Annotated in this window: 61 protein-coding genes and 1 tRNA gene (1 of these 62 only partly in view); 27 read left to right on the forward strand and 35 right to left on the reverse strand. The window is 67.3% G+C overall.

Annotation, left to right across the window (positions count from 1 at the left end; genetic code table 11):
• Window positions 1-1,019: phosphoenolpyruvate carboxylase (locus GGC30_RS03940; RefSeq protein ID WP_153922810.1), on the reverse strand; the 1,019-nt coding region annotated here is incomplete at its 3' end.
• A gap of 202 nt (window positions 1,020-1,221) precedes the next feature.
• On the opposite strand from GGC30_RS03940, the gene GGC30_RS03945 reads away from it, so the two are divergent.
• A complete protein-coding gene (locus tag GGC30_RS03945) occupies window positions 1,222-2,412 on the forward strand; it encodes a divergent polysaccharide deacetylase family protein (protein ID WP_153922811.1) in 1,191 nt (396 codons plus the stop codon).
• Window positions 2,412-2,888, forward strand: a complete 477-nt coding sequence (locus tag GGC30_RS03950; protein WP_370451866.1) for an RNA pyrophosphohydrolase — start codon at window positions 2,412-2,414, stop codon at window positions 2,886-2,888. Before GGC30_RS03945 ends, GGC30_RS03950 begins: the two co-directional genes overlap by 1 nt.
• A 49-nt stretch (window positions 2,889-2,937) precedes the next feature.
• On the opposite strand, the gene GGC30_RS03955 is transcribed toward GGC30_RS03950, so the two are convergent.
• A complete protein-coding gene (locus GGC30_RS03955; protein WP_055807860.1) occupies window positions 2,938-3,417 on the reverse strand; it encodes an Hsp20 family protein in 480 nt (159 codons plus the stop codon).
• Between the two features lie 271 nt (window positions 3,418-3,688).
• On the opposite strand from GGC30_RS03955, the gene GGC30_RS03960 reads away from it, so the two are divergent.
• The 3 genes from GGC30_RS03960 to GGC30_RS03970 all read left to right on the forward strand — a co-directional run bounded on the left by GGC30_RS03960 (window position 3,689) and on the right by GGC30_RS03970 (window position 6,542).
• Window positions 3,689-4,495, forward strand: coding sequence for a class I SAM-dependent methyltransferase (locus tag GGC30_RS03960; protein WP_055807862.1), 807 nt, complete (start codon window positions 3,689-3,691; stop codon window positions 4,493-4,495).
• A gap of 95 nt (window positions 4,496-4,590) precedes the next feature.
• On the forward strand, window positions 4,591-5,511 hold the full coding sequence (locus GGC30_RS03965) for a class I SAM-dependent methyltransferase (protein WP_153922813.1): 921 nt from the start codon (window positions 4,591-4,593) through the stop codon (window positions 5,509-5,511).
• Window positions 5,508-6,542: an alpha/beta fold hydrolase gene (locus GGC30_RS03970; RefSeq protein WP_370451867.1), complete on the forward strand. Its 1,035-nt coding sequence runs from the start codon at window positions 5,508-5,510 to the stop codon at window positions 6,540-6,542. Before GGC30_RS03965 ends, GGC30_RS03970 begins: the two co-directional genes overlap by 4 nt.
• Before the next feature lie 4 nt (window positions 6,543-6,546).
• Here GGC30_RS03970 and GGC30_RS03975 read toward each other — a convergent pair whose 3' ends face one another.
• From GGC30_RS03975 to GGC30_RS03985, 3 genes are all read right to left on the reverse strand, one after another.
• Window positions 6,547-7,116, reverse strand: a complete 570-nt coding sequence (locus GGC30_RS03975) for a hypothetical protein (RefSeq protein ID WP_153922814.1) — start codon at window positions 7,114-7,116, stop codon at window positions 6,547-6,549.
• A 75-nt stretch (window positions 7,117-7,191) separates the two neighbouring features.
• Window positions 7,192-7,977, reverse strand: a complete 786-nt coding sequence (gene hisN, locus GGC30_RS03980) for a histidinol-phosphatase (protein ID WP_153922815.1) — start codon at window positions 7,975-7,977, stop codon at window positions 7,192-7,194.
• Between the two features lie 70 nt (window positions 7,978-8,047).
• Window positions 8,048-8,428, reverse strand: a complete 381-nt coding sequence (locus GGC30_RS03985) for a helix-turn-helix domain-containing protein (RefSeq protein WP_153922816.1) — start codon at window positions 8,426-8,428, stop codon at window positions 8,048-8,050.
• A 188-nt stretch (window positions 8,429-8,616) separates the two neighbouring features.
• Here GGC30_RS03985 and GGC30_RS03990 point away from each other — a divergent pair, with 188 nt between their 5' ends.
• Window positions 8,617-8,871: a GlsB/YeaQ/YmgE family stress response membrane protein gene (locus tag GGC30_RS03990; protein WP_039243891.1), complete on the forward strand. Its 255-nt coding sequence runs from the start codon at window positions 8,617-8,619 to the stop codon at window positions 8,869-8,871.
• Window positions 8,872-9,014: 143 nt separating this feature from the next.
• On the opposite strand, the gene GGC30_RS03995 is transcribed toward GGC30_RS03990, so the two are convergent.
• Window positions 9,015-9,506 (reverse strand): hypothetical protein, encoded by a 492-nt coding sequence (locus GGC30_RS03995; RefSeq protein ID WP_153922817.1) that lies wholly within the window; start codon window positions 9,504-9,506, stop codon window positions 9,015-9,017.
• Between the two features lie 156 nt (window positions 9,507-9,662).
• Between GGC30_RS03995 and GGC30_RS04000 the strand changes: the two genes are divergently transcribed.
• Window positions 9,663-11,318: a GNAT family N-acetyltransferase gene (locus GGC30_RS04000; protein WP_153922818.1), complete on the forward strand. Its 1,656-nt coding sequence runs from the start codon at window positions 9,663-9,665 to the stop codon at window positions 11,316-11,318.
• On the opposite strand, the gene hemW is transcribed toward GGC30_RS04000, so the two are convergent.
• Window positions 11,315-12,475, reverse strand: coding sequence for a radical SAM family heme chaperone HemW (hemW, locus tag GGC30_RS04005; RefSeq protein ID WP_153922819.1), 1,161 nt, complete (start codon window positions 12,473-12,475; stop codon window positions 11,315-11,317). The genes GGC30_RS04000 and hemW overlap by 4 nt on opposite strands.
• On the reverse strand, window positions 12,468-13,070 hold the full coding sequence (gene rdgB, locus GGC30_RS04010; RefSeq protein WP_153922820.1) for an RdgB/HAM1 family non-canonical purine NTP pyrophosphatase: 603 nt from the start codon (window positions 13,068-13,070) through the stop codon (window positions 12,468-12,470). The genes hemW and rdgB overlap by 8 nt, the downstream gene beginning before the upstream one ends.
• Before the next feature lie 453 nt (window positions 13,071-13,523).
• Here rdgB and GGC30_RS04015 point away from each other — a divergent pair, with 453 nt between their 5' ends.
• The 3 genes from GGC30_RS04015 to GGC30_RS04025 are packed head-to-tail and all read left to right on the forward strand — an operon-like array spanning window position 13,524 to window position 14,971.
• Window positions 13,524-14,129 carry a DUF2975 domain-containing protein gene (locus GGC30_RS04015; protein WP_055754340.1) on the forward strand — a complete coding sequence of 202 codons (606 nt, stop codon included), beginning with the start codon at window positions 13,524-13,526 and terminating at the stop codon, window positions 14,127-14,129.
• 24 nt (window positions 14,130-14,153) lie between these two features.
• Window positions 14,154-14,393: a helix-turn-helix transcriptional regulator gene (locus GGC30_RS04020; protein ID WP_153922821.1), complete on the forward strand. Its 240-nt coding sequence runs from the start codon at window positions 14,154-14,156 to the stop codon at window positions 14,391-14,393.
• Complete coding sequence (locus tag GGC30_RS04025) at window positions 14,390-14,971, forward strand: Smr/MutS family protein (RefSeq protein WP_153922822.1); 582 nt, start codon at window positions 14,390-14,392, stop codon at window positions 14,969-14,971. Before GGC30_RS04020 ends, GGC30_RS04025 begins: the two co-directional genes overlap by 4 nt.
• 66 nt (window positions 14,972-15,037) lie before the next feature.
• On the opposite strand, the gene GGC30_RS04030 is transcribed toward GGC30_RS04025, so the two are convergent.
• Both GGC30_RS04030 and GGC30_RS04035 read right to left on the reverse strand, forming a co-directional pair.
• On the reverse strand, window positions 15,038-15,679 hold the full coding sequence (locus GGC30_RS04030; protein WP_039243898.1) for a TetR/AcrR family transcriptional regulator: 642 nt from the start codon (window positions 15,677-15,679) through the stop codon (window positions 15,038-15,040).
• 191 nt (window positions 15,680-15,870) lie between these two features.
• Window positions 15,871-17,706: a cation:proton antiporter gene (locus GGC30_RS04035; protein WP_153922823.1), complete on the reverse strand. Its 1,836-nt coding sequence runs from the start codon at window positions 17,704-17,706 to the stop codon at window positions 15,871-15,873.
• Between the two features lie 156 nt (window positions 17,707-17,862).
• Between GGC30_RS04035 and GGC30_RS04040 the strand changes: the two genes are divergently transcribed.
• Window positions 17,863-19,986, forward strand: a complete 2,124-nt coding sequence (locus GGC30_RS04040) for a M13 family metallopeptidase (RefSeq protein WP_153922824.1) — start codon at window positions 17,863-17,865, stop codon at window positions 19,984-19,986.
• A 363-nt stretch (window positions 19,987-20,349) separates the two neighbouring features.
• Here the strand turns inward: GGC30_RS04040 and hisS are convergent, their stop codons facing one another.
• Window positions 20,350-21,840: a histidine--tRNA ligase gene (hisS, locus tag GGC30_RS04045; RefSeq protein WP_153922825.1), complete on the reverse strand. Its 1,491-nt coding sequence runs from the start codon at window positions 21,838-21,840 to the stop codon at window positions 20,350-20,352.
• A 152-nt stretch (window positions 21,841-21,992) separates the two neighbouring features.
• Between hisS and GGC30_RS04050 the strand changes: the two genes are divergently transcribed.
• On the forward strand, window positions 21,993-22,199 hold the full coding sequence (locus GGC30_RS04050) for a hypothetical protein (protein WP_055754345.1): 207 nt from the start codon (window positions 21,993-21,995) through the stop codon (window positions 22,197-22,199).
• Complete coding sequence (locus tag GGC30_RS04055) at window positions 22,199-22,780, forward strand: ClpP family protease (RefSeq protein WP_153922826.1); 582 nt, start codon at window positions 22,199-22,201, stop codon at window positions 22,778-22,780. The genes GGC30_RS04050 and GGC30_RS04055 overlap by 1 nt, the downstream gene beginning before the upstream one ends.
• Before the next feature lie 13 nt (window positions 22,781-22,793).
• Here the strand turns inward: GGC30_RS04055 and hslV are convergent, their stop codons facing one another.
• A complete protein-coding gene (gene hslV, locus GGC30_RS04060) occupies window positions 22,794-23,354 on the reverse strand; it encodes an ATP-dependent protease subunit HslV (protein ID WP_017504950.1) in 561 nt (186 codons plus the stop codon).
• 134 nt (window positions 23,355-23,488) lie between these two features.
• Between hslV and GGC30_RS04065 the strand changes: the two genes are divergently transcribed.
• Both GGC30_RS04065 and GGC30_RS04070 read left to right on the forward strand, forming a co-directional pair.
• Window positions 23,489-23,890, forward strand: a complete 402-nt coding sequence (locus tag GGC30_RS04065) for a BLUF domain-containing protein (protein ID WP_153922827.1) — start codon at window positions 23,489-23,491, stop codon at window positions 23,888-23,890.
• Window positions 23,891-23,944: 54 nt separating this feature from the next.
• Window positions 23,945-24,679 (forward strand): ThiF family adenylyltransferase, encoded by a 735-nt coding sequence (locus tag GGC30_RS04070; protein WP_370451868.1) that lies wholly within the window; start codon window positions 23,945-23,947, stop codon window positions 24,677-24,679.
• A gap of 3 nt (window positions 24,680-24,682) precedes the next feature.
• On the opposite strand, the gene GGC30_RS04075 is transcribed toward GGC30_RS04070, so the two are convergent.
• Complete coding sequence (locus GGC30_RS04075) at window positions 24,683-24,934, reverse strand: hypothetical protein (RefSeq protein ID WP_055807490.1); 252 nt, start codon at window positions 24,932-24,934, stop codon at window positions 24,683-24,685.
• A gap of 119 nt (window positions 24,935-25,053) precedes the next feature.
• Between GGC30_RS04075 and GGC30_RS04080 the strand changes: the two genes are divergently transcribed.
• Window positions 25,054-26,262 carry a DUF6880 family protein gene (locus tag GGC30_RS04080; RefSeq protein ID WP_153922828.1) on the forward strand — a complete coding sequence of 403 codons (1,209 nt, stop codon included), beginning with the start codon at window positions 25,054-25,056 and terminating at the stop codon, window positions 26,260-26,262.
• Here GGC30_RS04080 and GGC30_RS04085 read toward each other — a convergent pair.
• A complete protein-coding gene (locus GGC30_RS04085) occupies window positions 26,259-27,245 on the reverse strand; it encodes a D-glycerate dehydrogenase (RefSeq protein WP_153922829.1) in 987 nt (328 codons plus the stop codon). The genes GGC30_RS04080 and GGC30_RS04085 overlap by 4 nt on opposite strands.
• A gap of 67 nt (window positions 27,246-27,312) precedes the next feature.
• Here GGC30_RS04085 and GGC30_RS04090 point away from each other — a divergent pair, with 67 nt between their 5' ends.
• From GGC30_RS04090 to GGC30_RS04110, 5 genes are all read left to right on the forward strand, one after another.
• Window positions 27,313-27,885 carry an SH3 domain-containing protein gene (locus tag GGC30_RS04090; protein WP_235551295.1) on the forward strand — a complete coding sequence of 191 codons (573 nt, stop codon included), beginning with the start codon at window positions 27,313-27,315 and terminating at the stop codon, window positions 27,883-27,885.
• Window positions 27,886-27,954: 69 nt separating this feature from the next.
• Window positions 27,955-28,488 carry a 3-hydroxyacyl-[acyl-carrier-protein] dehydratase FabA gene (gene fabA, locus GGC30_RS04095; RefSeq protein WP_055754351.1) on the forward strand — a complete coding sequence of 178 codons (534 nt, stop codon included), beginning with the start codon at window positions 27,955-27,957 and terminating at the stop codon, window positions 28,486-28,488.
• A 66-nt stretch (window positions 28,489-28,554) separates the two neighbouring features.
• Window positions 28,555-29,772 carry a beta-ketoacyl-ACP synthase I gene (fabB, locus tag GGC30_RS04100; RefSeq protein ID WP_017504958.1) on the forward strand — a complete coding sequence of 406 codons (1,218 nt, stop codon included), beginning with the start codon at window positions 28,555-28,557 and terminating at the stop codon, window positions 29,770-29,772.
• 57 nt (window positions 29,773-29,829) lie between these two features.
• Window positions 29,830-30,021: a hypothetical protein gene (locus GGC30_RS04105; RefSeq protein WP_153922830.1), complete on the forward strand. Its 192-nt coding sequence runs from the start codon at window positions 29,830-29,832 to the stop codon at window positions 30,019-30,021.
• A gap of 86 nt (window positions 30,022-30,107) precedes the next feature.
• A complete protein-coding gene (locus tag GGC30_RS04110) occupies window positions 30,108-31,151 on the forward strand; it encodes an aspartate-semialdehyde dehydrogenase (protein WP_153922831.1) in 1,044 nt (347 codons plus the stop codon).
• Window positions 31,152-31,160: 9 nt separating this feature from the next.
• On the opposite strand, the gene truA is transcribed toward GGC30_RS04110, so the two are convergent.
• From truA to GGC30_RS04155, 9 genes are read right to left on the reverse strand one after another with little or no spacing between them, the layout of a single operon-like run.
• A complete protein-coding gene (truA, locus tag GGC30_RS04115) occupies window positions 31,161-31,904 on the reverse strand; it encodes a tRNA pseudouridine(38-40) synthase TruA (RefSeq protein WP_153922832.1) in 744 nt (247 codons plus the stop codon).
• Complete coding sequence (gene fmt, locus GGC30_RS04120) at window positions 31,904-32,827, reverse strand: methionyl-tRNA formyltransferase (RefSeq protein ID WP_153922833.1); 924 nt, start codon at window positions 32,825-32,827, stop codon at window positions 31,904-31,906. Before fmt ends, truA begins: the two co-directional genes overlap by 1 nt.
• Before the next feature lie 18 nt (window positions 32,828-32,845).
• Window positions 32,846-33,124, reverse strand: a complete 279-nt coding sequence (locus tag GGC30_RS04125; protein WP_153922834.1) for a hypothetical protein — start codon at window positions 33,122-33,124, stop codon at window positions 32,846-32,848.
• Window positions 33,124-33,699, reverse strand: a complete 576-nt coding sequence (gene def, locus GGC30_RS04130) for a peptide deformylase (protein WP_153922835.1) — start codon at window positions 33,697-33,699, stop codon at window positions 33,124-33,126. The genes GGC30_RS04125 and def overlap by 1 nt, the downstream gene beginning before the upstream one ends.
• A gap of 57 nt (window positions 33,700-33,756) precedes the next feature.
• Entirely contained in the window at window positions 33,757-34,158 is a 402-nt protein-coding gene (locus tag GGC30_RS04135) for an acyl-CoA thioesterase (protein WP_153922836.1), read from the reverse strand.
• Window positions 34,159-34,190: 32 nt separating this feature from the next.
• On the reverse strand, window positions 34,191-34,769 hold the full coding sequence (locus tag GGC30_RS04140) for a hypothetical protein (RefSeq protein WP_153922837.1): 579 nt from the start codon (window positions 34,767-34,769) through the stop codon (window positions 34,191-34,193).
• Window positions 34,770-34,773: 4 nt separating this feature from the next.
• Entirely contained in the window at window positions 34,774-35,943 is a 1,170-nt protein-coding gene (locus tag GGC30_RS04145) for a polysaccharide biosynthesis/export family protein (RefSeq protein ID WP_153922838.1), read from the reverse strand.
• A gap of 30 nt (window positions 35,944-35,973) precedes the next feature.
• On the reverse strand, window positions 35,974-37,257 hold the full coding sequence (locus tag GGC30_RS04150) for a glycosyltransferase family 1 protein (protein ID WP_153922839.1): 1,284 nt from the start codon (window positions 37,255-37,257) through the stop codon (window positions 35,974-35,976).
• 1 nt (window position 37,258) lies between these two features.
• The gene (locus tag GGC30_RS04155) at window positions 37,259-38,251 is read right to left on the reverse strand and encodes an SIS domain-containing protein (RefSeq protein WP_153922840.1); all 993 of its coding nucleotides are present in this window, start codon (window positions 38,249-38,251) and stop codon (window positions 37,259-37,261) included.
• Between the two features lie 168 nt (window positions 38,252-38,419).
• Between GGC30_RS04155 and otsB the strand changes: the two genes are divergently transcribed.
• Genes otsB through GGC30_RS04170 form a run of 3 tightly spaced genes read left to right on the forward strand, consistent with a single transcriptional unit; the run spans window position 38,420 to window position 42,422 of the window.
• A complete protein-coding gene (gene otsB / locus GGC30_RS04160; protein WP_228763586.1) occupies window positions 38,420-39,178 on the forward strand; it encodes a trehalose-phosphatase in 759 nt (252 codons plus the stop codon).
• Between the two features lie 4 nt (window positions 39,179-39,182).
• Window positions 39,183-40,967 carry a glycoside hydrolase family 15 protein gene (locus GGC30_RS04165; protein ID WP_153922841.1) on the forward strand — a complete coding sequence of 595 codons (1,785 nt, stop codon included), beginning with the start codon at window positions 39,183-39,185 and terminating at the stop codon, window positions 40,965-40,967.
• 42 nt (window positions 40,968-41,009) lie between these two features.
• Complete coding sequence (locus GGC30_RS04170) at window positions 41,010-42,422, forward strand: trehalose-6-phosphate synthase (protein WP_153922842.1); 1,413 nt, start codon at window positions 41,010-41,012, stop codon at window positions 42,420-42,422.
• A gap of 3 nt (window positions 42,423-42,425) precedes the next feature.
• Here GGC30_RS04170 and GGC30_RS04175 read toward each other — a convergent pair whose 3' ends face one another.
• From GGC30_RS04175 to GGC30_RS04200, 6 genes are all read right to left on the reverse strand, one after another.
• Window positions 42,426-43,400, reverse strand: a complete 975-nt coding sequence (locus tag GGC30_RS04175; RefSeq protein ID WP_153922843.1) for an esterase-like activity of phytase family protein — start codon at window positions 43,398-43,400, stop codon at window positions 42,426-42,428.
• Entirely contained in the window at window positions 43,397-45,280 is a 1,884-nt protein-coding gene (cobT, locus tag GGC30_RS04180; RefSeq protein WP_153922844.1) for a cobaltochelatase subunit CobT, read from the reverse strand. Before cobT ends, GGC30_RS04175 begins: the two co-directional genes overlap by 4 nt.
• Window positions 45,281-45,321: 41 nt before the next feature.
• Window positions 45,322-46,566, reverse strand: coding sequence for a DUF418 domain-containing protein (locus GGC30_RS04185; RefSeq protein ID WP_153922845.1), 1,245 nt, complete (start codon window positions 46,564-46,566; stop codon window positions 45,322-45,324).
• A gap of 57 nt (window positions 46,567-46,623) precedes the next feature.
• Entirely contained in the window at window positions 46,624-47,181 is a 558-nt protein-coding gene (locus GGC30_RS04190; protein WP_137720670.1) for a phthalate transporter, read from the reverse strand.
• Window positions 47,178-48,059: a 3-hydroxybutyryl-CoA dehydrogenase gene (locus tag GGC30_RS04195; protein WP_091750808.1), complete on the reverse strand. Its 882-nt coding sequence runs from the start codon at window positions 48,057-48,059 to the stop codon at window positions 47,178-47,180. The genes GGC30_RS04190 and GGC30_RS04195 overlap by 4 nt, the downstream gene beginning before the upstream one ends.
• 104 nt (window positions 48,060-48,163) lie before the next feature.
• Window positions 48,164-48,469, reverse strand: a complete 306-nt coding sequence (locus tag GGC30_RS04200; RefSeq protein ID WP_017504977.1) for a YggT family protein — start codon at window positions 48,467-48,469, stop codon at window positions 48,164-48,166.
• A gap of 163 nt (window positions 48,470-48,632) precedes the next feature.
• On the opposite strand from GGC30_RS04200, the gene GGC30_RS04205 reads away from it, so the two are divergent.
• Window positions 48,633-48,708 (forward strand) — tRNA-Ala (locus tag GGC30_RS04205).
• 48 nt (window positions 48,709-48,756) lie between these two features.
• Here the strand turns inward: GGC30_RS04205 and uraH are convergent.
• The 3 genes from uraH to GGC30_RS04220 are packed head-to-tail and all read right to left on the reverse strand — an operon-like array spanning window position 48,757 to window position 50,191.
• Window positions 48,757-49,155, reverse strand: coding sequence for a hydroxyisourate hydrolase (uraH, locus tag GGC30_RS04210; protein WP_153922846.1), 399 nt, complete (start codon window positions 49,153-49,155; stop codon window positions 48,757-48,759).
• A gap of 50 nt (window positions 49,156-49,205) precedes the next feature.
• On the reverse strand, window positions 49,206-49,760 hold the full coding sequence (locus GGC30_RS04215; protein WP_153922847.1) for a lipocalin family protein: 555 nt from the start codon (window positions 49,758-49,760) through the stop codon (window positions 49,206-49,208).
• A gap of 53 nt (window positions 49,761-49,813) precedes the next feature.
• Complete coding sequence (locus GGC30_RS04220) at window positions 49,814-50,191, reverse strand: hypothetical protein (RefSeq protein WP_055754368.1); 378 nt, start codon at window positions 50,189-50,191, stop codon at window positions 49,814-49,816.
• 134 nt (window positions 50,192-50,325) lie between these two features.
• Here GGC30_RS04220 and GGC30_RS04225 point away from each other — a divergent pair, with 134 nt between their 5' ends.
• Entirely contained in the window at window positions 50,326-51,117 is a 792-nt protein-coding gene (locus GGC30_RS04225; RefSeq protein WP_153922848.1) for an SDR family oxidoreductase, read from the forward strand.
• Here GGC30_RS04225 and GGC30_RS04230 read toward each other — a convergent pair whose 3' ends face one another.
• Window positions 51,118-52,065: an aspartyl protease family protein gene (locus GGC30_RS04230; protein WP_153922849.1), complete on the reverse strand. Its 948-nt coding sequence runs from the start codon at window positions 52,063-52,065 to the stop codon at window positions 51,118-51,120.
• 211 nt (window positions 52,066-52,276) lie between these two features.
• Here GGC30_RS04230 and GGC30_RS04235 point away from each other — a divergent pair, with 211 nt between their 5' ends.
• Window positions 52,277-52,621, forward strand: coding sequence for a hypothetical protein (locus GGC30_RS04235; protein ID WP_153922850.1), 345 nt, complete (start codon window positions 52,277-52,279; stop codon window positions 52,619-52,621).
• On the opposite strand, the gene GGC30_RS04240 is transcribed toward GGC30_RS04235, so the two are convergent.
• Both GGC30_RS04240 and GGC30_RS04245 read right to left on the reverse strand, forming a co-directional pair.
• The gene (locus GGC30_RS04240) at window positions 52,618-53,547 is read right to left on the reverse strand and encodes a tyrosine recombinase XerC (RefSeq protein WP_153922851.1); all 930 of its coding nucleotides are present in this window, start codon (window positions 53,545-53,547) and stop codon (window positions 52,618-52,620) included. The genes GGC30_RS04235 and GGC30_RS04240 overlap by 4 nt on opposite strands.
• Window positions 53,529-53,901, reverse strand: the 3' portion of a protein-coding gene (locus GGC30_RS04245) for a DUF484 family protein (protein ID WP_153922852.1). Its footprint extends 341 nt past the window's final position; the window shows 373 of its 714 coding nt (coding positions 342-714); its start codon lies off the right edge, out of view; its stop codon occupies window positions 53,529-53,531. Before GGC30_RS04245 ends, GGC30_RS04240 begins: the two co-directional genes overlap by 19 nt.

A 53,901-nucleotide genomic window follows, 5' to 3' on the forward strand; every position in this document is an offset into this window, starting at 1 on the left:
TCGCCCAGCTTCTCGTGCGTGGCGGCGAGGCGGGCATAGACGCCGGTCAGGGCGCGGCGATAGGGCTCGTCCGCGCGGTGGGGCGAGGGGTCGTGGGCGGCGTCGGCCAGGGCCTGAAGCTTGGGCGACACCTGCGCCAGTTCGGCGGCGAGGCTGAGTTCGGCGCCCAAGGCGTGCACCTCGTCCAGATAGAAGGTCAGCACGGCCCGCGCCTGGGTGCGGAAGGCGGCGGCCATCACCGTGGCGTCCACGTTGGGATTGCCGTCGCGGTCGCCGCCGACCCAGGTGCCGACGCGCATAAACGGCTTCAACTCGGGCGCCTCTAGCAACCGCCGCCAGGCCGACAACTGCTTGGGCGCGACGTGCAGGAAGATGCGGTCCAGGAAGGAGACGACGGTGTCGATCTCGTCCTGCACCACCAGGCCCTGGGTGCGGACCAGCCGCGTGGCCCACAGGATGACGATCTGGCGGCGCAGCGGTTCGGCGATGGCCTCCAGGGTGCAGGCGTCGCCGGCCTTGTCGCAGGCGTCCAGCAGGTCGGTGATGGCGGCGATGCGGTCGATGACGCTCTTGCGCCGGACCTCGGACGGGTGGGCGGTCAGGACTGGCGAGATCAGCGACTGATCCAGCAGGGCGCGCACGGCCTCGCGGTCCACCCCCTGATCGGCCAGGCGCTTCAGCGCGCCTTCGGGCGTATCGGGCCGGGCGCCGGCCTCGGCCTGGCTCTGGGCGCGGCGGCGGGTCGAGCGGTCCTCGGCGATATTGGCCAGCAGCGAAAATAGGGCAAAGCCGTGCGCCAAGCCGGCCGCCTGATCCACCGACATGGCGGTCAGCAGCTTCTCAAGACGCTTGGCGGGGTGCGAGGCCGGGTCGCGATGGTAGGCGATGGACGCCTGACGCACGGCCTCGACATGGTCGAACAGGGCCTGACCGCCCTCGTCGCGGATGATGTCGCCCAGAATGCCGCCGAGCAGTCGGACCTCGTCACGCAGGGCGTCGTCGGCGGCGGGGCTCATCATCTCAAATATCCTGGGACGGCTTGGGGTCGGCGCGGGGAGGTCGGCATCTGGAAGGGCGAAGTCGCCCGCGTCAACGCACGATCCGTGACAGCCGCTCCCAGAAATCACCGCGTCGATCATGGTGAACCGCCCGTTAGGGTTTCTTAACCGACGGCGCGCGATGATGCGGGCGTAGGATTCCAGATCGGTTCCACTCTTGCCCATGTTCGCCAAACGCCAATCCGCACTCGCCGCCACCGCCGGGACCGCCCCGCGCGCCAAGGACGGCCCGAGCCTGAAACCTGTCGTCGACGCCCTGAAGAAGCCGCCGGTCGCGGCCGGTCTGGCAGGCTTGCTGCTGCTCAGCACCAGCGCCCTATTTTTGACGGTGCTGGGTGATCCCAAGGCGGGAACACCCTCGGCCCATGTCGCGCTGGAACGCGAGACGGCCGCAGCGCCAGCGCCGGCGCCGACGGGCTTCGAAGCCTTCTCCATGGGCGCGATGGGGCTTTATCAGAATCTGGCGGGCGGCGCTGATCCGGCCGCAGGCGGCGACGCCGTCATCACCCTGCCGGACGGCGGCAGCGTCTCGGGTCAGGGCGCACCCATCACGGCGCCGGTCCACGCCGCCTCTCCGTTGGCCAAGGCCCCCATCGCCGGCCTGTCGCAGCCCGGATCCAACGGTCCCCTGCCGATGATCGCGCCCGACGGCCGCGTGCCGGCCCAGGCCTATGCTCGCCCGTTCCGTCCGAACGGCAAGCCGCGCGTGTCGCTGATCGTCGGTGGGCTGGGGCTGAACGCCGTTACGACGAGGGCGGCCATCGAACGCCTGCCGCCGGAGGTCACGCTCAGCTTCGTGCCCTATGCCGACAATCTGCAGGGCTGGATCGACCAGGCGCGCGCGCAGGGCCATGAGGTCATGCTGGAAATGCCGATGGAGCCGACCGGCTATCCCGACAACGACCCCGGCCCCTATACGCTGCTGGCCGACGGCGGCGCCGACGACGTGACCGCCAAGATGGACTGGCTACTGAGCCGCGCCACCGGCTATTTCGGCGTTACCAACTATCTGGGCGACCGGTTCGCCGGCTCGGACACGGGCATGAACGCCTTCCTGAGCGTCCTGCGCCAGCGCGGCGTCGCCTTCCTGGACGACGGCTCGTTCCAGCGTCGACCGGGCGCCTGGGCGCGGGCCAGCGCGGACCGCGTCATCGACCGGACCCAGTCGCCCGCCGCCATCGTCGCCGCCCTGAATGGTCTGGAAGCCCAGGCCAAGCTGCGCGGTTCGGCCCTGGGGGCCGGCTTCAGCTATCCGGTGACGGTCGAGGCCGCCGCCCGCTGGACCGCCGGTCTGGAACAGCGCGGCCTGCAACTGGCGCCGGCCTCGTCCATGTCGATGCGGCCGGGGCGCTAGTGTCCGATCTCGACGCCTATCGGCCCAATGTCGGGGTCGTGCTGTTCAACCGCGAAGGTCTGGTCTGGTACGGCCAGCGGCACGCCACGCCCGGCCCGCATAACTGGCAGTTCCCGCAGGGCGGCGTCGATGCGGGCGAGGATCTGGAGGCCGCCGCCCGCCGCGAACTGCACGAGGAGACCGGCGTCACCTCGATCGAACTGCTGGCGCGGACGGACGACTGGATCCTGTACGACTTCCCGCCCGAAGCCATGAACAACGCCAAGGCCTGGCGCGGTTTCAAGGGTCAGAAGCAGCAGTGGTTCGCCTTCCGCTTCACCGGAGACGAGGCCGAGATCGATCTGGCGGCCGACGACGAGGTCGAGTTCGACGCCTGGCGCTGGGGGCCGCTATCGGACGCCTGCGACCTGATCGTGCCGTTCAAACGCCCGGCCTATGAACAGGTCGTCGCCGCCTTCTGGCACCTGGCGGCATAGAAAAAGGGCGGCGCGAACGCCGCCCTTTCATAGTTCGCCTTGAAACAGCTTAGGCCGCTTTAGCCTTCTTCTCGGCCTGGCCTTCGATCAGCGGCTGGCCTGCGCCGATCTCGATACGGCGGGGCTTCAGCGCCTCGGGCAGTTCGCGCTTCAGCGAGATCGACAGCAGACCGTTGACCAGATTGGCGTCGTTGACGACGACATAGTCGGCCAGCTGGAAGCGGCGCTCGAAATCGCGCTCGGCCAGACCGCGATGCAGATAGGTCTTCTGCGTGGCGGTATCGTCGTTGGCGGTCTTGCGGCCGGTCACGGTGAGCAGGTTTTCCTTCACCTCGATATTCAGCTCGTCGGGGCTGAAGCCGGCGACGGCGATCTCGATGCGATAAGCGTTCTCGCCCGTGGTTTCGATGTTGTAGGGGGGATAACCCGTGTCCTGGCTGGTCGCGCGCGAGGCGTTTTCCAGCAGACTGGCCAGACGGTCGAAGCCGACGGCCGAACGGTACAGCGGGGTGAAATCATAGGTACGCATCAGCATCCTCCTGAGGATCAGCAAGGTTGAGCCGCCCGGCGTTTTGGCCCGGACGGTAGGGTATCAGATCGACGACCCGAAACCGGCGCCGTCAGTCTGGAGAACCCGAAATCGGCGTCCTCGGAAGCAAAGATGGGAACCGGCGAAACGGCGTCAAGGGCGCCGCCCGCACGATTTTGCTTGCGTCAAATCCGCCTGTGTCTCGCGAAGTTCATTTGCGCGGGCGGTCCGCCTGCCTATGGAGAACGACCTGAACCTGGAGCCCTCGATCATGCGCCTTGCCGTCTACGGCCTCGCCGCCGTCCTGCTGTCCGCCGCCCCCGCCCTGGCCCAACAGTCGCCCCAGACCCAGGGCGCGTGGACGCCGCCGCGTTCGGCCCTGTCCAGCGCCATGCCGACCTTCTCCGACGACACGGCCTTGCAGAGCGCCATCGCCGCCGAGACCCGCCCCGCCGCCGACCGGGCGCGCGACGTCTATCGTCATCCGTATGAATCCCTGACCTTCTGGGGGCTGACGCCAGGCATGACGGTGGTGGAGATCGAGCCGGGCGGCGCCAGCTGGTGGCGGCACATCCTCGAACCCTATGCGGCGGCGACCGGCGGGCGTTATGTGCCGGTCAATCGCCCGCTGGAAAGCATGGGCGTGGCGGACGGAACCGCCGACTTCATCCTGGTGGCCCGCGCCTTCCACAACTGGTCACGCGACGGCCGGACCCAGCCGTATCTGCAGGCCTTCTTCAAGGCCTTGAAGCCCGGCGGCGTGCTGGCCGTCGAACAGCACCGCAGCGCGGAGGGGCTGAATGTCGCTGACGTCGCCTCCACCGGCTATGTGCCTGAAAGCTATGTGATCCATGAGGCGCGCAACGCCGGCTTCGTGCTGGAGGCGCGCAGCGAGTTGAACGCCAATCCCAAGGACGACCACGATCACCCGTTCGGGGTCTGGACCCTGCCGCCGATCCGCCAGTCGGCCGCGCGCAACGATCCGTCCGGCCGCACCCTGACGCCCGAGGAACGCGCCGCCTTCGACGCCATCGGCGAGAGCGATCGGATGACCCTGCGTTTCCGCAAGCCCGAATAGGCCGTCTTGCGTTTTGACCGGACCTGCGAACCCGATTAAGCCCAAGGCGTCAGGGTGCGTCGGACGCGGGTCCCGGCGTCCTGCGGAGGTTTTGAATGGCTGATCGTCTGGCGAGCGCGAGCGGATTGTCGCGTCGGTTTCTGCTGAGCGGCGCTGCGGCGCTGGGGCTGACCGGCGTGGCGGCTTGCGGGCGCAAGGACGAGGCCGCAAAGGCGCCCGCCGCGCCGCCCACACCCGCAGGGCCGCCGGAAGGCTCGCTGGAATGGGCGGTCGAGGGGTCGTGGCGCTCGGCCCAGGACAAGGCGCGCGACGCCTTCCGTCACCCGATGGAGACGCTGCGGTTCTTCGGACTTCAACCCAAGATGACGGTGGTGGAGTTCTGGCCCGGCAGCGGCTGGTACACCGAAATCCTCGCGCCCTATCTGGCCAAGGGGGCGGGGACTTATGTCGCCGCCCTGTTCCCCGAGGGACCGACCGCCGATCCGGCGCAGGCCGTGCTGAACACCGCCTTCCGCACGCGCTTCTCCAGCGACAAGAAGCTTTATGGCGAGCCGCAGTTTTCGGTCTTCGGCGCGGGGTCCGGCCCGGTGACCGCAGCGGGTACGGCCGAGATGTGCCTGTTCATGCGAACCTTGCATGGTTGGATGGCGGCGGGCATTGCGGAGAAGGCCTTCGCCGACGCCTTCGCCGCCCTGCGCCCCGGCGGCATCCTGGGCATCGAACAGCATCGACTGTCCCCGGCGGAGGATCAGGATCCGGTCGCGGCCAACGGCTATGTGCAGGAAGCCTTCGTGCGCCAGTTGGCTGCCGAGGCGGGCTTCGTCTTCGTCGAGGCGTCCGAGATCAACGCCAATCCGGAAGACACCAAGGACCACCCGTTCGGCGTCGACACCCTGGCGCCCACGCGCCTGACGGCGCCGCGCGGCGAGCCGGCGGACCCCGCTTTCGACCGCTCCAAATATGACGCGATCGGCGAGAGCGATCGCATGACCTTGAAGTTCAGGAAGCCCGAGTGAACCGCGCCCAAGCCTTCGCCGCCAACGCCCCGCTGATGGGGGTTCCCGGTGCCTATCCGCCGCCCGGCGGAAAGGGCGACTGGTTTCGCGGCGCAGGCGGAATGCGGCTGCGCGCCGGGCTGTGGAAGCCGTCGCATCTCGCAGCGGACAAGGTGCGCGGCACGGTGGTGCTCAGCCCCGGCCGCACCGAGCCGATCGAGAAATACTATGAGGTGATCGGCAACTTCCTGGCGCGCGGCTGGTGCGTGCTGACCCACGACTGGCGCGGCCAAGGGCTGTCGGCCCGCCTGCTGCCCGACCGGCTGAAGGGTCACGCCCGTGCGGTCGAGGAGTTTCTGGATGACTACAACCGCCTGCTGAACGCCTATGAGGATCAGTGCCCCAAGCCCTGGATCATGGTCGGTCACTCGATGGGCGCGTGCCTGAACCTGTTGTCGCTGGAAAGCGGCGAGGACCGGTTCGCCGGCGCGGTTCTGTCCAGCCCCATGCTGCGCATCAAGACCGGCAAACGGTCGATGTGGTCGGTCAAGCTGGTGGTGCGCTGGAACATTCGCCACGGCCAGGCGGGCGACTATATTCTGGGCGACCCCGACGATCCCTTCGACCACAACTTCGCCGAGGACGCCCTGACCTCGGACGAGAGCCGATACGAGATGTGGCGTCAGCAGCTTTACGCCTGTCCGCACCTGGCCATCGGCGGTCCGACCTATGGCTGGCTGGCCTTTGCGCTGGACGCCGGCGAGCGCGCGCTGAAGCCCAAGGCCCTGAAGGCGGTCAAGGCGCCGGTCGTGATCGTCCAGGCCAGCGCCGACGACGTGGTGTGGAAACAGACCAACCAATGGGCCGCCAAACGCATCCCGCGCGGCCGCTACGTCGAGGTCGCCGGCGCCAAGCACGAGGTCATCATGGAGGCCGACGACCTGCGCGCGGTCTTCCTGAACGAGTTCGACGCCATGGCCGATCTGGTCGCGCCTGCGGCCGACGCGCTCACCGATCCGTCGGCGAGGACTGCAGACGTGGCGGTGGTTTGATCGTTTAGGCGGCGGTTTCGGCGCGCCAGCGTCGGTCGATCGTCTGGGTGACGCCGCATAGCTGCAGGAAGGCGACGGCGACGCCGGGGCCTGTCTCGGCCTTGATCAGCAGGGGCAGAACGATCCACTCGCGCGGGAAGCGCATGACCATCACGTCGTCGCTGGCGCGCAGGTGCGGGCAGTATTTCATCGAGCGATCGACGCAGCGGCGGTGCAGGGGCGCGATCGAGCCGGCGTCGATCATGACCCGGTCGTCGGCGATGTCGGCGCGAACCTGACCGCCGCGCGCCCTGAGCTGACCGGCGCAACGTCGCGCGGCGATCTGGGTCCAGCGATCGCTATCGTCAGTCGGCTCGCCGCACATCGGGCACAGCATGCGCGCGACTGTCAGGCGTTGTCGGACCAGATGGTTCTTCGAATATTGCGGCTTGCCACTGCCGGGCGCGCTGGCCTGCATCAGGGCGAGACGGCCGCCGACGGTTCGGCACGGCGCGGCGCCCGTAATCTCTTCGCCGGTCCAGCTCGTGACCCAGGGCACGTCGACGCCGACAACCAGTTTGGACTGCCCAGCCATCGAAATCCGTCCCCTCAACCGTCCGCACCCTGACGCCGTCTCGCGACCTGCGTCAATATGCGCCAGGTGAGGGCGTCAGGCGGCCGCGCGTTTCAGCGTCACCAGGGCCTGGTCGATCAGGCGCGCGTCGCCGACGGCCAGGACCTGGCCCCTGTCGTCCGGCGCTGCGCCGCGCCAGTTCACGACCTTGCCGCCGGCCGCCTCGATGACGGGCACGAGGGCGGACCAGTCCCAGGGCTTCAGGCTGGCCTCGGCGACCAGATCCATCTTGCCCGCCGCCACCATGGCGTAGGCGTAGGCGTCGCAGCCCAGACGCGCGAGGCGGGCGGTCGCACGCACCTGGGTCCAGGCGCCCAGTTCCGCGCCGTTGAAGATGTCGGGGTCCGTGGTCGAGATGACGGCGTCGGTCAGCGTCTCGCAGGACCGCACGGCCAGCGGCGTCTCGACATCGCCGCGCAACAGGCGCGCGCCGGACGGGCCGCCGATGAAGATTTCGTCCAGATAGGGCTGGGCGATGACGCCGACGGTCGGCTTGCCGGCCGTGCGAAGGGCGATCAGCGTGGTCCACAGCGGCAGACCCGAAATGAAGGCGCGAGTGCCATCGATGGGATCCAGCACCCAGACGTGCTCGACGTCCGGTCGATCCTCGCCATACTCCTCGCCGATGACGCCGTGATCAGGATAGCGGGCGGCGATCAGACGGCGAATGGCGGCCTCGGCCTGTTTGTCGGCTTCTGTGACGGGATCGAAGCCGGCCGCGCCGCCCTTGTCCTCATGCCCAATGTCCGAGCGGAAGAAGGGCAGGGTCACACGCGCGGCTTCGCGCGCCAGTTCGATGGCGAAGGCTTCGTATTCGGTCATGGGATTCCCTTACCGCGCTTTCGCCGGCATGGGCGCCCTTTGAGACGTGCAGATCGGGGAGACGCGCAGATCAGGCGGCGGCCGCGTCGCCCGCATGCAGGGACTTGGCCAGGTCCAGCAAACGCCGGCGGGGCCGTTCGTCCAGCTGATAGTAGGCCTGGATCAGATCCAGCGTTTCCTTGCGCGAAAAGACTTCGCCGCCCTTGGGCGTCGGTGCGTCGGCCTCCATCGCCTCGGCCAGGCCATCGTAGAAATAGGCGACGGGCGTTTCCAGCGCCTCGGCCAACTGCCACAGGCGCGCGGCGGAGATGCGGTTGGCGCCGCATTCGTATTTCTGGATCTGCTGAAAGCGGATGCCGACCTGGATGGCCAGCTGCTGCTGGGTCAGGCCCAGCAGGCGGCGACGGCGGCGCAGGCGGCGGCCCAGATGAAGGTCGATGTCGTCGGCCATGACGGTGATCCTCGTCTCAACGTCTGTCCCGATGCGGGACGACACACGTCGATCACGGCAATCGCCGTGCCGGATCGCGCCTGACGCGAATTCGGCCTTATTGCGGCGAGGTTGGAGCCAGGACGCAACCGTATGGCCCGAGCCGCATTTACTGCAACAGCTTGGCTTTTAAAGGAAGGAACCACAGCATGGGTCTCGGAATCATTGGTTGGCTCGTCATCGGCATCGTCGCCGGCTGGCTGGCTGAAAAGGTCATGGGTCGCAATCACGGCCTGCTGACAAACCTGATCGTCGGCGTCATCGGCGCTCTGCTCGGCGGCTTCATCTCGAACAACGTCTTCGGCACGCCGGTTGGCGGCTTCAACTTCGTCACCCTGATCGTGGCGTTCCTGGGCGCCTGCCTGCTGCTGTTCCTTCTGGGACTGGTCAAGCGTCGCGCTTGATCCGACAGTCGGTCGGTAGGGAAAAGGGCGGCTCTCCCGAGCCGCCCTTTTTGCTGCGCCACTGTCGCCGCTGGGTTGCGGACAGACGAAAGGGCGGCCGGGAAACCCGACCGCCCTTTATCATTTAGCCTTGGAAGACTGGTTTACTGCGGCTCGGTCGGAGCCGGCGAGGCGCTGTCCGGAGCCGGGGTCGCCGGTTCTGTGGTCGCCGGATCGGTCGGTTCGGCCGCAGGTTCCGCGGTCGGCGCGGGAGCGGCGGCCGGATCAGCGGCGGGGGCCGCCGGGGCGCCGGCGATCGGAGCCGCAGCGTCGAATTCCGCCTTGGTGTAGGCCACCACGACGCCGGTTCCTTCCTGACGGATGCCGCTCAGCGGCACGGCGCGAAGTTGGCCGTCGGCGCCGCGAACGGTAAGCTCCTGCTTGCCTTCGGCATTGTTCTGAACGCCTTCCAGCTTGCCCAGCTCGCCATCAGGACCGGAAACGCTCGATCCGGGGTTCAGCGACAGCGATTGCTGCGAAGACGCAGCGGCGGCAGGCGCGGCGGCGGGAGCGGGCGTGGTTTCTTGCGCCAGAGCCGGCGCGGCGGTCATGAAGGCGGCGGCGGCGCCAGCCAGAAGAGCGGTCTTGATGGTCATGGGAGACTATCCCCTGTTACACGGGCCCGACGCCCGCACCCCTATATACTCGCTCTGTTACGGATTGTTTCGTATGCCCCGAAATGACCTTGGCAGCGCCCCGGTTGGACGATTCTTGGTCTATGTTCGGGCGATCCGCGATTCGAGAGGCCACGTTTGTCCAGCCGCCCCCGGCACACATCCGGTCTGATCCGCCGACTGGCGGGTCTGGCCTTCGAGCTGACGCCCCAGATCTTTGCGGTGGTGGCCTTTGGCGCAGGCGCGCTGATGCTGGCCTCTGCGGTGACGCCCGAGTTCGACAGTCGGCTGCGTCAGCTGACGGGCGTCGTCTCTCCGATCCTGATCGACCTGTCGCACTTTGTCGGCAGCATCGCCGGTTTCCTGCTTCTGCTCTTGTCGGCGGGTCTGTGGCGGCGTCGGCGCGGCGCCTATTGGGCCGCCCTGTTGGTCCTGGCGGCCGGGGCGGTGTTTTCGGTGCTGAAGGGGCTGGATTGGGAACAGGCGACGGATTTGCTGGTCGTCGCCGCCCTGCTGGCGCCGTGCCGTACGGCCTTCAACCGGCGCTCGCGTCTCAGCGAGCCGCTGCGGCCCAGCTGGCTGTTGCTGCTGACGGCGGTGGTGGCGGCCATGCTGTGGCTGGGCTTCTTCGCCTATCGCGACGTGGCCTATAATGACGAGCTGTGGTGGCGCTTCCTGAGTGATCGCCAGGCGTCCGGCTTCCTGCGGGCCGGGCTGGTTCTGGCGATCCTGACGCTGGTGGTGGCCGGGCGCTCGCTGCTGAGCTCGCCGGGCGCCCACAGTCACGGACCGGCCAGCAAGGCCGACATCGATCGCGCGCAGCAAGCGCTGCAGACGGCCGATACGGCCACGCCCGAGGCCTGGCTGGCCATGCTGGGCGATAAGGCGCTGATGTTCAGCCCGTCGGGTTCCAGCTTCCTGGCCTATCGCGTGCGGGGGCGGCGCTGGATCGCCATGGGCGAACCGGCGGGGCTCAAGAGCGAACGGCTGGAGTTGCTGTGGTCCTTCGCCGAGATGGCCGACAGTTATGGTGGGGCGGCGGTCTTCTATTCGGTCAGCGAAGAGGTGCTGGGCGATCTTGCGACCATGGGGCTGGCGGTGCGCAAGGTCGGCGAGACGGCCGTGATCGACGCCCACCGCTTCTCCATCGAGGGCAAGGGAAAGCAGAACCTTCGCACAGCCATCAATCGCGCCGAGCGTGAAGGCTCCTCGTTCGAGGTTCTGCCGCCCGGTTCGGCCGCAGCGATAGCGGACGAGCTGCGCGAGATTTCGGACGCCTGGCTCGCCATGCACGAGGGCTCGGAGAAATCCTTCTCCTTGGGGCGCTTCGACGTCGACTATCTGGACCTGACGCCGCTGGCGGTGGTCAAGGAGGGCGGCCGCATCGTCGCCTTCGCCAATCTGCTGACCTCGCCGGACGAGGCGGCGGTGGATCTGATGCGCCATCGGCCGGACGCGCCGCATGGGGTGATGGACTATCTGTTCATCCGCTGCGCCCAATGGGCCAAGGCGGAAGGCCTGGCCAGCTTCGACCTGGGCATGGCCCCGCTGGCCGGGCTGGAGGATCGTCGCATCGCGCCGGTCTTCGCCCGTGTCGGCGCCCTGGTGTTCGAAGAGGGCGGGGCGCTCTACGGCTTCCAGGGTCTGCGCAGCTACAAGGCCAAGTTCGGCCCGGACTGGCGCTCGCGCTTCATCGCCGCGCCGGTTTCGACGCCGCTGCCGCTGGCCCTGCTGGACGTGGCTTTGCTGACCAGCGGCGGCTGGCTGGGAATGCTGGGGCTGAAGAAGGCCTAGGTCAGCAGCGCTTTCAGCACGCCGTCCAGCACCGGGCGGCCGCGCTCGGTGGCGATCAGTCGCTCGGCCTTCAGCATCAGGAATCCGTCGGCGATCAGGTCCGCGACCGGCGCGCATTCAGCCGACAGGCCGAGCGCCGACAGTAGGGCGACAGGCGCGCCTTCGGTGGTGCGCAGGGCCAGCAGCAAACGTTCTTCAGTGGCGTCGACTGGGGTCTGGGCGTCGCGCTCGGACCAGGGCGTGAGGCTTGAGACGCCCGCCACATAATCGGCGATGCGGCGGTGGGCGACGGTCGCGGTCCTGACGCCGTCCAGCGTCAGCCGGCCATGGGCGCCGGGGCCAAGTCCCAGATAGTCGCCGCCGCGCCAGACATGCAGATTGTGCGACGACCGGGCGGCGGGACCGCGCGCATGGTTGGAGACCTCATAGGCGTCGAAGCCGGCAGCCGAGAGGACATCCTGGGTGGTTTCGTAGAGGGATGCGGCCCGGTCCTCGTCCGGCGGGGTCAGGGTTCCGCGTGCGAAGGCCCGACCAAAGGCGGTCGTCGGCTCTATGGTCAGCTGATAGGGCGAGACGTGTTCGAACCCGAGCGCCAGCGCCGCCGTCAATTCGGCCGCCCAGGCCTGCGGCGTCTGGTCCGGGCGGGCGTAGATCAGGTCGATGGACAGACGGTCGAAGGCGCGGCGGGCCAGATCGACCGCCCGCAGAGCCTCGGCTGTCGAATGGTCGCGACCCAAAAAACGCAGGGCGGCGTCGTCCAGCGCCTGAACGCCCATTGATAGGCGGTTGATCCCGGCGTCGGCCAGGGCGGCGAACCGGCCGGCCTCGGCGTCCGTGGGATTGGCCTCCAGCGTGATCTCGATGTCGCCGACGGGCGGGAACAGGTCGCGGGCCGCCGTCACGATCCGCGCGACGGCGTCGGGCGCCATCAGCGACGGCGTGCCGCCGCCGAAGAAGATCGAGGCCAGCCGGCGCGGGCCTGTCAAATCTCTCTGGGCGCGCAGATCGGCCAGGATCGCCTCGACCAGCCCGGCCTGCTCCTCGGTGCGCCCGCGATCGCGCACGACGTTGAAGTCGCAGTAGGGGCAGATGCGCGCGCAATAGGGCCAGTGGACGTAGAGGCCGACGTCCGATCCCGGATCAAGCGGATCAGTCAATCAGGGCCGCTCTCAGCTTGGCGAAGGCGACGGTGCGGTGGCTGATGGCGTCCTTGGCCGCCGGCTCCATCTCGCCAAAGGTCCGGTCGCCGCCAGTCGGAATGAAAAGCGGGTCGTAACCAAACCCCCGATCCCCGCGTGGGGGGAAGGTCAGCTGGCCGTGAACCTCGCCCTGCACCACCACACAGGGGCCGTCCGGCCAGGCAACCGCCAGGGCCGAGGTGAACCAGGCGGTGCGGTCCGTCGCGCCGATCTCTTCCAGCCGCTCCTCGACCTTCTTCATGGCGACGGCGAAATCCTTGCCCGGCCCGGCCCAGCGCGCAGAGAAGATGCCCGGCGCGCCATCCAGCGCCGCGACCGACAGGCCGGAATCGTCGGCCAGCGAAACCTCGCCCGACAGCTCCGCCGCGTGACGCGCCTTCAGCATGGCGTTGCCGGTGAAGGTGCTCTCCGTTTCGTCGGGTTCGGGCAGTTTCAGCTGGCCTGCGGTGACGAGTTCGTAATTTCCGCCGAGCAACGCCGAGATTTCGGGAACCTTGCCGGCATTGTGCGTCGCCACGACGATCCGCATCCCCTTGATAAGCTTGAGATTCATCGTCGATCACGCTCCTGAAACAGTCTATTGCCAAAGTTTAATATCGTTAAACGATATGTAACGTGCCTTTTTCGCCCGCACGGCCTATCTATTGATCGTCAGGAACGAGGTCGCAGCGTTCAGGACTTCCGGAAAACCGGGAACGATCGTGCGGCTAACAAATCCAAACGGCGATAATCGCCCAAACTAGAAAGACGGAGAACCACAATGCATACGATGAACACCTCGATGTGGCTCGACAAGGTCGGCGCTGCTTTTGTCAGCACCGTTCTGATCGCCGCCCTGCCCACCGCCTTGGTCGTCACCCTGTTCCAAGCCCTTTGATCCCTCTCTTTTCGATCACTGGAGCTTTGACGACCTGCATGAAGACCGCGATGTATAGAGCCGCGCGCGGGTTCGCCGGACCCCGCGTGGCCATCGCCCCGCCTTCCCCGGCTTGAGATCAAAAAGACCATGCGCCTGCCCCTGCCGCCAAATCCGCTGAAGCGAGGCGAGGCAAGCGTTCCGAACTGGCTGGGCGCGCCGATCAAGGCGCTAGGCCCAGGTTCGGTGTCCAGCGTGTTGAAGGTGGTTCTGGACGTCGCCTACATCCTTCTCTGGTTGATCACCGGCATTCTGCTGCTGCTGGTCATCGCCGCGATCTTCATTCCCCTGGACAATGTGAACATCACCGTCAGCGGGGATTCCGGCGGCAAGCAACTGCCGCTGACGCGCACCTTGCTGCTGTTCGGCCTGGGCGCCGCGACCGCCTATTTCGGCGGGTTCATGCTGATCCTGCGCAGCCTGCGCCGCATCATCCGCACCCTGACCATGGGCGACCCGTTCCAGCCCGATAACGTCCGTCGCCTGCGCCAGATCGGCCTGACCCTGGCGGTCGTGACTGGCGGCGTCTGGGTGGCCCAAGGCTTCGTCGCCAAGCGACTGGCGCCCGGCGTCATGGATCCGCAGGGCTTCGGCGAACTGCTGACTCCCATCTTTTCCGTGCTTATCGTCTTCGTGCTGGCGGAGGTTTTCCGCGAGGGCGCGCGCCTGCGTCGCGAATCCGAACTGACGATCTGAGCCGTTTCGAAGTAGGATTTCCGCATGGCCATCCGCGTCCAGCTCGACCGCGTCCTCGTGGAACGCCGCATGTCGTTGACCGAACTCGCCGACCGGGTCGGGGTGACGGTGGCGAACCTGTCGATCCTGAAGACCGGCAAGGCGCGCGCGGTGCGGTTCTCGACCCTGGACGCCCTGTGCCGCGAGCTGGACTGCCAGCCTGGTGACTTGCTGGCGCACGAGCCAAGGCCCGGCGACACCATCGAGGACGACGGCGAGGCATGAGGCGAAAGGGCCCGAGCTGTGACGAAAACGGACTGACGCCCGAAGACCGTCGCATCTGGACCCGCGTGGCCGGATCGGTCGTGACGCCGAGGACGCGCAAGGCAGTCCGCGTCACGCCCGGCGCCGAAACGCCGCCCGAGATCGTGGTGACGCCGATCGAGCGCCCGCGCCCCCTGGTCAAGGCGTCTCCCAAACGCACCGCTGTCGCGCCGCCGGCGGAAAAGCGACCCTCGCCGAACAAGCCCAAGCCCGCGCCCGAGGATCTGGAGCCGCGCCGCAAGCAGCGGCTGTCGCGCGAGCGCGACCCCATCGAGGCGCGCATCGACCTGCATGGCTTCGGCCGGTTCGAGGCCGAGGATCAGCTTCGAGGATTCCTGACATCGTGCCAGGCGCGTGGAATGCGGGCGGTGCTGGTCATCACCGGTCAGGGCCGGATGGGCGGCGGGGTGATCCGTTCGGCCTTTGCGGAATGGATGCATTCGCCCGCACTGCGCGGCGTGGTGTCGGGCTTCACCATCGCCCACCAGAAGCACGGCGGAAACGGCGCCTTCTACGTCACCCTGAAACGCCGGACCTGACGCTCACGAAAAAGGCCGGGCCCGCGCTGGCGGCCCCGGCCTTTCGAAAAGCGGCTTTGCTCTGGCCTATTTGGCGGCGATGGCGCCGGCCAGGATCACGTCGATCTGCTTGCCCATATGGTCCGACAGGGCCTGCGCGTCCCATTCGTCATAGGCGGCGCGGCGATAGTTCGACAGGTAGGCGTCCCAGATCAGCTCAACCAGCAGACGGCTGTCGGCGTCCTTGGACAGCTCGCCCTTGGCCACCGCATCCTGAAGGATGTTGCTGATGGCGAGCAACAGGTTCTTGGTCGCGGCGCGGGCGCGCATTTCGGCGGCCAGGGGCTGGAACCACGAGCGCGCCACGATGGCCTGGAACAGCGGCAGTTGGTCCAGCGACGAGTGATACCCGGCGCTCAGCGCGCTGACGAGGCGCTGGCGGACGGGCTCGCCTTCGGGCGCCGCGGCCTCGACCACCTCGGCCAGACGCGTCATGTCCTCGGTCAGGACCGCTTCGAACAGTTCGGCCTTGTCCTGGAAGTTGGCGAAGACGGCGCCGGTGGACATGCCCGCGCCCTTGGCGATGTCGCGGATCGTGGCGGGCTCATAGCCGCGCTCGGCGAAGAGCGAGCGGGCGGCGTCCAGAACCTTTTGCCGCGTGCGGATCTTGGCGGCCTGGCGGCGGTTCAAGCGGGGCTCGACAGCGAGGGAGGCGACGGTATCTGTCATATAATCAGGCTTTTACTCTACTTTCGGCCTTTGGTCGGGGCGGGCCCGGCAGCGACCTCGAATGAATATCTGAGCCCTTGGATCGAACCGAAAGGGCGCTTCTGCTCCGCAGATGCAGTCATGGAGAGGCGCGCTTGCATCACGGAACCATGACGAAAATGGGTCCGGCGACAGTCTGTAAGGGGCTTCCCTTACTCCGGCGCGGGGTCGACCCGCGCCGGGCGCAGCGTGCGGCGCAGTGCGCGGCTGGGGCGATTGCGGCGCTCGATCGGGATGGCCGACTGGAAGGCCTTGCGAAACTGATCGCGACGTTCGTGGACCGAGGCGAGCACCAGGCCCATGGGCACGCCCAGATCGACCAGGGTGTTTTCGGCCAGCTGCAGACTGGCCTCGGTCGTCTCCGGCACGGCGTCGGTGACGCCCAGTCCATAAAGCCGAATGGCGTGCTGATCGTCGCGAGCGCGTGCGATCAAAATCAGGTCGTCGCGCATCGACCGCGCCGTAGTGACCACCTCGTCCACCTTCGTCGGCGCGTCCATGGTGACGATCAGGGCGCGGGTGGATTGAACGCCGCAGTGCTGGAGCATCTCGCGCCGCCCCGCATCGCCATAGAAGACATCGAATCCGTCACGTCGGCCCGCAGCGACGGCGCTGGAATCGGTGTCCAGGGCGATGAAGGGCTGATCGTGCGCCTTCAGCATTTCCCCGATCAGCCGGCCGACGCGCCCGAAGCCGACGATGATGACCGCGCCGTCGGCCGCCTCCAGCTTTGGAAGCTCGACGGGATGGCCTGCGGCTGCCGACTTGCGCGCCAACGTCTGACCCAGCAGGGCGAGCAGGGGGATCGAAAAGATGCTGACGGTCGCCGACAGGGCCACGGTGTTGGTCAGCTGCGGCGGCGCAAGCCCCTCGACCAGGCCGGTGGCGAAGACCACGAAGGCGAACTCGCCCGCCGGCGCCAGAACGAGCGCCGTCTCCAGCGCCGGGCGGGCGCCCAGGCCCCAGAAACGCGCCAGGCCGAAGATGACGCCGGTCTTCACGATCGTCAGGGCCAGGGCCAGGCCGAAGACGCCGACCGGATCGGCGGCGACGGCGTCCAGATCCAGACCCAGCCCGACGCCGACGAAGAAGACGCCCAGCAAAAGACCCTTGAACGGTTCGATGGAAACCTCGACCTCGCGCCGGAACTCGGTCTCGGCCAGCAGCACGCCGGCCAGAAGCGCGCCGATACTCATCGACAGGCCGCTGGCTTGGGCGGCGAGACCGGCCCCGACCACCACCAGCAGGGAGGCGGCGACGAACAGTTCGCCGCCTTGGTCGGCCTTGCGCGCCCTGGCCACCGATCGGAACATCGGCCGCAGCACCACGCGACCCAGCAGCACCATCAGACCCAGGCCGATGGCGGCCGGAACCAGGGTGAACAGGGCGCGTCCCAGCACGGCGGGATCCAGCGCGCCGCCCTGCTGGGCCAGGGCCGCCAGGACGGTGACCGTGATCAGGATCGGGGCGACCGACAGATCCTGAGCCAGCAGGATGGCGAAGGTGGAACGGCCTACCGTTCCCTTCAGCCGCCCCCGCTCGGCCAGTACGGGCATGACCACGGCCGTCGAGGACAGGGCGAGGCCCATGCCCAGCACCACGGCGCTGGCCAAGGTCTGTCCCATCAGCATGAAGCCGCCCGCCAGCACGGCGGCGCAGACGACGACCTGCATCAGCCCCAGGCCGAACACGAGCCGACGCATGGCGCGCAGCCGCTCCCACGACAGCTCCAGACCGATCATGAACAACAGGAAGGCGACGCCCAGTTCCGACAGCTGCGCCAGTTGGCCCGGATCGCCGATGGTCAGCCACGACAGCCAGGGCAGGCTTTGCGCAAATCGGCCGAGGCCGTCCGGGCCCAGCAAAACGCCCGCAGCGAGGAAGCCCAGGACGGGGCTGACCTTCAGCCGATTGACCAGGGGCACGATGACGCCGGCGGCCGCCAGAAAGACCACCAGATCCTTATAGTCACCGCCCTGACCGTGCATCCGCCCTCCTCGCGTCGGCGTATCTGACCCTGATCCCGGCGCTGTGGCGAGAGGCCGCATCGGAATCATGAACTTTTTTTAAGGCGACACCCCCCCTCGCCGGACTAGGGTCTGCGCCGAACCATCCAAATGCCGGGTGGGAACAGGGACATAGTGATGAAACGTCTGCTTATCGGGGCCGCCGTCGGCGCCCTTCTTCTGCCCGCCAGCACGGTTCTGGCTCAGGATATCGGTCACGACCACGCCTGCATCGACGACGCCTGCACCATCGTTTCGCTGTTCTCGGGCGAAGAGACGGCAGCCGGCTGGCAGGGGACAGAGGCGCCTCGCTACGGGACCTGGGGCTTCGACATGGCCGGCCGTGACACCTCGGTGAAGCCGGGCGATGACTTCTTCCAGTATGCCAACGGCAAGGCGCTGGAAAAGCTGGTCATTCCGTCGGACCGCACCAGCTATGGCTCGTTCGCCCTGCTGCGCGAACTGTCGGACAACCGCATGAAGGAACTGGTGCTGGGCCTGGCCAACCGCACCGACCTGGCGCCCGGATCGGACGAGGCCAAGGTCGCTGACGCCTATCGCTCCTACATCGACGAGGCGCGCATCGAGCAGTTGGACGCCCAGCCGCTGCAGCCCTATCTGGCCGCGATCCGCGCCGCCGACAGCCACGACAAGATGGCCGTCTATATGGGCCAGACGGCCGGCCGCTTCGGCTCGTCCTTCTTCGGCACCGGCATCACGATCGATTCCAAGCAACCGACCCGCTACGTCGTCTCGACGGGCCAGTCGGGCATCGGCCTGCCGAACCGCGACTATTATCTGGACGCCCGTTTCGCCGACAAGAAAGAGAAGTATCAGGCCTATGTCGGCCGGATGCTGGAGATGATCGGCTGGACCAACCCGACTGAGACCGCCGCTCAGATCGTCGCGCTGGAAACCAAGATCGCCGAGGCCCACTGGACCCCGGTGGAGAACCGCAACCGCGACCGGACCTACAACGAGTTCACCATCGCCAAACTGGCCGAGGACGCGCCGGGCTTCGCCTGGCAGGCCTATTACGATGCGGCCAAGCTGGGCGGCGTGCCGCGCCTGATCGTGCGTCAGGATACGGCCATGCCCAAGATCGCGGCCATCTACGCCGAGACGCCGGTCGAACTGCTGCAGGCCTGGCAGGCCTTCCACACCGCCGACGACATGGCGCCGCTGATGTCCAAACGCTTCGCCGACGCTCAGTGGGAGTTCCGTTCGCGCGATCTGTCGGGTCAGCCTGAGCAGCGCACCCGCGAAAAGCGCGCGATCTCCTTCGCCGAAGGATCGCTGGGCGAGGCTACGGGCCGGCTCTACGTCGCCCAGTATTTCCCGGCCGAATCCAAGGCCAAGATGGAAGAACTGGTCGCCAATCTGCGCACCGCCCTGTCGCACCGGATCGACAATCTGACCTGGATGGGGACCGAAACCAAGGCGGCGGCGCAGGAAAAGCTGCGCAAATTCACCGTCAAGATCGGCTATCCCGACAAGTGGCGCGACTACTCCGGCCTGGACATCCGTGCGAACGACCTGGTCGGCAACGCCGAACGCCGCGGCCTGTTCGAGTGGAACTACGATCTGGCCCGCCTGAACGAGCCGGTCGACAAGTCGGAATGGGGCATGACCCCGCAGACCGTGAACGCCTACTATAACTCGGCCAATAACGAGATCGTCTTCCCCGCCGCGATCCTGCAGCCGCCCTTCTTCGATCCGAATGGCGATGCGGCGGTCAACTATGGCGGCATCGGCGGCGTGATTGGGCACGAGATCGGCCACGGCTTCGACGACCAGGGCTCCAAGTCCGACGGCGACGGCGTGCTGCGCAACTGGTGGACGCCGGAAGACAAGGCCAACTTCGAGGCCCTGACGGCGCGTCTGGGCGCGCAATATGCGACCTATGAGCCGATCGCCGGCTATCACATCAACCCGGGCCTGACGATGGGCGAGAACATTGGCGACGCGTCTGGCGTGGCCGTCGGTCTTGAGGCCTACCACCTGTCGCTGAACGGCCAGCCGGCGCCGGTTCTGGACGGCGCGACCGGCGACCAGCGCTTCTTCTATGGCTGGGCTCAGGTCTGGCAGTCGAAGTATCGCGACGAGGCGCTGAAGCAGCAGGTCGCCACTGACCCGCACTCGGCCGCCCAGTTCCGCGTCATCGGTCCGCTGCGCAACGTCGACGCCTGGTATGACGCCTTCGATGTTCAGCCGGGCACGAAATACTATCTGACGCCCGAGGAACGCGTCCGTCTCTGGTAAGGCGACGCTTGTTCGAGAATGGAGAGGCCGGGCTTCGCCCCGGCCTTTTTCATATCGAGACCGGGCTGGTCGTTCTCGACACCGCATCGAGAATTTGTCGAGGTTTCATGGGGCTTGTCTGGGCGCCAGACGCGAAAAAGCCCGCTGCGGGGGATACATCGCAGCGGGCTTTCGCGCTCTTTAAAGAGCGGACGTTTCCTCCCCGAAACGCCTTCGAGTGCTGCGCGCTTGAGCAACGCTTGCCCTCGAGTGAGGTCATTTGACGCAAGGGCGGGTCGGTCGTCAACGACCGGTTTCACAAGAGTCGAACTTTCTTCGACTTATCACTGATAACCCATTTCAGGGGCGAGCCATTATCGAAGCTTATTCGATAATGGACTTGATGGCGGCGACCAGGCCTTCGCGGGCGATCTTCATCTGGCCGGGACGTTCGGCCTTCCAGGCGTCGTTGTCCGTAATGGCGGCGGCGGCGGCGCGGCCGGCGTCCAGATCCTTGATCGTGACCTCGCCGGCGGCGATCTCGTCTCCGCCCAGGATGACGACAGCCGGGGCGCCGCGCCGGTCTGCGTATTTCATCTGCGCCTTCATGCCGGCGCAACCCAGATAGAGCTCGGCGGCGATCCCGGCGGCGCGCAGTTCGGCGACGGCGGTCAGATAATGGGCCATGTCGTCCTCGGAGAAGACGATGACGACCACGGGGCCGCGCACGGCGTCCTCGGCGCCCCGTCCCGCCGCGCGCAGGGCCGAGGCCAGACGCGAGACGCCGAAGGAGAAGCCGGTCGCCGGCGTGCTCTGACCGGTGAAGCGGGCGACCAGATCATCATAGCGGCCGCCGCCGCCGATGGAGCCGAAGCGGACGGGACGACCCTTGTCGTCAACCGTGTCGAGCAGCAGCTCGGCCTCGAACACGGCGCCGGTGTAATATTCCAGGCCGCGCACGATGGTCGGATCGAACTTCACGGCGTCCTGGCCGACCGACATGGCGGCCAGCGCCCGGTCGATGGCGGCCAGTTCGTTCAGCGCCGCCTCGCCCGCCGCGCCGAGGTCGCCGGAGCGCGCGACGGCATCCAGCGTCTCGGCTCGCGACAGGCCGGGGGTATTGGCCGAGGCCAGAAACGCCTCGATGGCGGCCGTGACCTTGGCGGGCAGCTGGGCGCCCTTGGTGTAGTCGCCCGAGTCGTCCAGACGCCCTTCGCCCAGCAGTTGGACCACGCCCTCCCAGCCCAGGCGGTCGAACTTGTCGATAGCGCGCAGGGCGGTCAGTCGCTGACCGGCCTCGGTCACGCCGCCGGCGTCGAACAGGCCGTCGAACAGCTTGCGGTTCGAAACGCGGATTTGGGCCTGGCCGGCGTCCAGACCGGCGGCGCGCAGGCCTTCGCAGCCCATGGCGATGATTTCGGCGTCGGCCTCGGGCCGGTCCGAGCCGACGGTGTCGGCGTCGCACTGCCAGAACTCGCGGAAGCGACCTGGGCCGGGCTTCTCGTTCCGCCAGACCGGACCATAGGCATAGCGGCGGAACGGCTTGGGCAGGGTTTCCCAGGTCTGGGCGGCGAACCGGGCCAGGGGCGCGGTGTGGTCGTAGCGCAAGGCCATCCATTCGCCCGGCTCGTCCGATCCGGCGTCGTCCTGTAGTGCGAAGACGCCCTCATTCGGCCGATCAGCGTCGGGCAGGAACTTGCCCAGCGCATCGGCATATTCGAAGGCCGGCGTCTCCAGCGGCTCGAAGCCCCAACGCTCGTAAACCTCGGACACGCGCGCGACGATGCGCCGCTCGGCGGTCAGGTCACGGCCGCGCTTGTCGGCGAAGCCGCGCGGATTGCGGGCGAGGGGGCGGGGAGGCGCGGCGTCGGTCATGGCGCGCGCTTAAGCCAAGGCGCCCTTGATCGCAAATTCTGCACGGCGGCTGACGTAAAGACAGCGTCCGTCGGCGCCATGCAATGGTCTGTTCCTAAAGACGAAATCCTGATCTCGGCGGAACCGCTGTGCGGATTTTTCGTTGATGGCACATGACGCCCCACGCCCTTCTCGTTCCGCGCACCTGCAACACCTCCGATCGCCGCACGATCCGGTGGTGGGAGTGCGAACTGATCGATGACGCCGGATCGCGCCGCTTGCAGAACCAGGCCTTCTTCTCGATCCGTGAAGCCCGGTCCTGGGCGTCGGCCCAGGGCTATCCCGTCAGCGACGACGCCGCCGCGGCGGCCGAGCTTTGATGTCCGAGGCGGCGCCGAGCGGCGTTCTGACGGCCGAAGCGTTCGATACGCCGCGCATCCTGCTCGCCGGCGCGGTCGATTACGCCATGTACGACCGCTTCCGCCAGCAGATGGCGGAGGCGCCCGACACCGGGCTGACCGTCATCGAACTGTCCACCCTGGGCGGTGATCCGGAGGTGGCGCGCATGATGGGCGAGGATGTGCGCTTTCAAAGCGACATCAATCCGTCCCGCCGGCTGGTCTTTCTGGGCAAGGCGGCGATCTATTCCGCCGGCGCCACCTTCATGAGCTTCTTTGCGGTGGAGAACCGCTATCTGACGCGGGGCGCGCGAGTGATGATCCATGAGCGCAAGATGGATAAGCAACTGCACGTCACGGGGCCGCTGACGACCTGCATCGCCTCGGTTCGCGCCATGCTGAACGAGCTGGAACACTCCATCGCCATCCAGAACGAGGGTTTCGAGAACCTGGTGCGCGGATCGTCGGTGACGATGGAGGAGGTGCTGAAACGCGCCCCCGCCAACTGGTACATCGAGGCCCAGGAGGCCAAGGCGCTGGGTCTGATCGCCGAAGTGATCTGACCCGTCGGCCAGATCAGGCCTGAAGCGTTTCCACGGTCAGATTGCCATTGGTGTAGACGCAGATTTCGGCGGCGATCTTCATGGCCTTGCGCGCGACCTGTTCGGCGTCCAGATCGGTTTCCTCGATCAGGGCGCGGGCGGCCGACAGGGCGTAGTTGCCGCCCGAGCCCACGGCGGCGACGCCATACTCCGGCTCCAGCACATCGCCGACGCCCGTCACGGTGAAGATGGACGACTTGTCCGCCACCAGCAGCATGGCCTCCAGCCGGCGCAGATAGCGGTCGGTGCGCCAGTCCTTGGCCAAGTCGACGCAGGCGCGCGCCAGCTGATCGGGATACTGCTCCAGCTTGGCCTCAAGCCGTTCGATCAGGGTGAAGGCGTCGGCCGTGGCGCCGGCAAAGCCGGCCAGCACCTTGCCGCCGGCCAAGGTGCGCACCTTGCGGGCGGCGCCCTTGACGATCGTCGGGCCCATCGAAACCTGGCCGTCGCCAGCGATCACGGTGCGTCCGTTCTTGCGCACCGCCAGAATGGTGGTGCCGTGCCAATCGGGGAAGTTGGATGCGGTCTGGGTCATGACGATCAGATGGCGCGGCCGGGCGTCGGCATCAAGTCTGTCGCGCCTCGGTGTAACGCTGTCTTATTTTGACCCCAATATTGGCTAGAAGACGCAATCCGCTTTCGCGGTTCTTTGAAATCGAGGGCCAGGTTTTGCTTTATCGCGTCGTTTTCGTGAGTGAAATGATCGGTGGTGCGAACCACACGACCCAATCGCTTGCCGAAATCCTCGGCGTGTCGGAGCGAAACAATCGCCGCGACGAGATCGGCAGCGCCATGCTGTTCCACGAGGGCGAGGCGGCCCAGGTCATCGAGGGCGCCCGTGCGGACCTGGATCGCTTGATGTCTCGCCTCTGGAAAGATCCGCGTCATCACAACATTCGCGTCCTGGATGATCGACCCGTCATGCAGCGGCGGATGCGCGAACCCGCGCGGCTGTGCGCCCTCAGCGCTCAGCAGGCCGCTGACATTCTGCGCGGACGGCGCCTGAGCGATCTGTCCAGCGCGGGTCTGGAAAAGCTGCTGTCGTGCGAACACGTGCGGATGGCCGCCTGAGGCGACAGGCGACAGGCCTCTCGCGCCGGAACCTCTGCGGCGCTAAATAGGGCGGTGATCTTTTCTGAAGACGAAGTCGAACGCTATGCGCGCCATCTGGTCCTGTCCGAAGTGGGCGGACCCGGGCAGCAGGCGCTGAAGCGCGCGCGGGTGCTGATCGTCGGCGCGGGCGGCGTGGGGTCGCCGGCGGCGCTCTATCTGGCGGCGGCGGGCGTCGGGGCGCTGGGCCTGATTGACGACGACGTGGTGGGCCTGTCCAACCTTCAGCGGCAGATCGCCTTTTCGACGGCGCAGATCGGTCGGTCGAAGGTCGAGGCGGCGGCGGAACGGCTGGTCGGCCTCAATCCGCATGTCGCGATCGAAACCTTCGCCGAGCGGATCACCGCCGAGAATGCGGCGGCGCGGATCGCAGCCTTCGACATCGTGCTGGACGGGACCGACGATTTTCAGACCCGGCTGTGGGTCAATGCGGCCTGCGTTGCGGCGGGCAAGCCGCTGGTGTCGGGCGCGCTTGGCCGCTGGAACGGGCAGGTCGGGGTGTTTTCGGGCCAGCCCTGCTATCAATGCCTGGTGCCCGAGATCCCGCCGGATGCGGAGACCTGTGCGCGCGTCGGCGTCGTGGGCGCTCTGACCGGCGTGATCGGGTCGATGGCGGCGCTTGAGGTCGTCAAGCTGATCACCGGCGCGGGCGAGGCCCTGACGGGACGGCTGATGCTGTATGACGGTCTGGCGGGCTCGGCGCGGACCGTGCGGGTCGCCGCTGATCCGGAATGCCCGGTCTGCGGCTGACGCTCAGGCGGCCGTCGCGAAACGGATGTCGGCCAGATCCAAGTCAGGCAGCGGCGGAGCGAAGCCCAGCGCCGGGTTGCTGAGCACCGTCACCAGACGTTCGCCGCAATAAAGATACAGGGTCTCGAACCCGACCCAGTTGCGGGCGATCGCCTCCAGCGCCTGATTGGCCGCCGTGTCGTTCGCGGCGTCGAGGACGCAGATGTCCCGCACCGGAACGCCGGGCAGGTTGACGATGCAGTAGTAGGAGTCCAACGCACACTTCCTCGATCAGGACGCCGGAAACGAAGCGCGTTTACGACGGTTCCTCCCCTGCCAGCGGTTTTCGACAGCCGTGTGAGTTCGGTCCGACAGACTTGTGAAAAGGAGGCCTGATGGCCCGACGTCCCGCCTCGCCCAAACGGCTGAACGCCGCAAATCTCAGCGGCTTAGGGGCTGTGCGTCTGGGCGAACTGCTGATGCAGGCGGCGGATGCGGATGCGATCCTGAAGCGGCGGCTCAGGCTGGTGATGGCGGCCGAGGCAGGGCCGGATCTGCTGGCTTTGGAAATCGACAAGCGATTGACGACCATCGCGGCCAGCCGCGCGCGCGTGTCGTGGCGAAAGCGGCCGGACCTGCTGCGCGATCTGGAGATTCTGCGGGCTGCAATCGTCGAGGATCTGGCTGAGGCCGCGCCGCCGATGGGGTTGGAGCGATTGATCGGCTGGTTCGATCTGTTTCGCGACCTGGCGTCGCGGGTCAAGGATCAGAAGGGCGAACTGGCCGACGCGTTCGAAACGGCGGCCGCGGATTTGTGGCGGATCGCCGAGGCTGCGGTGCGGACGGACGACAGCACAGTCGGTCTGATGGCGGAGGCGGTGGCGCGGCAACCGCTCGAATACGCCCGCTGGATAGGGGCGGGCGGCGACGATCTGACGGCGGACCTGGCCAAGAGGCTGCTGGTTCGTCTCGATACCACATCGAGCGCGCGCGGCATGCGGACGGTCGTGCGACGGCTGGCCGACCGGGCGGGCGATCTGGACCTGTGGCTATCGATGACGACGCCGGAGGAGCAGGGCTCACCGGATTTTGCGGCGGTGATGGCCAAGCGGCTGCTGGTCGCGGACCGTGTGCCCGAAGCGCGTCAGGCGCTGGAGGCGGCGCTCAAGCCTTCGGCGGGCAACCGGCGCTGGACCTTCGGGCGATCGCCGCAGGCCGAACCGCCGGTCCTAACGCCGGCATGGGAGGCGACCTCGATCGACCTCTTGGAAGCCGAGGGCCGCAAGGAAGAGGCGCAGGACCTGCGTTGGGCGATGTTCGAGCGCGACCTGTCCGCGCCGTTGCTGCGGGCCTATCTGGCGCGCCTGCCGGACTTCGACGATGTGGAGGCGCTGGACCGCGCCTTGGCTCACGCCGCGACCTACGCCGATGTCGAGACGGCGCTGGGGTTTCTGATGGACTGGCCCGCGCACCGCGAGGCCGCCGCCCTGGTCGAGCGCCGCATTCGCGAGGTGCGCGCGCCGCTGCCGCTCAAGGCCGACTGGGCGGCGCGGCTGGCGCAAAAATATCCCGATGCGGCCGAGCGTTTGCTGGCTGCGCCCTAAAGCATTGCGGGGATGACCCGATCCGGCGGGCGGTGGCCGTTCTGATAGGTCATGACGTTGGCGATGACGCGGTCGCCCATGTCCTGACGCGCTTCCAGGGTGGCGGACCCCAGGTGGGGCAGCAGCACGACATTGGACTGGCCCAGCAGGCCATGATGGATCGCGGGCTCGTTCTCGAACACGTCCAGGCCGACGCCGGAGAGGGCGCGTATGGCCACCGCCTGGGCCAGAGCCGCCTCGTCAATCAGTTCGCCGCGCGCGGTGTTGATCAGGATGGCGTGGGGCTGGAGCCGGGCCAGGCGTTCGGCCGACAGCAGATGGTGGGTGTCCTTCGTCGCCGGACAGTTCAGCGAGACGATGTCCATCCGCGCCAGCATCTGGTCCAGGTCGTCCCAGTAGGTCGCGCCCAGCTCTTCCTCAATCAAGGCCGGGACGGGCTTGCGATTGTGATAGTGGACCTGAAGTCCGAAGGCCTTGGCGCGGCGGGCCAGGGCCTGGCCGATCCGGCCCATGCCGACGATGCCCAACCGCTTGCCCCACAGCTTGCGTCCGCACATCCAGGTCGGGGTCCAGCCCTCGAACCGGCCTTCGGCCACCACCTGGGCGCCCTCGACGATGCGGCGGCTGACGGCCAGGATCAGGCTCATGGCCAGGTCGGCGGTGTCCTCGGTCAGGACGCCAGGCGTGTTGGTGACGATGATGCCGCGCGCCACGGCCGCATCGACGTCGATATGGTCCACACCGGCGCCGAAGTTGGCGATCATCTTCAACTGCTCGCCTGCGCCATTGATCAGGTCGGCGTCGATGACGTCGGTGATTGTGGGCACCAGAACCTCGGCCCGCTGGACGGCGGCCTGTAACGCGGCGCGGTCCATCGGCTGATCCTTCAGGTTCAGCTCGGCGTCGAACAACTCGCGCATCCGCGTTTCGACCGCGTCGGGCAGGCGTCTGGTTAATACGACCTTAAGCTTGCGGGGGGACATTCTCGGCCTTGGTTAGCGGGCGGCGATTCAGACGGATCAAAGCCCGCGCGACGGGTCGTTCCAATCAGTGTCTAGCAAAGCCGCCGCCATCTTCCAAAGCCTGCGACGCCGCATCGCCATCGTTGGAGCCATTCTCGGCCTCGGCGTGATGGCCAGCGCCGGCGCGACCATGCCCGACGGCCGCCCGACGCCGACCGGGCTTGAGGTGCCGCGCTGGATTTCGCTGAAGTCCTCGCACGTCCGCGCGCGCCAGGGGCCGGGCCTGGATTATCCGATCCTGTGGGAATACCGGGCCGCCGGCCTGCCGGTTCAGGTGATCGCCGAGACGACGGAATGGCGCAAGATCTGCGACCCGGACGGGGCCGTGGCCTGGATCCACCGAACGGTGTCGTCGGGCCGGCGCTATGTCTTCAACACAACCGCAGAAGAAGTGCCGATCCGGTCGGGCCGATCCGAGACGGCGTCGGTGCGCGCGCGTCTGTCGCCGCGCGCCCTGGTGATGCTGGACGAATGCGAAGAGGGCTGGTGCAAGGTCCGGGCGCGACGACTGGAGGGTTTCGTGGCCCAGCGGGCCGTGTTCGGCACCCAAGAACGCGCACTGTGCAACGCCAATCGCCCCGCGGGCACGGGTCGCAACTGACCGCACGCTGTTGAGCGAAGCGGCGCGGTCGTGTAACCCGCGCGCAACGTATCAAGAAACGGAAGCGCCTTGACCCAGTCCCAATATCCTTCGTCCTTCGATCATGAGGCCCTGCTGGCCTCGGGCCGCGGCGAGCTGTTCGGTCCCGGCAACGCCCAGCTGCCCGCCCCGCCGATGCTGATGTTCGACCGCATCACCACGATCAATGCGGACGGCGGAGAGCACGGCAAGGGCTATGTCGAGGCCGAACTCGACATCCATCCCGACCTCTGGTTCTTCCAATGCCACTTCATCGGCGACCCTGTCATGCCGGGCTGCCTGGGCCTGGACGCCATGTGGCAGCTGGTCGGCTTCTATCTGGGCTGGATCGGCGGTCCCGGCCGCGGCCGCGCCCTGGGCGTCGGCGAGGTCAAGTTCACCGGCCAGGTCACCCCAGACATCAAGAAGGTGGTCTATAAGATCAACCTGAAACGCGTCATCAATCGCAAGCTGGTCATGGGCATCGCCGACGGCGTGCTGGAGGCCGACGGCCAGGTCATCTACACTTGCAACGACATGCGGGTCGGCCTGTTCGGTGCCAAGGATGAGGCGGCGGGCGGTTAACGCCCCTATATAACCGCGAACAAGGCGGACGGTCCTCGGACCAGGAAGCATCAAGAAGGAAACACCATGCGTCGTGTCGTCGTCACCGGCCTGGGCATCGTCTCTTCCATCGGCCACGGCGCCGAGGAGGTCACCCAGTCCCTGCGCGAAGCCCGTTCGGGCGTCGTTCATGCTCCCGACCACGCGAAATACGGCTTCCGCAGCCAGGTCTGGGCGCCGCCCAAGATCGGTCCGTGGGAAGAGCTGGTCGACCGTCGCGCCGCGCGCTTCCTGGCCAACGGCACCGCCTGGGGCCACATCGCCTTCGAAGAGGCGCTGAAGTCGTCGGGCATGACGGCGGACGAGATCAAAGATGACCGGATCGGCCTGATCGTCGGCGAGGGCGGCCCCTCGACCCAGGTGATCCTGCAGGCGGCAGCGACCACGGTCGAGAAGGGCGCGCCCAAGCGCATCGGCCCGTTCGCGGTGCCCAAGGCGATGGCGTCGGGCCCGTCGGCGGTGCTGTCGACCTGGTTCCAGATGCGCGGCATCAACTATTCGATCAGCTCGGCCTGCGCGACGTCGGCCCATTGCATCGGCGCCGGGGTCGAACAGATCCAGTGGGGCAAGCAGGACGTGGTCTTCGCCGGCGGCTGCGAGGACATCGACTGGTCCATGTCCAACATGTTCGACGCCATGGGCGCCATGTCGTCGGACTTCAACGACAATCCGTCGGTCGCCTCCAGAGCCTATGACGCCAACCGCGACGGTTTCGTCATCGCCGGCGGCGCCGGCATCGTGGTGCTGGAAGAGTACGAGCGGGCCAAGGCGCGCGGCGCGACCATCTACGCCGAAGTCACCGGCTATGGAGCCAACGCCGACGGCTATGACATGGTCGCCCCCTCGGGCGAGGGCGCCCAGCGCTGCATGAAGATCGCGCTGGAACAGGCCGGCAATCCGAAGATCGACTATCTAAACCCGCACGGGACCTCGACGCCCGTGGGCGACGCCAAGGAGATGGAGGCCGTGCGCGCCGTCTTCGGCGACCAGATGCCGATGATCTCCTCGACCAAGTCGCTGACCGGCCACTCGCTCGGCGCGGCCGGCGCCCAGGAAGCCATCTACTGCCTGCTGATGATGCAGAACGGCTTCGCCGCCGAAAGCGCTCATATCGAAAATCTCGATCCGGCGTTCGAAGGTATGCCGATCCTGCGCCAGCGCCACGACGGCGAACTGACCCACGTCATGTCCAACAGCTTCGGCTTCGGCGGCACCAATGGCACGCTGATCCTGTCGAAGGTCTAATACGAGACCGTTCGGCTCCGTCATCCGAGGGTCAAGCCTGAGGATGACGGGACGGAAGTGAAATCGACGGCTTTATTGCGCGTGCAAGTCAGCTATCAGGCTTGCGCCGTCGATTTTTTCGAGATCGGCCGTTTACACGACCGGTTCTCACCCTTAGAGAGCGTCGCCGTGACGCAGCGCCTGACCAAAGCGATGACCCTGAAAACCACCGGCTTCGGCGGGGCGGTTTCGGGTGCGCGCGCGGTCTAGCGACAACCCGATCCCAAGCCCCGCCGATGCGCGGGGCGGTCGAACCGGCTGAACCCCGCGCCTCCATCCTTTCAGGAGACGCCTGCATGTCCTTTTCCCCGTCCAACCCGCCCCACGTGGGAATCGTCGGCGCAACCGGCCTCGTCGGCGAGATGATGCGTGGGCTGTTAGCCGAGCGGAACTTCCCGCTGGCTTCGCTGCGCCTGTTCGCCTCGGCCCGGTCGGCGGGCAAGACGATCCGCTTCGGCGAGACCGAGATCGTGGTCGAGGATGCGGCGAGCGCCGACTACGCCGGTCTGGACATCGTCTTTTTCTCGGCCGGCGGCGAGACGTCCAAGGCCCTGGCTCCCAAGGTGGCGGCGGCCGGCGCCGTGGTGATCGACAATTCCTCGGCCTGGCGGTCTGACCCCGAGGTGCCGCTGGTGGTCGCCGAGGTGAACCCGCACGCTTTGGCCAACCTGCCTAAGGGGATCATCGCCAACCCCAACTGCACCACCATGGCCGCCATGCCGGTGCTGAAGCCTCTGCACGGCGCGGCGGGTCTGAAGCGTTTGACCGTCTCCACCTATCAGGCGGTGTCGGGCGGCGGGATAGAGGGCATTCGCGTGCTGGAGGACCAGTCGCGGGCGGCCGTGGGGCAGGGCGCGGCCCTGGCCCGCGACGGCGGGGCCGTGGATTTCGGCGCGCCCGAGAAGTGGGTCGTTCCGATCGCGGCAAACGTCGTGGCCCTGAACTATACGCTCGGCGAAGACGGCTATACCGACGAGGAGCTGAAGCTGCGCGACGAAAGCCGCAAGATCCTGGAAATCCCCGGCCTGCCGGTGTCGGGCACCTGCGTCCGGGTGCCGGTCTTCACCGGCCATTCGCTGTCGATCAACGTCGAGTTCGAGCGCTCGCTGTCGGCGGCTGAGGCGTTGGACCTGCTGGCCCAGGCGCCCGGCGTGGTGGTGACGGCCGTGCCGAACCCGCTGGAGGCGTCGGGTCAGGACCCGGTCTTCGTCGGCCGGGTGCGGCCCGATCCGACGGTCGAGCACGGCCTGGCGCTGTTCGTCTCGAACGACAATCTGAGGAAGGGCGCGGCCCTGAACGCGGTCCAGATCGCCGAGGTGCTGGTGCAGCAGCGCGGCTGACTGGCGGATTCAGTCGTAGCGCACGCCGCTGAGATAGAGCCCTGCCGAGGGGGCGACGGGGCCGCACCGCGCGCGGTCCTTCGCCTCCAGCGCGGCCTTGACGTCGTGGGCGCTCCAGCGACCCAGCCCCACCTCGACAAGTGTGCCGGCCATCGACCGGACCTGGCGGTGCAGGAAGCTGCGCGCCTGGAACACCAGATGCACCTCCTCGCCGAAGCGGGACACGCGCGCCACGTCCAGCGACTTGACCGGCGATTTGGACTGACAGCCGACGTCGCGGAAGGTGGTGAAGTCGTGATGGCCGACCAGCACCTGGGCCGCGTGATGCATGGCCTCGGCGTCCAGGGTCTTCTTGACGTGCCAGACCCGGTCACGCTCCAGCACGGGCTGGGGGCGCCGGTTAAGGACGCGATACAGATAGCCCCTACCGGTGGCGGAGAAGCGGGCGTGCCAGTCGGGATCAGGCGCATATTCGGCCGCCAGGACACAGACGTCCTGGCGCACCAGATGCGCGTTCATGGCGTTCAGCACCGTATCGACGGACCAGTCGCGGTCCAGATCGGCATGGATGACCTGGGCCGTCGCATGGACCCCGGTGTCGGTGCGGCCGGCGGCGGCGATGCGGATCAGCTCGCCGGAAAAGGCGTGGATCGCCGCCTCAAGCGCGCCCTGCACCGTCGGCTGGCCGTCCTGCGCCTGGAAGCCGTTGTAGGCCGTGCCGTCGTATTCGATCGTCAGCTTGTAGCGCGGCATCAGCCGAGCACGGTCCCGGCCGGCAGGGCGAAGCCGCGCAGCATCTCCTCGGCCGATTGCGCCGCCTTGCCTTCGCGCTGGACACGGATCAGACGCACCGCTTCGTCGCCGCAAGCCACCGTCAGGGCGTCATCCAGCACGGTTCCGGGCACGCCCGATCCGTCCGCCAGACCCGACAGCAGGGCCTTGATCCGCACGGGGCCAGCCTCTGACGGGGCCTCGAACCATGCGCCGGGGAAGGGCGACAGGCCGCGGATGTGGGCGTCCACCTCGGCGGCGGGGCGGGTCCAGTCGATTCGGGCCTCGGCCGGGGTGATCTTCTTGGCGTAGGTCGGCTCTCCGACCTGCTCGGACGGCGTGACCCCGCCCCGGTCGATGGCGGCCAGCGCGCGGGGCCACAGGCCCGCGCCGACATGGGCCATCCGTTCGGACAGGCTGGCGGCCGTGTCGTCGGGCAGAATGTCCATCAGTTCGCTGAGCAGGATGGGGCCTTCGTCCAGACCCAGGCTCATCTGCATGATCTGGACGCCGGTCTGCTTGTCCCCGGCCATGATGGCCCGCTGGATCGGGGCGGCCCCGCGCCAGCGCGGCAGCAGCGAGCCATGCAGGTTCAGACAGCCCAGGCGTGGCGCTTCCAGCACCTCGGTCTTCAGGATCTGGCCGTAGGCCACGACGCAGGCCGCATCGAGATCCAGACTTCTGAAGGTGTTGATCGCCTCGGCGTCCTTCATGCTTTCGGGCGTGAAGACGGGCAGACCCATGGTCTCGGCGAAGGCGTGGACGGGCGACGGCGTCAGCTTCTGGCCCCGGCCCTTGGGGCGTGGCGGCTGCGAATAGACGGCGACGATTTCGTGACCCGAGGCAATCAGCTCGGCCAGGGACGGCACGGCGAAGTCGGGAGTTCCCATGAAGGCAAGGCGCATGGGCACGCCTTTAGAGGTTTACTGCCAGCGGGTGAAGACGCCGCCGCCCTCGTCCCATTCGCCGCCCGCATCCAAGGCGTCGTCGAAGTCGAGCAGGCGATCCAGCAGCAGACCCGCCACGACGCCCAGCAAGGCCACACCGGCCAGCGTCGCGACGCCGGCGACGCCGACCTTCTGGCTGCGCGTCAGGCGACGACGACCCGAGGAGTCGATGATCATCGATCGGCCGCGCGGGATGGACGGCGCGATACGACGTGCGGCGCGTTCTATACGTTCGGGGCGGACGATCTTGGTCATCAGGCGGCGATCCTGTCGCGGGCGGCCTTCTTGACCTTGGTCGCGGCGCGGTCCCGCTTGAGACGCGACAGATGGTCGATGAAGAGCACGCCGTTAAGGTGGTCCATCTCGTGCTGAATGCAGACGGCGTAGAGACCCTCGGCCTCTTCCTCCACCGACTGACCGTCACGGTTCAGATAGCGAATGCGGACGCGGGCCGGGCGTTCCACCTTGTCGAAATACTCGGGGATCGACAGGCAGCCCTCTTCGTAGGTGTAGAGCTCGTCCGAGGTCCACAGGATTTCCGGGTTGGCGAAGAAACGCGGGTTCTTGCGCGCCTCGGCGTTCTCGGCCGCCTCTTCCTCGGTCTCGCAGACCACGCCGTCCTTGTCGCCCAGGTCCATGACGATCACCCGGTCCAGAGCGCCGATCTGCACGGCGGCCAGGCCGATGCCCGGCGCGTCGTACATCGTCTCCAGCATATCATCCATAAGGGTGCGGACGGCGTCGTCCACGGCCGCGACGGGCTTGGATACCTGCTTCAGGATCGCCAGATCGGCGGCGTTGTCGATGGTGAGGATGCGTCGAATGGCCATGGCCGGGACGTAGGCCCGCCTCGGCAATAGGTCAAGATTTGCGCCTCGTGCCGCGCGTTACGCCTTGCCGGGCAAAGGGCGAGGTTTGCGGTGCTCGTCGATGGCGACATAGGTGAAGACGCCCTGGGTCACGCGCACCGAAGCGGCCTGGGGTTGGCCCCGCGCCCGCTTCCACGCCTCGACCTGGACGCGGATGGAGGTGCGGCCCGAGCCGATCACGTGGGCGTAGATGCTGACCTCGTCGCCGACTGAGACCGGCTGGTGAAAGACCATGCCGTCCAGCGCCACGGTCGCGCAGCGCCCGCACGCTAGTTCGAACGCCGGGGTCGCGCCCGCGAGGTCCATCTGCGCCAGCAGCCAGCCGCCGAAGATGTCGCCCTCGGGGTTGGTGTCGGCGGGCATGGCGATGATACGACCGGCGGGCTGATCTTCGGGCGGATGTTCGGGGGCGTCGGACATGAAGGGGCCTGCGGTTCGGGGAGGCGCGCTCTCTAGCGCGGGTTTGGCGGCTTGTCGCCCTTGAGCGGCTTGGGAGGTGCGGCCTGTGGCACGGACAGGGTCAGGCGGGATGTGCGAAAAGCCTGTGCATCGCGCAAGGCGCGCCAAGCGGCGCCTAACTCCATGGCGGTTAGCAGATTTTCCTGGGTGAGGACGGTGCGCCGAGACGCCCGCAAGGTCGCGACATCGGCCATCAGACGCGCAGCGGCCTGCACATCCTCGCGGTCCGACCGCGCGCCCAAATCCTCGAGGCGCGCGAAACGCCATCCCTGTTCGGGCGGATAGCGCAGGGCCAGGGCGAAGCGTTCTGACGGCTCGATTTGGCGGGCTATGAAAACCCAGTCCGCCGTGTCGGGATCGCGGCGATAATGGCCCGGCTGCGTTGGAAGGCCGGCCTGGGCGTAGATTTCCAGCGTCCCGGCTTCGATTTCCGCCAAGGCCAGGCTAAGGGCGTCGGGTTCTTCCGGCTCCAACCTGGTCGGCCGCTCGAACGGGTTCATCGTGTCCTCGGCGGGCGCAGCCGGCGACTTGCGTGAAAACAGTCCCGAAAGCAGCGCCCGCCGTCTGGCCATGACGTCAGTTGTTGTTGAGCGTGCTGGTCACCGACACGTCATAGACGACGCGGGTCAGGCTCTGAACGACCTCGAAGAACTTGCGCATCTCCGCGGCGCCGGCCAGGGGCACATAGATCACGTCCTCGGGCATGACCTCCATGTTGGTGGCGGCGAAGACATTGGCGGCGTCGCTGAAGTCCAACTCGTAGACGACCGGCACACCGCGCGGCGTGGCGGGCTGGTTGATGCCCAGCGCTTGAGCCACCTCGGGCCGTTCGAAGCGGAAGATCAGAACGCGACGCGCATTGGCCGTATTGGTGTTCAGACCGCCGACCTTGGACAAGGCGCCTGTCAAGGTCACGGGACCGGCCGGCATATCGACCTGGGCCACGGCGTTCAGGCCGCCGAAGGTCGAGAAACGACGGGGCTTGTACTGAACATTGACCACGTCGCCGCGCTGAAGACGCACGTTCTCGCCGAACTCGGTCGTCACCGCCGACAGGGGCGCGGTGTAGGTGCGGCCCTCGCGTTGGATCGAGATGGTCAGGTCGTCGGTCGTGCGGGCCGAGCCGCCGGCCGCGGCGATCACGTCCAGGATGCGGTCGCTGTTGACGTCCAACGGCGCACGACCCGGTTGGCGCACGTCGCCAAGCACGTTGACCGTGTTGGACGCGTTGCCGGCGATGGACACCAGCACCTGCGGATTGGCGACCTTGCCGACCAGGGCGCGCCGGATCGCGGCGGCCGCCTGGGTCGAGGTCAGGCCCTCAACACGTACCTGTCCGCCGAAAGGAATGGTCACTGAGCCTGACCGATCGACCGTCGCTCCCGGCAGCGCCTGATTGCCGCCAGACAAAGTCGCGGCTTTCGAACCCGATGGAGCTGATCCCAAGGCTCCGCCGAACAGCGACCCCGAGGGATCGAAGATCGAAATAGCCAGACTGTCGCCTTCGCCGATTACGTCGGCGGGTTGCTCGCTCGATCCTGCAGCCAGGCTGCCGAAGAACTGTGGCGGAACCTGTTTCATCCGCTCGGTCGCTTCGAACGTTAGCGGGACCAGAGCGTAGCTGCCCAACGCCGAGGCTCTGGTCGCCCCGGCGTTGACCGAGGCTCCCGATGGTCCGTCGCGAGGCAGACTGGAGCAGCCGGCGAGAATGGCGACGATGGCAAGCGGCAGGATAGTGCGCGTCATGAAGCTGGATAGCCCTTGTTCGCGGATTGATTACAAGCCTTTGAGCGCGCTAGCCAGTGGCGAAACGGGCTCAAGACCGATAGCTTCGGCGACGATGCGGAAATGCCCAGACCAGGACGGGGCCCTGTAGGCAGGCGACGGTATCGGCGCCGCCTTCATCGCGCGTTCGATAGCGGCCAGCCAACCCAGCCCGTCCACCGGATCGATCAGTTGGGCGTTCGGCGTGAGCTCGCGGTGAGGTGGGATGTCGGAGGCGATGAGCGGTAGGTTCATGGCACAGGCCTCGACAGCCGGAAGATCGAATCCTTCTACGGAGGACGGAGCAAGGATGGCGCGCGCGCCGCGCATCAGCCGCGCCAGCACAACGTCGGATAGGTTGGAGGCTTGGTGTACGACCCCTTGCAGATTGGGCGAGCGTTGCAGATGGTCCAGCACCGCCTCGTTCTCCCATCCATAGCGGCCGATTAACACCAGGGACGGCGTCTGATCGCCCATCCGTTCTTCCAATCGTCGCCATAGTGTCAGTAGCAAAGCCAGATTCTTGCGCGCCTCGATCGTGCCGACATGGACGAAATAGGGACGCTGCGCCACGATCGCGTCACCGGCGACGAAAGCCGGCTCCAGCCCTAAATGAGCGACGTGGACCGGCGGCAGAGGCAGGCCTTCACGCTCAGCGAAGGTGCGGAGTTCATCGCCGGTGTAGGCGGAGTTGACGATGATCCGGCTGGCCAGACGTAGGGTGTTTGAGACCCGAGAATGGTGTTTGCCGCCGTCGCCTGGTCGGCAGAACTCAGGATGGGTGACGGGGATCAGATCGTGCAGCAGCACGACTCGCGCGATCCCGGCGGCCTTCAGATCTTCGAGCGCCGTCGGCTCATGGAGAGTGGTGTGACCGACGGTAAGATACAGGTCCGCCGCCGGCAGCGGGGCCGCGTGGCGCGAACGGAAGAACTGTTTGAACACCCGCGCCTTGTCGGCGGGCTTCTCCTTATCGGGAGCGGGCATCGGGCAAAGCACTGAGGCGGCCGGCCGTCGGTCCGCAGTCAGGGCGGCGAGCAGCCGCTGTTCGTGCGCCAGATCGGCGGGCGTGCTGGCGGCGCCGTTCCACTTGGCGCGCAGGTCGGCCACGAACCGCCGGAACCAGCCGATCTCGACGGCGACCAGCCGGTTCTTGCGGCCACGCACCGGGATGGTCGTGACATCAGGCGCAGCCAGCAGCCATTCGGCATAGGCCAGACACACCCGGTCCACCCCCGTCGGCGCCGACCGTTCGGCCCGGCTCATCAGCCGGCTGGCATCGTAGAGAATGCGCATACTAGGCGACGTAACCGGCCTGCATCAGTTCGGCGATGTGGACGATGGCCGTGGGTTTGCCGTCCTCGACCACGAAGAGATTGGCGATCTTGTTGGCGGTCAACAGATCGACCACATCGCTCATGCGCGCATCCGGATCAACGGTGATGGGATTTGCTCCCATGATATCGGCCGCGGTCAGATGGGTGGTGTCGCGCTGGAAGGCCCGGCGCAGGTCGCCGTCGGTGACGATGCCTGCGAGCGCGCCATCGCCGTCAAGCACGGCGACGGCACCTTTTCGGCCTTCGGTGATCGCCGAGACCACGTCCCCGAAGCTGGCGTTCAACGGCACGCTGGCCGGGACAGCGGCATTGTCGCCCATCCATTCGCGCACGCTTTGCAGGCTCATGCCCAAGGCGCCGCCAGGGTGGTGCAGGCCGAAGTCCGTGGCCGTGAACTCGCGACGATCCATCAGCACCATGGCTAAGGCATCCCCTAAGGCCAGGGTCATCAGGGTCGAGGTGGTGGGCGCCAAGCCGTTGGGGCAGGCCTCGGCGACCTTGGGCATGGTCAGGCATACCGCAGCGTTTCGGCCGAGGAAGCTGCCAGGACGCTGGGTGATGGCGATCACGGGAATGCCGTTGCGCTGGCAATAGATCAGGGGATCGCGAAGTTCACGGCTCTCGCCCGAGTTGGAGATGGCCAGCACCGTCACGTCGGGACGCAGCATCCCCAGATCGCCATGGCTCATCTCGGCAGGGTGAACGAAGAAGGCGTTGGTGCCGGTCGAGGCCAAGGTGGCGGCGATCTTGCCGCCGATGTGGCCCGACTTGCCCATGCCGGTGACGACGACATAGCCCGGTCGGCTCATGATCACATCGACCGCCCGCGCGATCGACACGTCGATCGAGCGTTCCAATCCCTCCAGCGCTTCGATGTTCAGGCGCACGACGTCGCGGGCGCGATCGGTCATCACGGCGATGTCGTCGGGGGTCGAGTGAGCGATCTCGGTCATAATGTTTTGGCCCGCAGCCGGGCTCTCCTGCTTTCACGATCGCGATCGGCCATGGGTGCGTTTCGCGCGCCGCCTCCCTTTCAGACGACTTTGTCGGTTTCTGGTCAACCTTTGCCGCTCTGGCGCGTTACGCCGACCGGGGAACTAAAACAAAGAGTTTGATCGTCAATGCCGTCTCATGCCGGAGCCGCCTCGCTATTGCTCCCGACACCGCCCGTCGTCGCCGACGGGATCGCCCTGTTTCTGGACATGGACGGCGTGCTGGCGCCGATGGCCCCGACGCCCGACGCCGTCGTGCCGACCGCGCGTCGTACGGCGGCGCTGAAGGCGGTAGAGGCGCGACTTGCGGGCCGCGTCGCCATCGTCAGCGGCCGCACCCTCGCCGAGATCGACCGCATTTCCGATCACGCCCTTGTCTCGGGCTCGGGCGTGCATGGTCTGGAGCGGCGTCTGAAGGACGGCTCCATTGAACGCAAGACGCCCGACGCCGGCGTCGCCCACGCGCTGGATGCGTTCGAGGAATTCGCCGCCGATCGCCCCGGCGTGATCGTCGAGGACAAAGGCGTGTCCGTCGGTTTGCACTATCGTCAGGCGCCGGATGAAGCCGGCGCCGCCAAGGGGCTAGCGGCCGAGCTTCAGGCCGAAACGGGACTGACGCTCCAACCCGGTCATATGGTGCTGGAGCTGAAGACGCCCGGCGCCGACAAGGGCACGGCCGTCACGGCCTTCATGCAGGAGGCGCCGTTCAAGGGCGCGGTCCCGGTTATGCTGGGCGACGACTTGACCGACGAATACGGGTTCGAGGCTGCGGCGGCGCTGGGCGGATACGGCGTGCTGGTCGGCCCCGAGCGCGAGACGGCGGCCCGATACCGGCTGGACGATGTGGATGCTGTGCTCACCTGGCTTGAAGCCGTAGCGAAGGCCTGAACCGATGAAGCCCAATCTGGATCTGTTTCCCATCGGCAACTGCGGCGTCAGCGCCCTGATCGACCGTCAGGGCCGTTTCGTCTGGGCCTGCGCGCCGCGGGTGGATGGCGACCCGGTCTTTTCCGCACTGATGGACGGCATGGCGCCCGAGCATGGCTTCTGGGCCATCGAGATGGAGGACGTGAAGTCGATCGATCAGGCCTATGTACGCAACACGCCGGTTCTGCGCACGGTCATGACGGCCGAGGACGGATCGTCAGCCGAGATCATCGACTTCGCCCCGCGTCATCCGAAGCACTCGCGCACCTATCGCCCGCTGGCCTTTGCGCGCATCGTGCGGCCGCTGTCGGGCACGCCCCGCATCCGTGTGCGGTTGCGGCCCTCGACAGACTGGGGCGCGCGCCCGGCGCCGCACACCTCCGGATCTAACCACATCCGCTATATGTGCGCCGACGTCACCTTCCGCCTGACGACCGATTGTCCCGTGTCGCATGTGCTGGAGGAGCGCGTGTTCCGGCTGGAGCGGTCGCACGCCTTCTTCCTGGGCCCGGACGAGGGCTACGACCAGGGTGTCGGCCACGGCGTTCAGGGCGCGCTGGATCGCACGGTGGCCTATTGGCAGGACTGGGTGCGCAAACTCTATCTGCCGCTCGACTATCAGGAGGCGGTGATCCGCGCGGCGATCACGCTGAAGCTGTGCGCCTATGAAGAGACCGGCGCCATCGTCGCGGCCATGACGACCTCGGTGCCCGAGTTCAAGGAGAGCGGGCGCAACTGGGACTATCGCTACTGCTGGATCCGCGACGCCTATTACACGGTGCGGGCGTTGAACCGGTTGGGCGCGGTCGACATCCTCGAGAACTATCTCGTCTATCTGAGAAACCTGGTCGACGACTCCGCCGGCGGCCATGTCCAGCCGGTCTATGGCGTGGGTCTGGAGCCCGGAATCGGCGAGAGCATCATCGACAGCGTCGCGGGCTATCGCGGCATGAAGCCGGTGCGGATCGGCAATCAGGCGCACGAACATCTGCAACACGACGTCTACGGACAGATCGTGCTGCCTCTGGTTCAGGCCTTCTATGACTCACGGCTGCTGCGCCCGGGTACGCTGGAAGATTTTCACGCGCTGGAGGCGATCGGCGAGCGGGCCTTCGCCATGCACGATCAGACCGACGCGGGCCTGTGGGAGTTCCGCACCATTGCACGGGTCCACACCTATTCATCCGTCATGTGCTGGGCCGCCTGCGATCGTCTGGCCAAGGCGGCGGAACATCTGAACCTGCCGGATCGAGCCGCCTTCTGGCGTGAGCGGGCGCAAATCATCCGTCAGCGGATCGAGGCGGAGGCCTATCTGCCCGACGAGGGCCGGTTCGCCGCCAGCTTCGGCGGCCGCGAGTTGGATGCCTCTCTGCTGCAGATGACGGATCTGGGCTTCCTAGAGGCGCACGATCCGCGTCAGGTCGCCACTTTTGACGCCATCGAGCGCGATCTGAAGAAGGGCAGCCACCTGTTCCGCTATGTCGAGCCGGACGACTTCGGCGAGCCAGAGACGGCCTTCAACTTCTGCACCTTCTGGTTCATCGAAGCCCTGCACCAGAACGGCCGCATCGAGGAAGCCCGCACCATCTTCCAGGAAATGCTGAGCCGACGGACGGCCGCAGGTCTGCTGAGCGAGGATATCTCGATCGACGATGGCGAACTGTGGGGCAACTATCCGCAGACCTATTCCCTGGTCGGCATCATCAATTGCGCCGTGCTGTTGAGCCGTTCCTGGACCGATGTGCGTTAATGTCTGGACCCCGGGGCTGGGGTCGCCGTGTGAAGTGAAGTCATGAGCCGCCTGATCGTTGTTTCGAACCGGGTTTCGGCCCCGACCGACCCCGCCGCCGGGTCCGCCGGCGGCCTAGCCATGGCTCTGTCCGCCGCGCTCAGAAAATACGACGGCCTGTGGTTCGGCTGGTCGGGCGAGCGGGTGGACCACTACACCGGCGAGGTGAAGATCGAGGACCGGGCCGGCGTCACCGTAGGGCTGGTCGATCTGGAGGGGCAGGACGTCGACGAATACTACAACGGCTACGCCAACAAGACGTTGTGGCCGCTGTTCCACCACCGCATCGACCTGGCCCAGTACGAGCGGTCCTATGGCGAGGGCTATGAGCGGGTGAACCGGCGCTTTGCCGAGGCGCTGGCCCCGTTGATCCAGCCCGACGACATGATCTGGATTCACGACTATCACATGATCCCGATGGCGCGGGATCTGCGCCGCTTGGGCATTCGCAACCGGATCGGCTTCTTCCTGCACACGCCCTGGCCGGCGCGGCAGTTGCTGGTGACCCTGCCGCATCACCGGCGGCTGGTAGAATCGATGTTCGACTTCGACCTGATCGGTTTCCACACCCAGGAGTGGAGCGATCTGTTCACCGACTATGTGGTGTCCGAGGCCCAGGGCGAGTTGGACGGGACCGGCGGGCTGGAGTGTTTCGGTCGCAAGGTCCAGACCGGCGTCTTCCCCATCGGCATCGATGTCGACGGTTTCCTGGCGGCGCGAAATTCGGCGCTTGGGGCGCGAACCTATGACCGGATGGCGGCGTCGTCGGCCTTCCGGTCGATGATCGTGGGCGTGGACCGGCTGGACTATTCCAAGGGGCTGGAAGAGCGGCTGCTGGGTTACGAACAGTTTCTGCACGACAACGCCTCGATGCGGGGCGAGGTCTTCCTGCTGCAGGTCACCCCCATCTCGCGCGACGACGTGGACAGCTATCAGGACATTCGTTCGCGGCTGGACGCCTTGGCGGGACGGATTAATGGCGCCTTCGCCGACATGGACTGGCAGCCGATCCGTTATCTGAACCGCACCTATCGCCGGGATCAGCTAGCGGGCATTTACCGCGCGGCGCGGGTCGGTCTGGTGACGCCGCTGCGCGACGGCATGAACCTAGTGGCCAAGGAATATGTCTGCGCCCAGAACCCGGACGATCCGGGCGTGCTGATCCTGTCGCGCTTCGCCGGCGCGGCCGAACAGATGGGCGAGGCGCTGCTGGTCAATCCCTACAGTCGCGAAGAGCTGTCCGACGCCATCCAGAAGGCGCTGACCATGCCGCTGGCCGAGCGGATCCGGAAATGGGAAGCCCTGATGGATGTGGTTCGCGCCACCGATGTCGGCATCTGGCGCGATGATTTCGTGCGCGCCCTGCAAGCCGATGAAACGACCTCGCAACCGACGCAGTGGGCCGGCGCGGCCTGACGCCTAGCGGAGGTCGAAGGCCAGCATCAGGGTGCGCTGGGCCGGATTGAAGTTGTCGTCGGACAGGAGGTAGAGCCGGGTCCTGCCGTTTCGCATCTCTGCGGCGATCCCCTCGAAGTTGTCGGTCGTGCCGGGCAGTTTCAGCTCGATCAACACCGGTCCCAGCGCTCCGTCGGGGGCCATGCGGCGCACGCGCGCGCGCATGTCGATGGGTGCCCGGTACAGGCGCTGGACCACGAACCATCCAACGCCGGACGGATCGCGATCCAGACCGGTGATGCGGTATTCGCTGTCGGGAATGGGGGTTGCAGGCGGCGCGCTCACGACCGTGCAACTTGCCGCCGCGCAGTCCCAGACGCCGCCCGCCTCGCCAGAGACGCGCCAGCCGCTGGGCGCAACGGCTAACCCTTCCATCCCGTCGTTCTCGGTCAAGGCGAAGTCGGGCGACCGCACTGGCGTCGGCCGCGTCCGCAGCGCCGACAAGGGGCCGTAGTTCCAGATGCGATGACGCCGCTCGAAACTGACCAGCAGATCGCCGGAGGGGGTGATGGCCAGGCCCTCGGCGTCGCCGTCCGACTTGTCAGAAATCGCGGCGCCGTCTTGAAGCGTCAGCCGGCGCGAGCGGAAGTGATCCAGGCCAGCCAGCCGCCCCCCGGCGTCCAGGCGAATGTCGCCGCGCACCAGATCACCGGTGTCTGATACCGTGACGAAACCGCCGTCGCCGGTCAGCTTCAGGTCCGACAGGCTGTGCAGCGGCGAGGTCGGCGCGGCGCTGACCTGCAGGCCGCCGGCGAACGTGACACTGTCAGCCAACTGCGTGCCGCCGGGCAGGCCCAAGCTGACGCTTCGCAGTTCCGCGACCTGGGGCGTCCAGCCGTCCGATGACAACGGATAGGGACGCGGCGCGCCCAGCGAGGCGGCGCAGGCCGACAGCGACAGCGCGACCCAGACACTGGCTAGCCGGCCGAAACGGCTCATGCCGCCAGCTTTCGCTTGGCGCGACGGGTGGGACCCGCCGCCCCCTCGTTCTCGAACAGTTCGGCCAGCTTCTCGGTCATGGCCCCCGCCAGCTGTTCCACGTCCACGATGGTCAGGGCCTTGCGATACCAGCGGGTTACGTCATGGCCGATGCCGATGGCCAGCAGTTCGACCGGCGAGCGGTCCTCGATCTCGGCGATCACCTGACGCAGGTGCTTGTCCAGATAAAGCGCTGCATTGGCCGACTGGGTCGAGTCGTCGACCGGGGAACCGTCGGAAATGACCATCAGGATGCGGCGCTGTTCGGTGCGGGCCAACAGGCGGCCGTGCGCCCATTGCAGGGCCTCGCCGTCGATATTCTCCTTCAACAGCCCCTCGCGCATCATCAGGCCCAGGTTCTTCTTGGCCCGGCGCCACGGCGCGTCGGCGGCCTTGTAGATGATGTGGCGCAGGTCGTTGAGGCGGCCGGGATTTTGCGGCTTGCCGGCGGTGATCCAGGCTTCGCGGCTCTGTCCGCCCTTCCAAGCGCGGGTGGTGAAGCCCAGGATTTCGACCTTGACGCCGCAGCGTTCCAGCGTCCGCGCCAGGATGTCGGCGCAGACCGCCGCCACCATGATCGGCCGCCCGCGCATCGAGCCGGAGTTGTCCAGCAGCAGGGTCACGACCGTGTCGCGGAACGGGCTTTCGCTCTCGGCCTTGAACGACAGGGGGGCGGTCGGGTCGGTGACGATCCGGGTCAGCCGCGCCGTGTCCAGCGTCCCCTCTTCCAGATCGAAGACCCAGGAACGGTTCTGCTGCGCCAGCAGGCGGCGTTGCAGCTTGTTGGCCAGGCGCGACACGACGCTGGACAGGATGGCCAACTGGCCATCCAGCAGGGCGCGCAGCCGGTCCAGCTCGACCGGGTCGCACAGGTCGGCGGCGTCCACCACCTCGTCGAAGGCGGTGGTGAAGACGCGGTAGAAATTAACCGCGCGGCCGTCGTCGGCCGTCTGCTGACGGTTCGGCTGCTGGCCTTCCTGAAGTTCCGGGCCATCGTCGGCGCCTTCGCCGTCGGGATCGGCGGGCGCGCCTTCGGGGCGACTTTCGCGCTCCTGCTCGGAAGACTGATCGTCGGCGTCGCCCTCCATCGACTGGGAGCCTTCGCCGCCGTCCTGCTCTTCCTCCTCGTCCTGATCGTCGTCAGACGCGGGGTCTTGAGGATCGGGTTCTTCGTCGCCGGGATCTTCGGACGTATCCTCGCCGCGTCCGTCGCCGGGGTCGAGGTCCAGCGCGCGCAGCACTTCGCGCATCTTCAGCGCGAAGCCTTCCTGATCGCCCGCCGTACCGGCCAGGGCGTCCAGCTTGGCGCCCGCCTTGGCTTCGATGTTAGCGCGCACCAGATCCAGCATGGCCCGGGCGCCGTCGGGGGCGGGGCGCCCGGTCAGCCGCTCTCGGACAAGCAGAGCCACGGCTTCGGACACGGGCACGCGGTCGGCGTCGCTGATGCGCAGGGCGCCGGTCTTTTCCAGTCGCGTGATCAGGGCGGCGCCTAGATTGTCGCGCACCCCGGCCAGATGTTCCGAACCAAAGGCCTCGACGCGCGCCTGTTCGACCGCATCGAACACCTCGGCCGCCTTGGCGTCCGCTGGCCGCATCCGGCTGTTCACCGCCGCATCGTGATTGGCCAGACGCAGCGCCAGCCGGTCGGCCTGGCCGCGCAAGGACGCGCTCTCGGGCCCGGACGGATCGCGGGGCGGATGGGGCAGGGTCAGGACGCCGTTCGACAGTTTGGGCCCGTCGGACCCGAACACCACCTCCAGCTCCGGCTGCTCGGCCAGTGCCCGCGCGGCATGACCCAGCGCGCGCTTGAAGGTTTCGGCGGGAGTGTCCGGGGCGGCCATAGCCCTCAGTTAATCGCTTCGCGCCTGCGATAAAAGCGCCGTCAGCCGCCTTTTGAAATCGGCACGCGACGGCCGTAGGTCAGACAGCGCCAAACCCACTCCAGCGGCCCCATGCTGAACCGCGACAACCACAGCGGCGACCAGATCAGTTGCAGCGCCGAGACCGCCAGAACCAGGCCCCACATCTGGACATAGTCGACCCGTCCGAACAGCCGCGGTCCCCACGGCATGTAGAAGATCGAGGTCATGATCAGGGTCTGGGTCAGATAGTTGGTGAAGGCCATCTGACCTACCGGCCGCAGCGCCGCCGTGATCCAGGCCAGCCCTCGCGTCGTCGCCAGCACGATCAGGCTGACATAGGCCAAGGTGACGAAGATGGGGAAGGAGGCGACGACCTCCGCCAGCCCGCGCGTCGGGTGGGTTCCGGCCGGGGCCATGGCCTCACGCCATTCCAGCACGCCCAGCAGGGCCAGCACGGCTCCGCCGACCCCGACCAAGGCGCCATAGACCCCGTTGGGCGCCCGGCCGCTGAACACGCCGGCCTTGAACAGGCCCAGTCCCAGCATCATCAGGGCCACGGTCGAGAAGACGAACATCGTCAGGCTGGCGCCCTGCAGCAGCAGCCAGTTCTGAATGTTCTGGCCCATCGCCCCGGCCCAGCCGCTGCGATAGGCGGCGATCGACTCCGTCACCATGGCGGCGGTGTAATGCGGCCCGCCCTGGTTCATCGCCTCGGTGATCGCCGGCGGCCCGGCGACCATCAGCCAGGTCGCACCCGCCTGCATCGCGCCCAGCAACAGGGTTACGCCCAGGCCGATCCCGATCAACGTCCCGGCCCGCATCGACCGCATCAGCATCACGAACAGGCCCGACCAGGCGTAGAGCAGAAGCACGTCGCCATACCAGAAGGCCAGGCCGTGGATCAGGGCGATGACCGCCAGCCAGAACAGGCGGCGTCGCAGCAGTTTGCCACGCGCCGCATCGTCCCGCTCGCCCCCGACCAGATAGATCGACGCCCCGAACAGCATCGAAAACAGGGTGATGAACTTCTGATGGAAGAAGACGTCCATCGTCCAGCGCGCCACGGCGTTGGCGCCGTTGACCGGAAACGGGCTCAGGCTCGCGTCCTGATAGACCATGACCGGCAGGCCGAAGGAGACGACATTGACCGCCAGGATGCCCAGCACCGCCAGCCCCCGCATGACGTCCAGGCTGGCGATGCGCGAGGTCGCCGCGACGGGCGACAGGATCTCCGCCGCATCCTTGTCCGTGTCGTCCATGGTCATTCTCGGATCCCCCAATCCTCGAACTCAGGCGTCAGGCGCGAATGCCAACCCTGCTTCTCAGCCTTTGGGCATCAGGCCCAGTCTGTCCTTGACCGCCGGCCGCGCCTCGAAGGCGATGAAAGCGGCGCACAACCCGGCCCACAGGGCGTAGCTGACGCCCACGATCATGGCGATGGGCAGGCCGCCGACGCCGAAGATCAGCAGGGTGGTCTCGGTCGCGCCCAGGGCCTGCATGACATCGCCGGCCTCGAACCAGCCCATCACGCTCATGCCCAGGGCGACGACGATCTGAACCAGGGCCGCCGCCAAACCGCCGTACATCATGAAGCGCCAGACGACGCCCAGCCGTGTCCCGGGCCGGCCGTCGCGCTTGCGCTCGTTCAACACACGATACAGCGCCAGCGGCACGGTGATCAGGCCGATCAGCATCACCACCAGCCGCCAGTCCATGTCGCGGCCGGGCAGATAGGCGTGCGGCCGCCAGAAGGGCAGGGTCAACCACAGGGGTGGCCAGGCCGCGCCGGCCAAACAGGCCAGAATCCGAGGCGTCCGCCCGGGCCGCGCGGCGATGGTCGCCTGACCCGGCAGGTCGGAATAGCTCTCGAACCGGCTCATCGCGTCGGCGCCGGCGCAGCGCCGGAATAGTCGTAGAAGCCGCGTCCGCTCTTCCTGCCCAGCCAGCCGGCCTCGACATATTTCACCAGCAGCGGGCAGGGGCGATATTTGCTGTCGGCCAAGCCGTCATACAGCACGTTCATGATGGCCAGGACGACGTCCAGACCCATGAAGTCCGCCAGTTCCAGCGGCCCCATCGGATGATTGGCGCCCAGGCGCAGCGCCTTGTCGATCGAGGCGACGTTGCCGACCCCTTCGTACAGGGCGAAGATGGCCTCGTTCATCATCGGCACCAGGATGCGATTGACGATGAAGGCGGGGAAATCCTCGGCGTCCGTGGTGGTCTTGCCCAGGCTTTCGGCGAAGGCGACGGCGGCGGAATGGGTTTCGGCCGAGGTGGCGATACCGCGAATGATCTCCACCAGCTTCATCACCGGCGCCGGCTTCATGAAGTGCAGGCCGACGAACCGGTCCGGCCGGTCCGTCGAGGACGCCAGGCGGGTGATCGAGATCGAAGAAGTGTTGGACGCCAGGAGGGTCTGCGGCCCCAGGTGCGGCACGACCTGCGCATAGATGGCCTTCTTGACCGCCTCGTCTTCCAGCGCCGCCTCGATGACCAGATCGGCGCCGGCGACGGCCTCGGCCATCACGTCGCTTGTCGTGATGCGGGTCAGGGCTGCGTCGGCCGCGGCCTGGTCGACCAGTCCGCGTCCGACGTGACGCGCCAGGCTGGCCGCGATCTCGCCCTGCGCCAGCGGCAGCCGGTCGGCGACGACGTCATAAAGGCGAACCGAATAGCCCCCGAGCGCGACCGCCTGCGCGATGCCTGCGCCCATCTGTCCGGCGCCCAGAATGGCGACTGTGGTGATCGAGGTCATGAACCGTGGTCGAAAGTGGTCGGGCGGGCACCTTTAGAAAGGAAGGCGCGCGGCGCAAGAGCGGATCAACCCTCTCGCATCAGATTTCCGCCCGCCGTGTCGCCTCAGCCGAGCAACTGGATCAGGGCCGGCGCCGCCGTGCGGTTGAACAGCACGCTGATGAACTGCAGCAGTAGGATCACCACGATGGGCGAGATGTCGATGCCGCCCAAGTTCGGAATGATGCGGCGGAACGGCTCCAGCAGGGGCGCGGTGACCCGGTCCAGGAAGGTCCCGACCGAATAGACGAAGCGGTTGCGATAGTTGACGACGTCGAACGCCACCAACCAGCTCAGAATGGCCTGGGCGATGATGAACCAGATCATCAGACTGATGATGGTGTTGATCAACCAGACGAGCGCATAGCCCATGAACGGTAACTCCTGCTTGGATCGGCGCTTTTAGCCTGTTCGCCCCTGCTCCGACAACGGCCGTGTCCGACCTGCGCGCTTTGCGCGCACAAGCCCGTTGACACCACGCCCGCCCGCCTTCTATGTCCGCCACGCCTGTGAAACCCGATCCCACGCCGGAAACGGGGCCGTAGCTCAGTTGGTAGAGCGCGTCGTTCGCAATGACGAGGTCAGGGGTTCGACTCCCCTCGGCTCCACCAGGCGCTCCTGATCATATCCTCAACGACAAGCCGCGTTCGGCCATCCGCTCAGTTGCCGCGGTAGGTGCTGTAGCCGTAGGGGCTGACGACGACGGGGACGTGGTAGTGGATGCTCGGGTCGCGGACCCGGAACACCACGTCGATCTCGGGGAAGAAGGGCTGGGCGTCCTTGTCGCCGTATTGCGACATGTCGAACGTCAGCTTGTAGGTCGCGGCCTGCGTCGTGACATGATCGCCGAACGAGCGGACGCGGCCGTTCTCGTCGGTGCGCGCGGTCGCCAGTTGTCGCCAGCCGCCGTCGCCGTCCTTGATCGCCAAAGTGACGGGCACATCGCGGCCGCCGACGCCGCGCGCCAAATCCAGGACGTGGGTCGAAATGGTCTCGGCCGAGGCCGATCCTGCGGAGATCAGGAAGGCAGACAGGGCGGCAAGCGCTGCAATACGCATGGTATAGTCCTTGGGAACGGGTTGGCTTCGGGGCGGCGTAAGCCGGGCGATTAGTGCTGGGTCGGCCGGACCAAGGTCAGGTCATAGCCCAGGGCGCGGGTGCGGTTCAGGATGGTCTCGCGGGTCTGGGACGAAGGTTGCGCGGTGCGGCTGAGCAGCCAAAGGTAGCGACCCGAAGGCTCGCCGACGATGGACCAGGAATAGTCGTCGGCGTGGTCCAGCACCCAATAGTCGCCGACGTAGAAGGGGCCGAAGAAGGATACCTTCAGCTTGGAGTTGTCGCTGCCCTCGACGATCTTCGCCTTGCCCTCTGAGGTTTTTTCCGGACCATCGGCCGCACCCTGTCGGCAGGTGTTCAGCACCCCGACCAGACCGTCATCGCGCACCGTATATTGAGCGGTCACCCCTTCGCAGCCGCGCTCGAACCCGTTCTCGTAGCGCCCGATTTCATACCACAAGCCGGCGTAGCGGTTCAGATCGACCGGCTTGGCGGGTTGGGGCACGGCGGCGTTGCCTACGGGGCCGCGTTGCAGGGTGGCGCAGGCGCCCAGCGCGAGGGCGGCGCCGACGATCAGGGCGATGGAAGCGGTGCGAGCGATTTTCATGGCCGCAGAACGACGATGAGGGCGCCCGGTTCCGGACACTCGGTCTCGGCAGATCACCGCAGCGCGACGTAGCCCCGTTCGATGACCCGGCGCAGAGCCTCGTAGGCTTCGGCCAGTTCGTCGTAGGCGGTGCGGGCGGCGGTCAGGCGGGCGACCTGGTCAGGCGTGACAGCCGAGCCGGAGTGGGCCAGGCGCAGCGATTCCGCAACCCATTTGGCGCGGGCCGTGGCGGTCATGACCGCCAGCTTTTGCAGCGAGCCGGCGTCCACGCCGGTCAGGGCGTGCCCGATCACCTCCTTGTTGGCGACGTAGGCGGCGTAGTCGATCTGCTCCAGCTGCCCGCGCAGGCGACGCTGCTCGTGCGGATCGGTGTCCTGCGGCTCGAAATGGTCGCTGTGGCGGCGGGTGCTGGACGTCATCTTGGTCGACATGGGCGAGCCCTCCCCGGCCTGTCCTGGCGGTCTCGGCGGCCGCTCGACAAGAAGGTGCGCCGTCTCGGTTAACGCCGCGTTGCGCTTGGGACCCACGCATCCGATATCGGGGCCACACAGGATCGGAGAAGACCATGGACCTGAAACTGAACGGCAAGCGCGCCCTGATCTGCGGCGGCTCATCCGGCCTTGGCAGCGCCGTGGCGACGGCCCTGGTCGCGGAGGGCGCGCACGTCGCCCTGCTGTCGCGCGATGAAGGCAAGCTTCAGGCCGTGGCGGATGCGCTGAACGCATCCGGGCCTGGCCGGGCGGTCGTGGTCACGGCGGACCTGGCGGACCATGAGGCGCTGCTGAAGGCGACGGACCGGGCCGAGGATCTGCTGGGCGGGCACGTCGAAATCCTGTTGAACAACACCGGGGGGCCGCCGCCGTCGGGCGTGTCGGGGCTTGAGCCGGCGGTTTGGCGCGATCATTTCGAGTCGATGGTGCTGTCGATCTTCCGCCTGACGGACCGGGTGCTGCCGGCCATGCGGGCGGCCGGCTGGGGGCGCATCCTGAACGTCGCCTCGATCACAGTGGTCGAGCCGTCGGCGGCGCTGGGCGTGTCCAACACCCTGCGGGCCTCGGTCGCGGCCTGGGCCAAGACCCTGGCCAATGAGGTCGGACCAGACGGGGTGACGGTCAACACCCTGCTGCCGGGGCGGATCGATACGCCGCGGATCGAAAGGCTGGACCAGGCGACCGCTGAGCGCACCGGCACGACGCCGCAAGAGGCGCGAGCTGAATCCGTCAAATCGATCCCCGTCGGCCGCATCGGCACGACTGAGGAGTTCGGCGCCACCGCCGCCTTCCTGGCCAGTCCGCTTGCGGCCTATGTCACCGGCTCGCTGATCCGACTGGACGGCGGGGCGATCAAGGCGATCTGATCAGCCGGGCGCACGACGGCGCAGCACGCCGCCGAAAGCCACGCGGCTGCGGCCGTAATCCAGAGTGATGCGGCTGAACCGGCTCAGGATATCGGCGCCCAGCAGCAGGGCGGGCTTGTCGATCAGGTCCATGACCTGAAACACATGCAGGTCGGCGAACAGCAGCGGGGTCGGCCCCAGAGATCGTCCCGCGATGTGCAGGGCGGGCGTCGTGCCGGTGCGAGCCGTCACTGCGCCGCCGACGATGCCGACCATCCGCACAGGCTCGGACGGGGCGGCGGCCTGACCGATGTCGATCGCCTGCATCACGGCCAGATTGCCGATCGAATATTGCGCGCCGCTGTCGATGAAGGCCGCGACCTCCACGCCGGCGATCTCGATCCGGGTCAGGATCAGCTGACCGAAGCGACCGCGACGACCGGCGACCAGCACGTCCTGTTGCTGGGGCCGGGTTGAGTCGGGGCTGGTCGTCAGCGCGATGCTGGTCGACCCTGACGGCGACAGGGCGACCTGGCGGGCATTGACGTCCAGCGTCAGGCGAAAGCGGGACAGCAGGTCCAGACCGAGCAGGCCGTCGGCGCCCAGGGCGTCGCGCGGGAAGACCGGCAGGGTCAGGTCGCTGAAGCGCCGCCGCCCGATCTCGATCTGCGCCAGTTCGACGGTCGGCGTGACCTCGGCCGCCGTGATCCCGTGCACCACGACCGGGCGGCCGGGCGGCAGGGCCAAGGTCTGGGCCAACTCGGCCGAAATCGCGCTGCGCTCGGCGCCGGTGTCGATGACGAAGATCTTCTGGACGCTTCCATTCAGACGCACGCCGACGCCCATCCGCGTCAACAGATTTTGCAGGAGCCGCACCCGATCGGGCGGATCTGCTGGGATGGCGGTCTGGGCGGACACAAACGGAACAGCCGCCAGCAGGCCCAGCGTCTTGCGCCGCGACGTTTTCACGCTCGATCCTTCGCCAAACCCTGGCCGCACTTGCCTGTCCTCCTCGGGCCGTCGCCAGGGCAGGGCAGGCTACGCGCTTTTGGCGAAGAGCCTGAGACATATTCTTGTCGGTCGTGTCTCAGCGCGGCTGCGCCTTCCCGCCCGGCGTTCGGCGCCGTCTGGCCAATCGGGGGTTGTCGACGTATCGTCCCAGCCGAAACAGGAGGATGCGATGCTGACCTTGCTTATGCTGGCCCTGTCCGACCCCGCGGCGGCGTCTTCCAGCGCGATTACCAGCCCTGATCTTGTCGTTGTTTCCGCACCAAGGGAGGCCACGCAGCGTTGTGGCGATCCGCTGATGCAGGCTCGGCAAAGCGGCGTCGGCGCCATGATGCTGGATCGATCGCTCGATGATGGACAGGTCCGGCGCTATCTGCTGCTGGATCGGCGCGACCAGAACAACTGTCCCCTGCCGATCAGCTACGCCGTGCCGGATCAACGGGCGCTGGGTCGAAACCTGATGCCGGCCCAGCCCGACGTCGGCGTGCCACCGGCTCCGCCCGCGCCGCGTCGCTAGGCGCGGGGATGGGCGGCCGCATAGGCGTTTAAAAGACGATCCGCATCGACGCCGGTGTATTTCTGGGTCGTCGACAGGCTGGCGTGGCCCAGCAGTTCCTGGATCGACCGCAGATCGGCCCCGGCGCCCAGCAGGTGGGTCGCGAAACTGTGGCGCAGGGCGTGAGGCGTGGTGCGCTCGGGCAGACCCAACCGGCCGCGCAACTTCTGCACCGAGGCCTGAACGTGACGGGGGCTTAAGGGGCCGCCGCGGCGGGCGCGAAACAGGGCGTCGGCGGGCTGGAGCGGGAAGGGCAGAAGGACCAGGTAGGCGTCCACCGCCGTGCGTACGGCGGGCAGGATCGGCGCGATCCGGGTCTTGGAGCCCTTGCCGACGATACGCAGGGTCTCGCCTAGCGGCGCATCGGCGCGGGTCAGGGACATGGCCTCGGAGATCCGCAGGCCGCAGCCGTAGAGCAGGGTCAGGACAGCTCTGTCACGCGCGGCCTCCCACGGTTCGGCGTCGGGATCGGCGTCCGGTTCGGCCAGCAGACCGCGCGCCTGATCCTCTGTCACCGGACGGGGCAGGGACGGCTTGACCTTGGGACCGCGCACTAGGGCCAGCTGCGGCGCGGGCGTGTCCAGCCGCCGGTCGAGGAAGGCGTGAAAACCGCGAATGGCCGACAGGCTCTGGCTCAGCGACCGGGCCGCCAGCGGTTGATCTCCGGATCGTCGCTCAGCCATGTGGGCGCGGACCTCGGCGGCGGTGATCGTCCCCATGTCTTTCAGCGACATCACCTCGCCGCGATGGCGTTCGAGGAAGGCGACATAGAGCTGCCCGATGTGGCCATAGGCCTCCAGCGTGCGTGGCGACAGGCGACGTTCGTGCGCCAAGTGATCGAGCCAGGCGCGCAGGGCGTCGGAGGCGGTCAGTTGAGAACCGGCCATCGCTCGGCCATCCGCTCCGTCACCCGCGCCAGGAAGGCGGCCAGTTCGCAGCCCATGTTGGGGGTGAAGCCTTCGAGTTCGGGTGAGCCGAAGGCGCAGATGCAGGGGCGGGGCGGCCCGCCCGGCGTCAGGTGCGGGGCCATGCGGACCAGGGCGATGGACCGCACCTGATCCTCGGCAGCGCCGAAGAAATTCAGACCTTGGATCATCGGGCCGAGCCAGGTCAGGCCGTGCTCGCCCAGCAGGTTGTCGACGTCGCCTTCTTCCAGCGCGCGCCAGCCGAAGGGTACGCCGCCGGGTTTTTCCAGAGCGATGGCGGCGCCGGCCAAGCCGAACCGCCCCTGCGCCGCCGCA

Origin of the sequence: Brevundimonas sp. SPF441 (genome assembly GCF_009661015.1) — a bacterium.
Taxonomy (GTDB): domain Bacteria; phylum Pseudomonadota; class Alphaproteobacteria; order Caulobacterales; family Caulobacteraceae; genus Brevundimonas; species Brevundimonas vesicularis.

Coding starts and splice junctions, on each gene's coding strand:
- GGC30_RS04085 (WP_153922829.1), bottom strand. CDS start 27,245: ATGTCCCCCCGCAAGCTTAAGGTCGTATTAACCAGACGCCTGCCCGAC.
- hslV (WP_017504950.1), bottom strand. CDS start 23,354: ATGACCCAGACCGCATCCAACTTCCCCGATTGGCACGGCACCACCATT.
- fmt (WP_153922833.1), bottom strand. CDS start 32,827: ATGCGCCTTGCCTTCATGGGAACTCCCGACTTCGCCGTGCCGTCCCTG.
- rdgB (WP_153922820.1), bottom strand. CDS start 13,070: ATGAATCTCAAGCTTATCAAGGGGATGCGGATCGTCGTGGCGACGCAC.
- GGC30_RS04050 (WP_055754345.1), top strand. CDS start 21,993: ATGACGCCCCACGCCCTTCTCGTTCCGCGCACCTGCAACACCTCCGAT.
- GGC30_RS04155 (WP_153922840.1), bottom strand. CDS start 38,251: ATGACCGAGATCGCTCACTCGACCCCCGACGACATCGCCGTGATGACC.
- hisS (WP_153922825.1), bottom strand. CDS start 21,840: ATGACCGACGCCGCGCCTCCCCGCCCCCTCGCCCGCAATCCGCGCGGC.
- def (WP_153922835.1), bottom strand. CDS start 33,699: ATGGCCATTCGACGCATCCTCACCATCGACAACGCCGCCGATCTGGCG.
- GGC30_RS04025 (WP_153922822.1), top strand. CDS start 14,390: ATGAGGCGAAAGGGCCCGAGCTGTGACGAAAACGGACTGACGCCCGAA.
- GGC30_RS04125 (WP_153922834.1), bottom strand. CDS start 33,124: ATGACCAAGATCGTCCGCCCCGAACGTATAGAACGCGCCGCACGTCGT.
- uraH (WP_153922846.1), bottom strand. CDS start 49,155: ATGCGTATTGCAGCGCTTGCCGCCCTGTCTGCCTTCCTGATCTCCGCA.
- GGC30_RS04035 (WP_153922823.1), bottom strand. CDS start 17,706: ATGCACGGTCAGGGCGGTGACTATAAGGATCTGGTGGTCTTTCTGGCG.
- GGC30_RS03960 (WP_055807862.1), top strand. CDS start 3,689: ATGCGCCTTGCCGTCTACGGCCTCGCCGCCGTCCTGCTGTCCGCCGCC.
- GGC30_RS04145 (WP_153922838.1), bottom strand. CDS start 35,943: ATGACGCGCACTATCCTGCCGCTTGCCATCGTCGCCATTCTCGCCGGC.
- GGC30_RS03965 (WP_153922813.1), top strand. CDS start 4,591: ATGGCTGATCGTCTGGCGAGCGCGAGCGGATTGTCGCGTCGGTTTCTG.
- GGC30_RS04165 (WP_153922841.1), top strand. CDS start 39,183: ATGAAGCCCAATCTGGATCTGTTTCCCATCGGCAACTGCGGCGTCAGC.
- GGC30_RS03945 (WP_153922811.1), top strand. CDS start 1,222: ATGTTCGCCAAACGCCAATCCGCACTCGCCGCCACCGCCGGGACCGCC.
- GGC30_RS04200 (WP_017504977.1), bottom strand. CDS start 48,469: ATGGGCTATGCGCTCGTCTGGTTGATCAACACCATCATCAGTCTGATG.
- GGC30_RS04220 (WP_055754368.1), bottom strand. CDS start 50,191: ATGTCGACCAAGATGACGTCCAGCACCCGCCGCCACAGCGACCATTTC.
- GGC30_RS03955 (WP_055807860.1), bottom strand. CDS start 3,417: ATGCGTACCTATGATTTCACCCCGCTGTACCGTTCGGCCGTCGGCTTC.
- hisN (WP_153922815.1), bottom strand. CDS start 7,977: ATGACCGAATACGAAGCCTTCGCCATCGAACTGGCGCGCGAAGCCGCG.
- GGC30_RS03995 (WP_153922817.1), bottom strand. CDS start 9,506: ATGACCATCAAGACCGCTCTTCTGGCTGGCGCCGCCGCCGCCTTCATG.
- GGC30_RS04135 (WP_153922836.1), bottom strand. CDS start 34,158: ATGTCCGACGCCCCCGAACATCCGCCCGAAGATCAGCCCGCCGGTCGT.
- GGC30_RS04080 (WP_153922828.1), top strand. CDS start 25,054: ATGGCCCGACGTCCCGCCTCGCCCAAACGGCTGAACGCCGCAAATCTC.
- otsB (WP_228763586.1), top strand. CDS start 38,420: ATGCCGTCTCATGCCGGAGCCGCCTCGCTATTGCTCCCGACACCGCCC.
- GGC30_RS04240 (WP_153922851.1), bottom strand. CDS start 53,547: ATGGCCGGTTCTCAACTGACCGCCTCCGACGCCCTGCGCGCCTGGCTC.
- GGC30_RS03985 (WP_153922816.1), bottom strand. CDS start 8,428: ATGGCCGACGACATCGACCTTCATCTGGGCCGCCGCCTGCGCCGCCGT.
- GGC30_RS04020 (WP_153922821.1), top strand. CDS start 14,154: ATGGCCATCCGCGTCCAGCTCGACCGCGTCCTCGTGGAACGCCGCATG.
- cobT (WP_153922844.1), bottom strand. CDS start 45,280: ATGGCCGCCCCGGACACTCCCGCCGAAACCTTCAAGCGCGCGCTGGGT.
- GGC30_RS04030 (WP_039243898.1), bottom strand. CDS start 15,679: ATGACAGATACCGTCGCCTCCCTCGCTGTCGAGCCCCGCTTGAACCGC.
- GGC30_RS04195 (WP_091750808.1), bottom strand. CDS start 48,059: ATGACCTCGATCACCACAGTCGCCATTCTGGGCGCCGGACAGATGGGC.
- fabB (WP_017504958.1), top strand. CDS start 28,555: ATGCGTCGTGTCGTCGTCACCGGCCTGGGCATCGTCTCTTCCATCGGC.
- GGC30_RS04225 (WP_153922848.1), top strand. CDS start 50,326: ATGGACCTGAAACTGAACGGCAAGCGCGCCCTGATCTGCGGCGGCTCA.
- GGC30_RS04150 (WP_153922839.1), bottom strand. CDS start 37,257: ATGCGCATTCTCTACGATGCCAGCCGGCTGATGAGCCGGGCCGAACGG.
- GGC30_RS04215 (WP_153922847.1), bottom strand. CDS start 49,760: ATGAAAATCGCTCGCACCGCTTCCATCGCCCTGATCGTCGGCGCCGCC.
- GGC30_RS04015 (WP_055754340.1), top strand. CDS start 13,524: ATGCGCCTGCCCCTGCCGCCAAATCCGCTGAAGCGAGGCGAGGCAAGC.
- GGC30_RS03990 (WP_039243891.1), top strand. CDS start 8,617: ATGGGTCTCGGAATCATTGGTTGGCTCGTCATCGGCATCGTCGCCGGC.
- GGC30_RS03975 (WP_153922814.1), bottom strand. CDS start 7,116: ATGGCTGGGCAGTCCAAACTGGTTGTCGGCGTCGACGTGCCCTGGGTC.
- GGC30_RS04055 (WP_153922826.1), top strand. CDS start 22,199: ATGTCCGAGGCGGCGCCGAGCGGCGTTCTGACGGCCGAAGCGTTCGAT.
- GGC30_RS04110 (WP_153922831.1), top strand. CDS start 30,108: ATGTCCTTTTCCCCGTCCAACCCGCCCCACGTGGGAATCGTCGGCGCA.
- GGC30_RS04140 (WP_153922837.1), bottom strand. CDS start 34,769: ATGGCCAGACGGCGGGCGCTGCTTTCGGGACTGTTTTCACGCAAGTCG.
- truA (WP_153922832.1), bottom strand. CDS start 31,904: ATGCCGCGCTACAAGCTGACGATCGAATACGACGGCACGGCCTACAAC.
- GGC30_RS04170 (WP_153922842.1), top strand. CDS start 41,010: ATGAGCCGCCTGATCGTTGTTTCGAACCGGGTTTCGGCCCCGACCGAC.
- GGC30_RS04040 (WP_153922824.1), top strand. CDS start 17,863: ATGAAACGTCTGCTTATCGGGGCCGCCGTCGGCGCCCTTCTTCTGCCC.
- GGC30_RS04175 (WP_153922843.1), bottom strand. CDS start 43,400: ATGAGCCGTTTCGGCCGGCTAGCCAGTGTCTGGGTCGCGCTGTCGCTG.
- GGC30_RS04235 (WP_153922850.1), top strand. CDS start 52,277: ATGCTGACCTTGCTTATGCTGGCCCTGTCCGACCCCGCGGCGGCGTCT.
- GGC30_RS04185 (WP_153922845.1), bottom strand. CDS start 46,566: ATGACCATGGACGACACGGACAAGGATGCGGCGGAGATCCTGTCGCCC.
- GGC30_RS04190 (WP_137720670.1), bottom strand. CDS start 47,181: ATGAGCCGGTTCGAGAGCTATTCCGACCTGCCGGGTCAGGCGACCATC.